The sequence below is a fragment of the Burkholderia ubonensis subsp. mesacidophila genome (assembly GCF_002097715.1).
Taxonomy (GTDB): Bacteria; Pseudomonadota; Gammaproteobacteria; order Burkholderiales; family Burkholderiaceae; genus Burkholderia; species Burkholderia mesacidophila.
In genome coordinates this window covers 173,015-230,685 of sequence record NZ_CP020738.1, presented here as the reverse complement: position 1 = coordinate 230,685, position 57,671 = coordinate 173,015, and the positions used below count along the sequence as shown (strand labels likewise).

The 57,671-nt window shown below is 69.5% G+C and carries 39 protein-coding genes and 1 pseudogene (2 of these 40 running past the window's edge); 17 read left to right on the top strand and 23 right to left on the bottom strand.

Features of this window, described 5'->3' with window-relative positions:
* From B7P44_RS18600 to B7P44_RS18585, 4 genes and pseudogenes are all read right to left on the bottom strand, one after another.
* Positions 1 to 825 carry the 5' portion of a SagB/ThcOx family dehydrogenase gene (locus tag B7P44_RS18600; protein ID WP_084907116.1) on the bottom strand. It extends 777 nt beyond the left edge of the window, so only the first 825 of its 1,602 coding nucleotides appear in the window; it begins with the start codon at positions 823 to 825; the stop codon falls past the left edge of the window.
* 334 nt (positions 826 to 1,159) lie between these two features.
* Positions 1,160 to 1,426 (bottom strand): DUF1488 family protein, encoded by a 267-nt coding sequence (locus tag B7P44_RS18595; RefSeq protein WP_084907114.1) that lies wholly within the window; start codon positions 1,424 to 1,426, stop codon positions 1,160 to 1,162.
* A complete protein-coding gene (locus B7P44_RS18590; RefSeq protein WP_084907112.1) occupies positions 1,427 to 1,612 on the bottom strand; it encodes a hypothetical protein in 186 nt (61 codons plus the stop codon).
* Between the two features lie 573 nt (positions 1,613 to 2,185).
* Positions 2,186 to 3,322 (bottom strand): annotated as a pseudogene (locus tag B7P44_RS18585) (IS3 family transposase).
* A 256-nt stretch (positions 3,323 to 3,578) separates the two neighbouring features.
* Here B7P44_RS18585 and B7P44_RS18580 point away from each other — a divergent pair.
* Together B7P44_RS18580 and B7P44_RS18575 are read left to right on the top strand one after the other, a co-directional pair.
* Complete coding sequence (locus tag B7P44_RS18580) at positions 3,579 to 4,196, top strand: LysE family translocator (RefSeq protein ID WP_084907110.1); 618 nt, start codon at positions 3,579 to 3,581, stop codon at positions 4,194 to 4,196.
* A 99-nt stretch (positions 4,197 to 4,295) separates the two neighbouring features.
* Positions 4,296 to 4,544: a hypothetical protein gene (locus tag B7P44_RS18575; protein ID WP_084909887.1), complete on the top strand. Its 249-nt coding sequence runs from the start codon at positions 4,296 to 4,298 to the stop codon at positions 4,542 to 4,544.
* A gap of 36 nt (positions 4,545 to 4,580) precedes the next feature.
* Here B7P44_RS18575 and B7P44_RS18570 read toward each other — a convergent pair whose 3' ends face one another.
* The 7 genes from B7P44_RS18570 to B7P44_RS18540 all read right to left on the bottom strand — a co-directional run bounded on the left by B7P44_RS18570 (position 4,581) and on the right by B7P44_RS18540 (position 11,477).
* Entirely contained in the window at positions 4,581 to 5,939 is a 1,359-nt protein-coding gene (locus B7P44_RS18570; RefSeq protein ID WP_084907108.1) for an MFS transporter, read from the bottom strand.
* A gap of 140 nt (positions 5,940 to 6,079) precedes the next feature.
* Entirely contained in the window at positions 6,080 to 6,466 is a 387-nt protein-coding gene (gene pcaC / locus B7P44_RS18565; RefSeq protein WP_084907106.1) for a 4-carboxymuconolactone decarboxylase, read from the bottom strand.
* A gap of 10 nt (positions 6,467 to 6,476) precedes the next feature.
* A complete protein-coding gene (pcaD, locus tag B7P44_RS18560) occupies positions 6,477 to 7,262 on the bottom strand; it encodes a 3-oxoadipate enol-lactonase (protein ID WP_084907104.1) in 786 nt (261 codons plus the stop codon).
* Positions 7,262 to 8,635 carry a 3-carboxy-cis,cis-muconate cycloisomerase gene (locus B7P44_RS18555; protein WP_084907102.1) on the bottom strand — a complete coding sequence of 458 codons (1,374 nt, stop codon included), beginning with the start codon at positions 8,633 to 8,635 and terminating at the stop codon, positions 7,262 to 7,264. Before B7P44_RS18555 ends, pcaD begins: the two co-directional genes overlap by 1 nt.
* Positions 8,636 to 8,716: 81 nt before the next feature.
* Entirely contained in the window at positions 8,717 to 9,373 is a 657-nt protein-coding gene (locus tag B7P44_RS18550) for a 3-oxoacid CoA-transferase subunit B (protein ID WP_084907100.1), read from the bottom strand.
* A 16-nt stretch (positions 9,374 to 9,389) separates the two neighbouring features.
* The gene (locus tag B7P44_RS18545; RefSeq protein WP_084907098.1) at positions 9,390 to 10,106 is read right to left on the bottom strand and encodes a 3-oxoacid CoA-transferase subunit A; all 717 of its coding nucleotides are present in this window, start codon (positions 10,104 to 10,106) and stop codon (positions 9,390 to 9,392) included.
* A gap of 141 nt (positions 10,107 to 10,247) precedes the next feature.
* On the bottom strand, positions 10,248 to 11,477 hold the full coding sequence (locus B7P44_RS18540; RefSeq protein WP_084907096.1) for a 4-hydroxybenzoate 3-monooxygenase: 1,230 nt from the start codon (positions 11,475 to 11,477) through the stop codon (positions 10,248 to 10,250).
* A 165-nt stretch (positions 11,478 to 11,642) separates the two neighbouring features.
* Here B7P44_RS18540 and B7P44_RS18535 point away from each other — a divergent pair, with 165 nt between their 5' ends.
* From B7P44_RS18535 to B7P44_RS18525, 3 genes are all read left to right on the top strand, one after another.
* A complete protein-coding gene (locus tag B7P44_RS18535; protein WP_084907095.1) occupies positions 11,643 to 12,569 on the top strand; it encodes a LysR family transcriptional regulator in 927 nt (308 codons plus the stop codon).
* A gap of 112 nt (positions 12,570 to 12,681) precedes the next feature.
* Positions 12,682 to 13,311 (top strand): GTP cyclohydrolase I FolE, encoded by a 630-nt coding sequence (gene folE, locus B7P44_RS18530; RefSeq protein ID WP_084907093.1) that lies wholly within the window; start codon positions 12,682 to 12,684, stop codon positions 13,309 to 13,311.
* On the top strand, positions 13,312 to 14,115 hold the full coding sequence (locus tag B7P44_RS18525) for an SDR family oxidoreductase (protein WP_084907091.1): 804 nt from the start codon (positions 13,312 to 13,314) through the stop codon (positions 14,113 to 14,115).
* A gap of 63 nt (positions 14,116 to 14,178) precedes the next feature.
* Here the strand turns inward: B7P44_RS18525 and epsC are convergent, their stop codons facing one another.
* Together epsC and B7P44_RS18515 are read right to left on the bottom strand one after the other, a co-directional pair.
* Entirely contained in the window at positions 14,179 to 15,099 is a 921-nt protein-coding gene (epsC, locus tag B7P44_RS18520) for a serine O-acetyltransferase EpsC (RefSeq protein ID WP_084907089.1), read from the bottom strand.
* 94 nt (positions 15,100 to 15,193) lie between these two features.
* Positions 15,194 to 15,427: a hypothetical protein gene (locus B7P44_RS18515; protein ID WP_010093347.1), complete on the bottom strand. Its 234-nt coding sequence runs from the start codon at positions 15,425 to 15,427 to the stop codon at positions 15,194 to 15,196.
* Positions 15,428 to 15,707: 280 nt separating this feature from the next.
* Here B7P44_RS18515 and B7P44_RS18510 point away from each other — a divergent pair, with 280 nt between their 5' ends.
* From B7P44_RS18510 to fnr, 3 genes are all read left to right on the top strand, one after another.
* Complete coding sequence (locus tag B7P44_RS18510) at positions 15,708 to 16,118, top strand: DUF3005 domain-containing protein (protein WP_084907087.1); 411 nt, start codon at positions 15,708 to 15,710, stop codon at positions 16,116 to 16,118.
* Between the two features lie 584 nt (positions 16,119 to 16,702).
* Positions 16,703 to 17,170 carry a universal stress protein gene (locus B7P44_RS18505; protein WP_084907085.1) on the top strand — a complete coding sequence of 156 codons (468 nt, stop codon included), beginning with the start codon at positions 16,703 to 16,705 and terminating at the stop codon, positions 17,168 to 17,170.
* A gap of 136 nt (positions 17,171 to 17,306) precedes the next feature.
* Positions 17,307 to 18,053: a fumarate/nitrate reduction transcriptional regulator Fnr gene (gene fnr / locus B7P44_RS18500; RefSeq protein WP_084907083.1), complete on the top strand. Its 747-nt coding sequence runs from the start codon at positions 17,307 to 17,309 to the stop codon at positions 18,051 to 18,053.
* 42 nt (positions 18,054 to 18,095) lie between these two features.
* Here fnr and B7P44_RS18495 read toward each other — a convergent pair whose 3' ends face one another.
* Positions 18,096 to 18,989, bottom strand: a complete 894-nt coding sequence (locus B7P44_RS18495) for a LysR family transcriptional regulator ArgP (protein ID WP_084907082.1) — start codon at positions 18,987 to 18,989, stop codon at positions 18,096 to 18,098.
* Between the two features lie 101 nt (positions 18,990 to 19,090).
* Between B7P44_RS18495 and B7P44_RS18490 the strand changes: the two genes are divergently transcribed.
* The 5 genes from B7P44_RS18490 to B7P44_RS18470 all read left to right on the top strand — a co-directional run bounded on the left by B7P44_RS18490 (position 19,091) and on the right by B7P44_RS18470 (position 25,053).
* A complete protein-coding gene (locus tag B7P44_RS18490; RefSeq protein ID WP_084907080.1) occupies positions 19,091 to 19,711 on the top strand; it encodes a LysE/ArgO family amino acid transporter in 621 nt (206 codons plus the stop codon).
* A gap of 98 nt (positions 19,712 to 19,809) precedes the next feature.
* Positions 19,810 to 20,727: a LysR family transcriptional regulator gene (locus B7P44_RS18485; RefSeq protein ID WP_084907078.1), complete on the top strand. Its 918-nt coding sequence runs from the start codon at positions 19,810 to 19,812 to the stop codon at positions 20,725 to 20,727.
* Between the two features lie 340 nt (positions 20,728 to 21,067).
* Positions 21,068 to 22,621: a DHA2 family efflux MFS transporter permease subunit gene (locus B7P44_RS18480; protein WP_084907076.1), complete on the top strand. Its 1,554-nt coding sequence runs from the start codon at positions 21,068 to 21,070 to the stop codon at positions 22,619 to 22,621.
* A gap of 81 nt (positions 22,622 to 22,702) precedes the next feature.
* A complete protein-coding gene (locus B7P44_RS18475) occupies positions 22,703 to 24,091 on the top strand; it encodes a uracil-xanthine permease family protein (protein ID WP_084907074.1) in 1,389 nt (462 codons plus the stop codon).
* A gap of 326 nt (positions 24,092 to 24,417) precedes the next feature.
* Positions 24,418 to 25,053, top strand: a complete 636-nt coding sequence (locus B7P44_RS18470; RefSeq protein ID WP_084907072.1) for a LysE family translocator — start codon at positions 24,418 to 24,420, stop codon at positions 25,051 to 25,053.
* Positions 25,054 to 25,108: 55 nt separating this feature from the next.
* Here the strand turns inward: B7P44_RS18470 and B7P44_RS18465 are convergent, their stop codons facing one another.
* The 8 genes from B7P44_RS18465 to B7P44_RS18430 are packed head-to-tail and all read right to left on the bottom strand — an operon-like array spanning position 25,109 to position 32,186.
* Complete coding sequence (locus B7P44_RS18465; RefSeq protein WP_084907070.1) at positions 25,109 to 26,470, bottom strand: TrpB-like pyridoxal phosphate-dependent enzyme; 1,362 nt, start codon at positions 26,468 to 26,470, stop codon at positions 25,109 to 25,111.
* An 18-nt stretch (positions 26,471 to 26,488) separates the two neighbouring features.
* On the bottom strand, positions 26,489 to 27,205 hold the full coding sequence (locus tag B7P44_RS18460) for a B3/B4 domain-containing protein (RefSeq protein ID WP_084907068.1): 717 nt from the start codon (positions 27,203 to 27,205) through the stop codon (positions 26,489 to 26,491).
* Positions 27,202 to 27,492 carry a chorismate mutase gene (locus B7P44_RS18455; RefSeq protein WP_157721077.1) on the bottom strand — a complete coding sequence of 97 codons (291 nt, stop codon included), beginning with the start codon at positions 27,490 to 27,492 and terminating at the stop codon, positions 27,202 to 27,204. Before B7P44_RS18455 ends, B7P44_RS18460 begins: the two co-directional genes overlap by 4 nt.
* A 56-nt stretch (positions 27,493 to 27,548) precedes the next feature.
* Positions 27,549 to 28,202, bottom strand: coding sequence for a flavodoxin family protein (locus tag B7P44_RS18450; RefSeq protein ID WP_084907064.1), 654 nt, complete (start codon positions 28,200 to 28,202; stop codon positions 27,549 to 27,551).
* Between the two features lie 25 nt (positions 28,203 to 28,227).
* On the bottom strand, positions 28,228 to 29,622 hold the full coding sequence (locus B7P44_RS18445; RefSeq protein WP_157721076.1) for a UbiD family decarboxylase: 1,395 nt from the start codon (positions 29,620 to 29,622) through the stop codon (positions 28,228 to 28,230).
* A 15-nt stretch (positions 29,623 to 29,637) separates the two neighbouring features.
* Positions 29,638 to 29,991, bottom strand: coding sequence for a cupin domain-containing protein (locus B7P44_RS18440; protein WP_084907060.1), 354 nt, complete (start codon positions 29,989 to 29,991; stop codon positions 29,638 to 29,640).
* Between the two features lie 9 nt (positions 29,992 to 30,000).
* Positions 30,001 to 30,618 carry an anthranilate synthase component II gene (locus B7P44_RS18435; RefSeq protein ID WP_084907058.1) on the bottom strand — a complete coding sequence of 206 codons (618 nt, stop codon included), beginning with the start codon at positions 30,616 to 30,618 and terminating at the stop codon, positions 30,001 to 30,003.
* Positions 30,615 to 32,186 carry an anthranilate synthase component I family protein gene (locus tag B7P44_RS18430; protein ID WP_162296951.1) on the bottom strand — a complete coding sequence of 524 codons (1,572 nt, stop codon included), beginning with the start codon at positions 32,184 to 32,186 and terminating at the stop codon, positions 30,615 to 30,617. The genes B7P44_RS18435 and B7P44_RS18430 overlap by 4 nt, the downstream gene beginning before the upstream one ends.
* A 64-nt stretch (positions 32,187 to 32,250) precedes the next feature.
* Between B7P44_RS18430 and B7P44_RS18425 the strand changes: the two genes are divergently transcribed.
* Positions 32,251 to 33,777, top strand: a complete 1,527-nt coding sequence (locus tag B7P44_RS18425) for an aminotransferase-like domain-containing protein (protein WP_231716773.1) — start codon at positions 32,251 to 32,253, stop codon at positions 33,775 to 33,777.
* Between the two features lie 109 nt (positions 33,778 to 33,886).
* Here B7P44_RS18425 and B7P44_RS18420 read toward each other — a convergent pair whose 3' ends face one another.
* On the bottom strand, positions 33,887 to 35,191 hold the full coding sequence (locus B7P44_RS18420) for an MFS transporter (RefSeq protein WP_084907052.1): 1,305 nt from the start codon (positions 35,189 to 35,191) through the stop codon (positions 33,887 to 33,889).
* A 237-nt stretch (positions 35,192 to 35,428) separates the two neighbouring features.
* On the opposite strand from B7P44_RS18420, the gene B7P44_RS18415 reads away from it, so the two are divergent.
* The 3 genes in view from B7P44_RS18415 to B7P44_RS18405 are tightly spaced (at most 1 nt apart) and all read left to right on the top strand, a layout consistent with a single transcriptional unit that may run on beyond the window.
* A complete protein-coding gene (locus tag B7P44_RS18415) occupies positions 35,429 to 41,938 on the top strand; it encodes a non-ribosomal peptide synthetase (protein ID WP_133118033.1) in 6,510 nt (2,169 codons plus the stop codon).
* Between the two features lies 1 nt (position 41,939).
* Positions 41,940 to 49,514, top strand: a complete 7,575-nt coding sequence (locus B7P44_RS18410; RefSeq protein WP_167389809.1) for a non-ribosomal peptide synthetase — start codon at positions 41,940 to 41,942, stop codon at positions 49,512 to 49,514.
* A protein-coding gene (locus tag B7P44_RS18405; RefSeq protein WP_084907046.1) for a non-ribosomal peptide synthetase crosses the window boundary here: on the top strand, positions 49,511 to 57,671 show its 5' portion. It continues 2,969 nt past the right edge of the window; the window shows 8,161 of its 11,130 coding nt (coding positions 1-8,161); it begins with the start codon at positions 49,511 to 49,513; its stop codon lies off the right edge, out of view. The genes B7P44_RS18410 and B7P44_RS18405 overlap by 4 nt, the downstream gene beginning before the upstream one ends.

Sequence of the window (57,671 nt, the reverse complement as noted above, 5' to 3'; positions counted from 1 at the left end):
CACATGTCCCGAACTCAGTTGATTGGCGCGGCCGTGCCACTGTGCCCTGTCCAAAGCGATCAGCATGCTCTCGAGATCTGGCCGCGTGTCAGGGTTACCAATCCAGAGCACGAGATCCGGCGCCTCCGTTTCGGCTTCCTTGAAATCTTCGCGGCGGTCCACGCCAAGCAAGCCGGCCACTGCATCATCCGCAGCCGACTCCATCAACCGCGTCTGCCAGCCGAGCGCTGCGGCTGCGTAACTCATCGCAGCGATGACATGGCCGCAATCCTGCTGGCAGTAGCGCCAGGCGCGCATGCCGTATTTCCACGCCTCGCGCCAGTGGATCGAGCTTATGCCGACCAGGACGCCGCTTTCCGAAAACGCCTCAGTCCATTGCGGCTCGTCCACCGCAGCGCGCTGTTCAAGCGCATGATCCCGGCTCAAGTAGTGGTAGACGCCTGCGGACAAGCCGGGCAGAGCCGGACACAGAAGATAGCCCTCGGTCGGATGCAGATTTCCGCTCGAAGGGTTGCAGCGCAGTGCCCACCGCTGGGCGCCATAGGATTTCCACGCCGACAAGCCGAGCGAGAGTTCGAACAGGATCGCCAGATTGGATAGATCGAATCCCTGCGCGGGCGGCAGGGTGCCGCAGCGTAACGCGTTGTAGCGCGTGGCCAGGGTGTCCGCGGCTAACGGCAGAGCAACGCGCGGTGTGCCGTGAAATACCCGAAACGGATCCGGCTGGGTTGTCCAGTCGAGCCCCCCAGGGCCGGGAGCGTAGAAGTTGAGACGGTGCTTGCTGCGTTCGTGATAATCAAGCAGCGCATGCTTTGACCGATCCATGTCCCCCTCAGACCCGGCATACCCGCGCACGCGGCGATACAAAACTGGATGGCTCAACGTTGGAGCGCGGTCATACCAGGTTAGCCACCAGTCGCTCCCCACCGAGCGCACCCCCACGCGCTCCCTCAAAGTTCCGCAGGTTGCCGTTCGAACTTCCGCATACTCGCACCAGTGACGTTCGCCAGGAAATAGTCGTATGCGCCCGCCTGACCGAGCCGCCCGGGCCGCACGCCCGAACGATTAGCGGGTCCCTACGCGAGCAAGCAACTACCTGCGGCTAGTGCAGGTCGGAAAGAAGGCGTACATGGGATGCGCGCGCGAACGGGGACCACTCTCACGAGATCGTGTACCAGTTCTGGGGACCTCCCTTGTAAAGGTCTCTGGCAAGTCCCAGAATCCGGTCGCGATTGCGGTCGAAGGCCGCAAGCAAGGCGGGCTCGCCAGAACCCATGTCGGAGTTCAGTTTCGCCAGCATCGCATCGTCGACCAGAAAGGTAATCTCGCGAGAATTGTCGTAGCCCCAGAAGCACACACAGTGTCTGGAAGCGTCGTAGGTGCGACTGGGATTAGGAAAGTTGAGTGTCACGGCACTATGCCCCATCTAACCCTCCTGACCGATATAACGCCACTTGCTCGCGTTGACATTGATGCAGGCGTCATTTTCACGCCGTTTCTGGGCGCGCTCGCTGTCCGCGCGCTTCAGTTCCAAAGCGCGCGCCTTTTGCACGTCAACGTAATCGCTTTGCCTGACGGGCCTGGCTGACTTCAGTTCGGTTTGCTTAGGCATGTCGGTTCCCAAAAAAAGAAATCAATTGTCAGGACCGTCGCGGTGACCGAATTTAGTCGTCGTCCGCCCTATAGGAGGCGCGGACGACTACCCGCGGGCTTGCCGCCGACGGCATCTCTCGCGCGCTGAACTGCCGGATCGAGCCTCAGAGGGAGGCTCGGTTGACGCGCGAAGTTCGCAGCTTCGACGTTCGCTCGCGGGATCGTTGTGGTGAGCTTTCTGGGGAGCCGTGCTGACCGGGGGAATCGCAAGGTGTCGACGCAAAACCATCGGTCGCGCACATCGAACATGATGAGAGTGCGCCCTATCCCACAGCCATGCAAGCGCTATCTCGCGTCAGGGCCATGATCCGCATGATCATCCCAAGCAACACTAACCGTCACCAACTCGGGCATGGCGGCCGCCGGCCAGCGTTTTTCGCAGTCCTACGACCAGGCGAAGCGCAGTGCGCGCGGCGGCTTGTTCAACGGGTCAGCCTCAGGATTATCTCAAGTCAGCCTACGGAGTCGCAGAGAGGTGGCCTCGCTCGTTCGGACAGTCTTCTGAGATTTTTAAGTGGAACGTCCGAGACAATCATGCTGCCGATTTGATCGCAGGCAGCGTCGCCAAGTATGCCTCATCCGGCGTCTGATCCGCCAGGCTCGAATGGGGCCGTTTCCGGTTGTACAAGCTGATGTACTCGCCGATGGAGCGCCGTGCATGGCTGACCGACTCGTACGCTTTCAGGTAGACCTCTTCGTACTTGATGCTGCGCCACACTCGCTCGACGAACACGTTGTCCCGCCAGCTTCCCTTGCCGTCCATCGACAGCCGGACGCCTCGGCCCAGAATGGCTTGCGTGAACGCATTCGCCGTGAACCGACTGCCCTGATCCGTATTCACGACGTCGGGCTGCCCGTACCGGGCGAACGCTTCTTCAAGCGCTTCAACAGCATGCACCGCTTCCAGCGTGATGGCCACTCGGTGCGCGAGAACCTTGCGGCTCGCCCAGTCCACCACCGCCGTTCAGGTACACGAAGCCTCGCGCCATCGGAATGTAGGTCGTGTCCAGTGCCCACGCCTGATTGCCCCGGTCGATCTTCATGCCGCGCAGCAGGTACGGCCAGATCTTGTGCTGCGCATTGCGCCGGCTCGTGTTCGGCTTGCAGTACAGCGCTTCCACGCCCATGCGCTTCATCAGCGTGCGCACGCGCCGGCGGCCGACCTCATGGCCCTCCCGGCGCAACAGACGCGCCAGCATCCGCGCGCCGGCAAACGGAAACTCCATGTGCAGCTCGTCGATCCGCCGCATCAACAACTGATCCGCCTCACGCACCGGCTGCCGCTGGTAATACACGCTCGATCTCGCGATGCCGACGAGTCGGGCCTGCTGCGAAACCGGCAACGCATGGTTACGGTCGATCATCGCTTTGCGCTCAACAATCCTGCTTTGGTGAGCGCGCCTTCTAAAAAATCGTTCTCAAGCGTCAACTGCCCGATCTTCGCGTGCAACGATTTCAGATCAACCGGCGGCTCGTTCGAGGGCGCACCGGCCGCGCCAAACACATCCGCCGCACGCTCTTGCAGCTGCCGCTTTCATTCCGTGATCTGGTTCGGATGTACATCGAACTGCTGCGCCAATTCGGACGGCGTCCGCTCGCCTTTGACCGCTGCCAGTGCCACCTTCGGTTTGAACGCCGCTGAGTGCGTCCGTCGGGTTCTCTTTGTCATCTTCCGGGTTCCTTTGCCGGCGTTATCGCTGGCTCAGGCCCCGGTCGCTCCACTTATCCGACTGTCCGAATTCGCGCTGCCACCTCTGTATCGAGACTGCGGACACCTTTTCTGAAAGACAACACTCGCGTAGAAGTTACCGGAATCCAGCCACCGTCCCCGTACCGGCATCCGTCAAACCAACTGTACCGGTACTGTATAGCCAACTGTCGCTAGACTGCCTCCATCCCCCGCCTCACCGATGGAGAATCACGCAATGGAATTCCTCACCCTGAGCGCACTGCCCGCCGGCATGCTGTTCGCGCTCGTCACGTCGATCACGCCCGGCCCGAACAACACGATGCTGCTCGCGTCCGGCGTCAATTTCGGTTTCCGCCGCACGATGCCGCATCTGTTCGGCATCAGCATCGGCGTCGCGATCCTGATGCTGTGCGTCGGCTTCGGTCTCGGCGAGGCGTTCAAGCGCGTCCCGACGCTGTACACGATCCTCGAGGCCGCAAGCGTCGCGTACCTGCTGTATCTCGCATGGCGGATCGGCACGTCCGGCGAGGTCAGCGCGCACGGCGGCAAGGCGCGGCCGATGACGTTCGTCGAAGCCGCCGCGTTCCAATGGGTCAATCCGAAGGCATGGATGATGGTGCTGACCGCGGCCACGACGGTCCGGCTGTCCGCCGACTACGGCATGAACGCCGCGTGGATGGCCGTCGTGTTCATCCTGATCGGCTTTCCGTGCATCTGCCTGTGGGCGGCGTTCGGCCAGGGCCTGCGACGCTTCCTGTCGAACCCGCGCGCGCTGCGCATGTTCAACGTGACGATGGCCGTGCTGTTGATTCTGTCCCTGTATCCGCTCGTCGCGCACCTGCTGCCGCACTAAGCGCACCCGTTGAGATTCGCCACGTGCTGGCGTACGCTTGGATTCCAGGCGCGCAACACCGCTTCGCCGGTGAAGCCGCTGCTGCCGGGAGACAAACCGATGAATCCAACGCTGAGGGCAGGCGAGCACATCGAAGGGATGCACTGGGTCGCCGAATATCACCAGGAAACCCACGACATCCGGATTCTGCGCGAGGACATCGAGGTCGGCACGTATCGCGCGCCGCCAAGCCTGTTCGGCGAGGAGGAAGACGTGGGCGCCCCCAACCTCGCCGACCATCGCAGCCGCGATGCTGCGCTGCTCGCGTATCTGCGCAACTTCGTCAAGCAGCACGACGCGGAAGAATAGCGGCGCTGCCACGCGGCAGCGCGCCGGCTTCCTCGATCAGTGGCCGAGCGGCTTCGCGTTGCCCGACGACGGCGCGGCCTCATACGGCCGCGCCGTCTGCTTGATCAGCAGCGCGACGCAGGACAGCACGCCGGCGACGGCGATCGTCGCGAACACGCCCGCGAACGTGAAGTGGCGGCGCGTCAGCTCGGCGACGAGAAACGAGCCGGCAATCCCGCCGAAGCGCCCGACGCCGAGCATCCACGCGACGCCGGTGCCGCGCCCCTCGGTCGGATAGAACGCCGCGGCCAGCGCGGGCATCGACGATTGCGCGGTGTTCATCAGCACGCCGGCGACGAACACGATCAGCACGAGCAGCCCGACGTTGCCGACCGCCTGCCCGATCGCGTACACGCTGACGGCCGTCAGCGCATAGCACACGGCAATCACGCGGTTCGCATTGAAGCGGTCCATCAGCACGCCGCACAGCACGGCGCCGACGCCGCCGAGCGGGAACAGCGCCGAGATCAGCGTCGCGCTTTTCGGCGTCAGGCCGGCCTCCTTCAGCAGGATCGGCATCCAGTTGATCGACGCGTAGAAGATCACGAGGCCCATGAAGTAGGCCAGCCACAGCATCACGGAGCCGACGACATACGAGCGCGACAGCACGACGCCGACGCCCTTGCCGCCCGTCTGCGGCGCGGTCTCCGTCATCACGAACGAGCCGGCGTTCAGCGCGTCGCGCGAAATGCGCGCCAGCGTCGCGCGGATGTGGTCGACGGGCCGGCTGTTCGCGACCATGAAGCGCACCGACTCCGGCATCTTGACGAGCAGCAGCACGCCGAGCAGCAACGGCGTCACGCCGCCCAGCATCAGCACGCTGCGCCAGCCGAAATGCGGAATCATCCACGCGGCGAGGAAGCCGCCGAACGCGGCGCCGAGCGGAAAGCCGCAGAACATCAGGTTGATCACGGTCGCGCGGCGCTGGTCGGGGCAGAACTCGCCCATCATCGTGACGGCGTTCGGCATCGCCGCGCCCAGGCCGACGCCGGTCACGAAACGCAGGACCGTCAGCTGTTCGATGCCCGACGAGAACGCGGAGGCAAGACACGCCGCGCCGAACAGGAACACCGAGCCGAGCAGCAGCGCGCGGCGCCCGAGGCGGTCGGACAGCGGGCCCGACACGAGCGCGCCGCACGCGAGGCCGAACAGCGCGGCGCTGAGCACGGGCGCGAGATCGGGCTTGGTCAGATGCCATTCGGTCAGCAGCGACGGCGCAATGAAGCCAATCGCGGCGGTATCGAAACCGTCCAGCAGGACGATCACGAAACACATGAGGAAGATGAGCCACTGGAAGCCGCCGAACGGCTGCTCGTTGATGAAGGTCTGTACGTTGACGACCGGGGCGCGATTCATCGCTAGTCTCCTGATATATGTATGCGGCGCGGCCTCTCTGCCGCGCCCTTCCTTTATTGCGCATCCTTCACGGTGCGCTGCGCGCCGATGCTCTGCCGGCGCGTTTGTCATCGATGGCCGGCCGTGCCTGGCCGGCCGTCCTAGGCGGCCCCATCCTGCTCCTTGAAGATCCGGTCCGCGAGATGGAACGCCGAGTTCGCCGCCGGCACGCCGCAGTAGATCGCGGTCTGCAGCAGCACTTCCTTGATCTCGTCGCGCGTCACGCCGTTGTTGCGCGCCGCGCGCAGATGCAGCGCGAGCTCCTCGCCGCGATTCAGCGCGACCATCATCGCGATCGTCAGCAGGCTGCGCGTGTGGCGCGGCAGCCCGTCGCGCGTCCAGATCTCGCCCCATGCATAGCGCGTGATCAGGTTCTGGAATTCTTCGGTGACTTCGGTGCGGTTCTCGATCGAACGGTCGACGTGCGCGTCGCCGAGCACCGCGCGGCGCACCGTCATCCCCGCTTCGTAACGTTGCTGGTCATCCATCGCGGCCTCCTCAGGCAGTCAGGAAATCGAGCAGCGCGCGGTTGAAGCCGTCGGTGCATTCGATGTTCGAGATGTGCGCGGCGTCGAATTCGACGTGCTTCGCGCCGGGAATCGCCGCCGCGAGCGCGCGGCCCTGGTCGGGCGGCGTCGACAGGTCATGCGTGCCCGTCACGACGAGCACCGGGAGCGCGATGCCCTTCACTTCGTCGCGCAGGTCGGCCGCGTTCAGCGCGTCGCAGTTCGCCGCGTAGCCGTCGTTGTCGGTATGCACGAACGTGTCGCGGATCGCGTCGATCAGGCGCGGCTCGCGCTCGACGAACGCGGCCGTGAACCAGCGCGGCAGCACGGCGTCGGCGAGCGCGGTCATTCCTTCGGTGCGCGCCTTCTGCGCGCGCGGCGTCCACACTTCCGGCGAACCGATCTTCGCGGACGTGTTCGCGAGCACCGCGCGGCCGATCCGCGACGGGAAGCGCGCGGCGAGCGCCGCGCCCGTCAGGCCGCCCATCGAGATCCCGCAGAAATGCGCGCGCACGATGCCGACATGATCGAGCAGGCCGATCACGTCGCCCGCGAGCTGGTCGATCGTGTACGAGCCGGCCGGCGCGGCCGAATGGCCGTGGCCGCGCGTGTCGTAGCGCAGGATGTTGAAGTGCTGCGCGAGCGGGCGGATCTGCGGCGCCCACATCTGCAGGTCGGCGCCGAGCGAGTTCGAGAAGACGAGCCACGGCGCGTCGTCGCGCGCGGCGCGATCGATCCGGTAATGCAGTTGCACGCCGTTGACAGTGGCGAAAGGCATCAGTGTTCTCCTTGAAGGTTCGCGCTCGCGCACGCGGCGAGCACGGCATCGACATAGGCGTGCGCCTCGCCGACGTAATGGGCGGGATCGAGCAGGCTTGCGAGCGCGTCGCGCGACAGGTGGGCGGACACGGCCGGATCGGCGGCGAGCACGTCGAACAGCGTCGCGCCGGTGCGCACCGCTTCCTTCGACGCGTGCTCGACGAGATGGTGCGCATCGAGCCGGCCGATCCGGTCGCCGAGCGCGAGCATCACCGCTTCGCCGAGGATCAGGCCGCGCGTCAGGTCGAGATTGGCGGCCAGGCGTTCGGTGTTGACGTCGAGGCCCGCGACGATCTGCGCGATCTGCGCGAGCGCGCCGCCCGTCAGGCGCGCGAGGTCGGGCAGCGCGTCCCATTCGGCCTGCCAGCCGCCGAGCGCGCGCTCGTGCTCCTGGACCATGCCGGCGAACACCGTCGCGACGAGGCCCGGCGCGCGCACCGCGGCCGTCAGCACCGCCGCGCAGCCGACCGGATTGCGCTTGTGCGGCATCGTCGACGAGCCGCCCTTGCCGGCCGCGGCCGGCTCGCCAAGCTCGCCGACTTCGGTCTGCATCTGCAGCGACACGTCGCGCGCGATCTTGCCGAGCGTGCCGGTCAGCATGCCGAAGCACGCGGCCGCTTCGGCGATGCGGTCGCGCTGCGTGTGCCACGGCACCGCCGGCAGCGCGAGCTTCAGGTCGTCGGCGAGCGCGGCCGCGACACCCTGCGCGTGCTCGCGCAGGCTCGCGAGCGTGCCCGCCGCGCCGCCGAACTGCAGCACCAGCGCACGCGCGCGCAGCTCCGCGAAACGCGCGCGGTGACGCAGCAGCGCGTCGAGCCATTGCGCGAACTTCAGGCCGAGCGTGATCGGCAGCGCCTGCTGCAGCCACGTGCGACCGATCGCGGGCGTCGCGCGATGCGTGCGTGCAAGCTCGGCAAGCGACGCGCAGGCGGTGTCGAGCAGCGGTTCGAGCACGTCGAGCGTGTCACGCAGCTGCAGGACCGTCGCGGTATCGATGATGTCCTGGCTCGTCGCGCCCCAGTGCACGAATTTCGCGGCTTCGGGGTCGTCGGCCTTCACGCGCGCGGTGAGTTGCTTGACGAGCGGAATCGCGAGGTTGCCGCCGAGCGCGGCATCGCGCGCGAGTGCGTCGGCGTCGAGCTGGCCGGCATCGCACGCGCGTTCGATCGGCGCGACCGCGGCAGCGGGAATCACCTGCCGCGCGGCGAGCGCGCGCGCGAGCGCCGCCTCGACGTCGAGCATGCGCTGGATCGTCGCGCGGGGGGACCAGATCCGGTTGAGCGGCTCGGTGCCGCAGATGAGGGAGGTCAGGCGGGCGCTGTCTTCGAGCATGGCGTCAGGTCGGGATACAGGGTGCGCTTATTGTCCAACGAAGCGCGCCGGCGTGCGCGGGCACGCACGCCGGCATCCGGTTCAGGCCGCGGCCTTCTGCGTCGCGTCGATCAGCGGCACGCCGGTCAGCTGCTGCAGCGCGTCGAACGACAGGTCGGTGAAGATCTCCGTCACCGCGAGGCCGTCGCGCGTCACGTCGAGCACGGCGAGATCCGTATAGATGCGGCTCACGCAACGGATGCCCGTGACCGGATACGAGCATTGCGCGACGATCTTGCTCTCGCCCTGCTTCGTCAGGTGCTCCATCATCACGAACACCTGCTTCGCGCCGATCGCGAGGTCCATCGCGCCGCCGACGGCCGGAATCGCGTCGGGTGCGCCGGTATGCCAGTTCGCGAGGTCGCCCGTCGCGGACACCTGGAACGCACCGAGCACGCAGTAGTCGAGATGGCCGCCGCGCATCATCGCGAACGAATCGGCGTGGTGGAAATACGCGCCGCCCGTGAGCAGCGTCACGTGCTGCTTGCCGGCGTTGATCAGCTCGTCGTCTTCGTCACCGGGCGCGGGCGCCGGGCCCATGCCGAGCAGGCCGTTCTCGCTGTGCAGGAAGATTTCCTTGCTCGGGTCGAGGTGGTTGCCCACCAGCGTCGGCACGCCGATGCCGAGGTTCACGTACGCGCCTTCGGGGATGTCCTGGGCGACGCGCTTGGCCATTTCATCGCGGGTCAGTCGTTTCATGTCGGTTTTCCTCGAGTCAGGCGGCTTGGGACGCGGCGCGTTCGGTGGCCAACTCGGCCGCATGCGCGGCCTGGGGCACTTCGACGATGCGCTGCACGAAAATGCCCGGCGTCACGATGTGCTCCGGGTTCAGCCCGCCGAGCGGCACGACTTCCGACACCTGCACGATCGACACCTTCGCGGCGCTCGCCATGATCGGCCCGAAGTTGCGCGCGGTCTTGCGGTACACGAGGTTGCCCCAGCGGTCGCCCTTGTACGCCTTCACGAGCGCGAAATCGGCGTGGATCGGCTTCTCGAACACATAGAGCTTGCCGTCGATCTCGCGCGTTTCCTTGCCTTCGGCGAGCGTCGTGCCGTAGCCGGTCGGCGTGAAGAACCCGCCGATGCCGGCGCCCGCCGCGCGGATGCGCTCGGCGAGGTTGCCTTGCGGCACCAGCTCGAGCTCGATCTCGCCCGCGCGGTACAGCGCGTCGAACACCTGCGAGTCGCTCTGGCGCGGGAACGAGCAGATGATCTTGCGCACCCGCTTCGCGTTCAGCAGCGCGGCGAGACCGGTCTCGCCGTTGCCCGCGTTGTTGTTGACGATCGTCAGGTCGCGCGCGCCCTGCTCGATCAGCGCGTCGATCAGCTCGGACGGCATGCCGGCCGTGCCGAAGCCGCCGATCATGATCGTCGCGCCGTCGTGAACGTCGGCGACCGCCGACTGAAGCGATTCGAAAATCTTGTTGACCATGTCTCTTCCTGATACGTACCCGCGGCACGAGGCGCGGCCTGTCGAGGGAACACGCGCGTCTCGCGTGCCGCGCCGGGCCCGTGTCCGAACCCGGCTTTGTTCGCTAATCGAACCTAGATTCGATTAGCGAACGATGGCCGATCATAGAGTCGCGCACAGCGCGTTGTCAAGGCGGGATGCCCCAGGGGTCTCGTCGTCGAACGGCAGCCCGACGTAGTTCTCCGCGAGCGCCTGCGCGGCGGCCCGGGAACGCGTCACATACTTGAGTTCGGCGAGCTTCAGGCGGTTGACGAACGGCGTGTCGTCCGTGGACGGATGCAGCATGTTCGTCATGAAGTATGAGAAATGCTCGGCGCGCCAGATGCGATCGAGGCAGGTCGCCGAATACGCGTCGAGCAGCGCGGCGTCGCCGTGCCGGTAGTGCGCGCCGAGCGCACGGGCCAGCGCGCGGACGTCGGCCACCGCGAGGTTCATCCCCTTCGCGCCGGTCGGCGGCACGATGTGCGCGGCATCGCCGGCAAGGAAGAGGCGCCCGTACTGCATCGTCTCCGACACGAAGCTGCGCATCGGCGTCACGCTCCTCTGCGTGATCCGGCCCTCGGCCGGCGTCCAGCCCGTGTCGTTCGAGAAGCGCGTGTGCAGCTCGTCCCAGATTCGCGCGTCGGACCATTCGTCGAGGTTCTCGTCCGGCTTGCATTGCAGGTAGAGGCGCGTGACGGCGGGCGAGCGCATCGAGAACAGCGCGAAGCCGCGCTCGTGGTGCGCATAGACGAGTTCGTCGAGCGATGGCGCCGCGTCGGCGAGGATGCCGAGCCACGCGTACGGGTAGACGCGCTCGAACGTGCGCTGCCGCTCGGCGGGAATGGTCTGCCGCGCGATGCCGTGAAAGCCGTCGCAGCCGGCGACGTAGTCGCAGTCGATGCGGTCCGCGCGGCCGTCCGCGTGCTTGAAGGTGACGAACGGCTTGTCGCCGTCGACGTCGTGCAGCGCGACGTCGACGACCTCGAAATGCATCGCGTGCCCATGCGCATCGCCGGCCGCGATCAGGTCGCGCACCACTTCGTGCTGGCTGTAGACGGTGATCGCGCGCCCGCCGGTGAGCCCGGTCAGGTCGATGCGGTGCCGCTGGCCGCCGAACAGCAGCTCGATGCCGTGATGCTCGAGCCCTTCGCGACGCATCCGGTCGCCGAGGCCGGCCGCGTTCAGCGTGTCGACCGTGCCCTGCTCTAGCACGCCGGCGCGAATCCGGTTCTCGCAGTATTCGCGCGAACGCGCCTCGACGAGGATGGAATCGACGCCTTGCAGGCGCAGCAGATGGGAAAGCAGAAGGCCGGACGGACCGGCGCCGATGATCGCGACTTGGGTGCGCATGTTTGTCTCCTTGTCGACCGGAGTTAGCGCTTCAGCGCTTACTCCGGTCCCATGCAAAGCTGAACATTGATTCGAATAGTGAAACGAATTTGAGCGCTTTCCCGACTATGCGGCAACGCGATTCAGGAGATAAGTTGTATACGTTTCGCGAATATTGGTGCCGTGATGGATGCGCTCGATCTGAACCTGATTCCCTACCTCGTCGCGCTCGACGACACGCGCAACGTGAGCCGCGCCGGCGACCGGCTCGGCGTCAGCCAGCCGCGTGTGAGCGCGGCGCTCGGCCGCCTGCGCGAATACTTCGGCGATCCGCTGTTCGTGCGCACGTCGCGCGGGATGGAGCCGACGCCGCGCGCGCTGGCGCTCCTGCCCGCCGCGCGCGACGCGCTCGCGCAGATCGAGCGCGGCCTCGTCGCGCCGCACGACTTCGATCCGGCGGTCAGCACGCATACGTTCTCGATCGCGCTGTCGGACGTCGGCGAGATCGTGTTCCTGCCGAAGCTGCTGCAGGCGCTCGCGACGCGCGCGCCGCATGCGAACCTGCGCTCGGTGTCGCTCGCGCACGACGAAGTCGGGCGCGGTCTCGAAGCCGGCTCGCTCGATCTCGCGGTCGGCTACTTCCCCGATCTCGACGGCAACAACTTCTTCCAGCAGCGGCTCTTCACGCACCGCTTCGTGTGCCTGATGCGACGCGGCCATCCGCTCGAACAGGCGCGGCCGTTCACGGTCGAGCAGTACCTCGCGTGCGGGCATGCGGTGGTGCGCGCGGAAGGACGCAGCCAGGAAGTGCTCGAGAAATATCTCGCGAAACAGCGGATGCATCGGCGCGCGGTGCTCGAGACGCCGCACTTCATGAGCCTGCCGTTCATCCTGAGCCGCACCGACCTGATCGCGACGGTGCCGCACGCGATCGGCTACGCGTATGCGGCCGAGCACGCGTTCATCACGCCCGTCGAGCCGCCGCTCGCGTTGCCGCGCTTCGACCTGAAGCAGCACTGGCATCGCAAGTTTCACAACGATCCGCGCACGGCGTGGCTGCGCGGCGTCGTCGCGTCGCTGTTCAACGACGAGCAGGACGAGTGGCCGAAGTGAACCGGCAACGCATGGCGACACATGGCGGCCGCGCGACGCACGACCGCCGAAAGCATGAAACAATGCTCCCCATCGCGCCGCCGCAGGCGGCCGTACTCGATGGAGCGAATACATGGGTAAAAAATCCTCGCGGCCCGAACCGGCCGCGTCCCGGCCGAGCCGTTCGGAGGCCGAGGAAGCCGTCCGCGTGCTGCTGCGCTGGGCCGGCGACGATCCGGCGCGCGAAGGCCTCGTCGACACGCCGGCGCGCGTCGTGCGCGCGTACGAGGAGTTCTTCTCCGGCTATGGGCACGAACCGCGCGACATCCTCGCGCGCACGTTCAGCGAGGTCGACGGCTACGACGAGATGATCGTGCTGAAGGACATCCGCTTCGAAAGCTACTGCGAGCACCACATGGTGCCGATCATCGGCCGCGCGCACGTCGCGTACCTGCCGAACCACCGCGTCGTCGGCATCTCGAAGCTCGCGCGGCTCGTCGATGCGTTCGCGAAGCGTCTGCAGATCCAGGAAAAGATGACCGTGCAGATCGCCGACACGCTGTTCGACGTGCTGCAGCCGAAGGGCGTCGGCGTGATTCTCGAAGCCGCGCACCAGTGCATCTCGACGCGCGGCATCCACAAGCCGGGCGTCGAGATGGTCACGTCGCGCATGCTCGGCACGTTCCGCACCGATCCGTCGACGCGGCGCGAATTCCTGTCGATCGTCGCGAATCCTTCTTCAGTGAACCTGACGAATACGTAAATGGAGCCTACGAAGCAGACGGCGGATGCGCCCGTGGTGCTCGTGACCGGCGCAGCGCGCCGGGCAGGGCGCGCATTCGCCGAGTATTTCGCCGCGCAGGGCTATCGCACCGCGATCCACTTCGACCGCTCGGCCGACGCCGCGCACGCGGCGGCCGACGCGATTGCCGAACGCGGCCCGGACTCGGTGGCGCTGCAGGCGGACCTGTCGGACGCCGCGCAGGTGGCCGCGCTGATCGACGCCGTCTATGCGCGCTTCGGCCGCCTCGACGTGCTGGTCAACAACGCGTCGGTGTTCTGGCAGGACCACTTCCCGAGCTTCGACCTCGCCGCGCTCGACCAGGCGTGGGCCGTCAATTGCCGCGCGCCGATCCTGCTCACGCGCGCGTTCTACGAGCGCGCGCGCGCGGCGGGCGCGCAGGGCGTCGTCGTAAACGTGGTCGACCAGAAGATCAAGGAGAACTTCCATCGCGACCACTTCAGCTACACGGTCGCGAAGGCGGCGCTCGGCAACCTGACGCAGATGCTCGCGCTGTCGGCATCGCCGGTGCTGCGCGTGAACGCGGTGTTTCCGGGCCTGATGCTGCCGAGCGACGACCAGACCCAGGCGGACTTCGAACACGCGAGCCGCGCGTCGACGCCGCTCGCGCGCATCGCGGGGCCGAACGACGTCGCGCGCGCGATCCTGCTGCTGACCGGCGCGGCGTACAACGGCGTGGATTTCGTCGTCGATGCGGGACAGAACCTGATCCGCGTCGATCAGGACGTGCTGTACAAGCACCGTTCGCCGGCGGGCAAGCGCTGACGCGCACGCGTGGCGCGCCGTAGCCACGTCAATGCGACCGTCACGCGCGGGCCGGCGCCGCCGTTACGGCTTCTCCGCGCGGTCGCCCTCGCGCGCCTTGCTCTGCGCGACGCTCGTGCCCGGCGGCACGCTGTGCGTGAGCCACACGTTGCCGCCGATCACCGAGCCGCGGCCGATCGTCACGCGGCCGAGAATCGTCGCGCCCGCGTAGATCACCACGTCGTCCTCGACGATCGGGTGGCGCGCATTGCCCTTGACGAGCGCGCCGTCGCCGTCGGCCGGGAAGCTCTTCGCGCCGAGCGTGACGGCCTGGTACACGCGCACGCGCTCGCCGATGATCGCCGTTTCGCCGATCACGACGCCGGTGCCGTGGTCGATGAAGAAGCTCGGCCCGATCTGCGCGCCGGGGTGGATGTCGATGCCGGTGGCCGAATGCGCGATTTCATTGATGAAACGTGCGAGCAGCGGCACGCCGAGACGATGCAGCGCATGCGCGAGCCGGTGATGCATCATCGCCAGCACGCCGGGGTAGCACAGCAGGATTTCCGTGATGTGCTGCGCGGCCGGATCGCCCGCATACGCAGCCTGGATGTCGCTGACGAGCAGCGCGCGGATCGCCGGCAGTTGCTTCCCGAACTTGCGCGCGATATCGAACGCGCGTTCGTCGAGTTCCGCGGCCGGCGTATCCGCCTGCTCGGGCAGGAACGGCAGCGCGCGGCGGATCTGCTCGGACAGCACGCGCAACGTGCTCTCCAGCGTATGGCCGACGTAATAGTCGACGGTCTCGTCGGTCAGGTCCGGCGCGCCGTAATGCGTCGGGAACATCGACGCGCGCAGGCCGGTCACGATCTTGCAGATCGCGTCGCGGGACGGGAGTTCACGAATGCCGCGCGGATGGCGCGTACGATGCAGTTCCTCGCGCGACTCGCGCAAACCGGCGACGATCTCTTCGAGGCCCCACTGACGGACAGGCGATTTCGACATATGCAAAAAGCGGGCAGCCGGCGCTGCGCGCGCGGCCGCAAATAAAAGTGACGGGTCTGCCAAGATTACCGCGTTTTTCAGCCGGGGGCCGGCGTCAGATCGTGACGCTGCTCGCGTCGATCCAGCGCACCGCCCAGTCGCGCGCGTGCGCGATCGCGGCGTCCGCGTCGTTGAACTGGAGTTCCGACGGAAAGAAACGATTGGCGACGAGCTCCCCGTCGCTCGATCGCGAGATCACGACATAGGGCTTGAACGAACCGTCGCCGGCGCGCGCCGGCGCGCAGTTCAACAGGTAACCGCGATGCGTGAAGGCAGTAGTCGCTTGCATGAGTCCGCCACCTCAAGTCCCTTGCTTTCTTTTGTTCACTGCCCGTCCGTCAGGGCGTTGCGGCGCCCTGGTCGGGGCGGAAGCGGCCATGCTGCATCCCCTGTCGCCGCTTCGTCGGAAAAGAATCATACTCTGTAGAAAACGCATCTTCTAGCTGAAATAAATCATGACAAATCAGCGCGCGCAGCACGGCCGCGGCGACCGCGCGCGCGCCTTTTCCCGTCGCGTCCGGAACGGGACTTGCTACGATCCGGAGAGAATCGCCGCCAGGAGATCCGCGATGCAATCGTCTGCACAAATGCGTTCCACGCATCCGCGCAGCATCGAGTTGTACAACGACGATGCGCACGACAGCACCGTCGACACGGACGGCAAGAATCGCGAAGCGGCACGCCTCGCGCGGGGCGAGCCGATGTCGCCCGACCAGGTCACGACGAGCAATGCGTCGCTCGACAACGCGATGCCCGAATCCGGCGACGGCCTCGCGGGCTACGACAGCCGGCCGGGCGGCAATCATCCGGCGCTTGCGCTGCGCGCGGGCTACGTGATGATCGAAAAGGGCTTCGATGCGCCGCAGCCGATCGACGCAGAGGTCGTGAACCCGGTGCGCCGGATGCGGGGGCGCGAGCACTGGCCGGGCCACGCGCGCCGGCCGGAACGGGTGATCGAGCTGAAGGCGGCGCCGCGCTAGCCGCGGCGTTTGAAGCAAGCGTTTGCGCGGCGGTTGCCGCGCGCGTCGCGACGTCGGCTCGCCGTGAAACGACACGCACCATCTTGGCGCGCGGCGACCTGCACACGCTTGCGACAGCGTCCGCGGCAGCAGGCATTCCAGCTGCTCGAGCGGCCGCACCGGACGGTCGGTCCATCCCCATCGCGACGCCCGGACGCCGGAAGCTGCGACGTCCTGTCGCGCCTTCACGCGCTCCGCCATCACCGGCGCCCGAGCCGCCGCTTTCCTACCATGTCCATGCCGCATCCGGCATGTCGCCGAGCGTACCCAACGTGCACATCGTTTGATCGACGTCAGGTCGCGTGACGTCGTTTGCGCTTCAATGGCGAAGCCCGCGCATCGCCGATCCGACGATCGTTGCGCAGGCACCCAACACCGACGTGCGTATCGTCCTGCGAAGCAATCGAGCGCGGCGTTGCCGGCGGCGTGCTGCACGACCTGACGGCACTGCAAGGTCGCCGCCATTCGTTTAATCTGCGTCGCAGCAGCGCGCCGTGCAACCGGCCTCCGGCCGGTTCCTTTTCAACCCGCATCTCGGAGAAGCCATGTACAAGCGTATTCTGGTTGCCGTCGACGGCAGCGATACCTCCCGCCACGCGTTCGATGCCGCGCTTGCGCTCGCGCAAGCGCACGGCGCGCAGCTGCAGCCGTATTACGTCGTCGAGAACGCCGCGATCTACTACAACGTGCCCGGCTACGATCCTTCCGTGCTGCGCGACCAGCTCGTCGAGCAGGGCAACGAACTCGCGAAGGAATACACGCAGCGGATGCAGGCCGCCGACGTGAAGGGCGAAGCCCGGTTCGGCGAAGCGACGTCGATCGCGGACGTGTCGTCGCTGATCCTCGAAGGCGCGACCGCGTTCGGCGCCGACCTGCTCGTGCTCGGCACGCATGGCCGCCGCGGCTTCCGCCGGCTCGTGCTCGGCAGCATCGCCGAGCAATGCGTGCGGCACGCGACGCTGCCCGTGCTGCTGATTCCCGCCGCCGCGCACGCCGGCGAACAGCCGAACTGAACCCCGTCCGGCGCGCGCCACGGACGCCGTCGCGCCGCCGGTCATGCCTACAACGAATCGCGACGTTTTGTCACCCGACCGCCCCAACTTGCGGTGGGACAATGATTCCGTCGATTCAACGCCGGAGAAACCGATCATGTTGACGCCCGTCGCCCCACGCCACGCCACCACGACTCACGCCGCCAGCTGGGCGCCTCGCCAGGCTGCGCACTGCTCGTCGTGCGCGATGCGGCACCTGTGCATGCCGCAGGGCCTGGCGCCCGAAGCGCTCAGCCGCCTCGAGACGGTCATCTGCGCCGCGCGCGCGGTCAAGCGCGGCGAAGCGCTGTTCCGCGAAGGCGACGCCTTCGACAACCTGTATGCGGTGCGCTCGGGTTCACTGAAGACCGTCGCGACGCGTCACGACGGCCGCGAGCAAGTCACCGGCCTGCACCTCGCGGGCGAAGCGCTCGGCCTCGACGGCATCTGCGACGACACGCACCCGCGCACCGCGGTCGCGCTCGAAGACAGCTCGGTCTGCGTGATTCCGTACAGCGCGCTCAAGTCGCTGTGCTCCGAGGCCGGCTCGATGCAGCTGCGCATGCACAAGCTGATGAGCGAGCAGATCGTGCGCGAAACGTCGCAGACGATGCTGCTCGGTTCGCTGAACGCCGAGGAGCGGGTGGCCGCGTTCCTGCTCGACGTGTCGTCGCGCTACCTGAAGCGCGGCTATTCGCCGACGGAATTCAACCTGCGGATGACCCGCGAGGACATCGGCAGCTATCTCGGCATGACGCTCGAAACGGTCAGCCGCACGCTGTCGAAATTCCAGAAGCGCGGCCTGATCGAAATGCACGGCCGCCTCGTGCACATCGTCGACTTCGACGGCCTGCGCCACGTCTGACGCCGAACCCGGCCGCGCGCACCGCGTGCGGCCGCTCGCGCGTCAATCGAGAAACAGCGCGGCCCGCGCCTTGAGCGCCGCGCTGAAATCGTCGAGCCAGCCGATCGACAGGCGCCAGCTCTGCCAGTACAGCTCGATGTCGACGGTGCGTCCCGCCGACATCTCGACCAGCTCCCCCGCCGCCAGCTGACGCTCGATCATCCGGTCCGGACACATCCCCCATCCCAGCCCCGTTTCGCACGCGCGCAGATAGCCTGCGACATGCGGTATCCAGTGCTGCGGCGGATCGAGATCCGCGCGCGTCACGCGCCGGATGAAGCGCGCCTGCAAGCCGTCCTTGGGATTGAACATCACGCACGGCGCGCGGCGCAGCGCATCGCGATTGATCCCGTCGCTGAAATAGCGCGCATGAAACTCGGGCGAACACACGGCGTGATAGCGGATGCGCCCGAGCCGCGTCGAGCGGCAGCCCTGGATCGGCTCGGCCTGCGCGGTCACCGCGCCCTGCACGCTGCCGTCGCGGATGCGCGACGCCGTATGGTCCTGATCGTCGATCACGAGATCGAGCAGCGTCTCGCGCTCCGCGCAGAACGGCGCCACCGCGTCGATGAACCACGTCGCGACGCTGTCGTCGTTCACCGCGACCCGCAACGTCGGCCAGTCGGCCGCGAGCGCGCCCGGCAACGCGGGCATCCGCCCGGACAACTCCGCTTCGAGCAGCTGCACGCGCTCGGTATGGCGGCACAGCAGCGCGCCGGAGGTGGTCGCGACGCACGGCTGCCCGCGCTTCACGATCACGCTGCCGACGCGCTCCTCGAGCAGTTTCACGCGCTGCGACACCGCCGACGGCGTGACGTTCAGCTCCTTCGCCGCCCGTTCGAACGAGCCGTGCCGGATCACCGCCGCGAGCGCGTCGAGCAATGCATAGTCGAGCATCAGAATTCCTTAATCGACATTAGCTGAATTAGCTTTTCTTAGCCGGCCAGCTCCCGCAGACTAGCGTCACTCGAATCTTTCGTCTACTGCTGTCATCCACCATGAACTGGCTCGCTTTTTCCCATGGCGCGGCGCTGTGCGCGTCGCTCATCGTCACCATCGGCGCGCAGAACGCGTTCGTGCTCCGTCAGGGCATCATGCGCGCGCACGTCGGCAAGATCGTGCTGCTGTGCGCGCTGTCCGACATGATCCTGATCGGCGCGGGCGTCGGCGGCGCGTCGGTGCTCGTCGAACGCTATCCGACGTTCGTCCACGCGGTGCTGTACGTCGGGCTCGCCTATCTCGCGTGGTTCGGCCTCAATGCATTGCGGCGCGCGATCAAGCCGGGGCACGCGACGCTCGACGTGCGCGAGGACGGCGTCGCGCCGCCGCCGCAGAGCGCGCTCGCGGTCGTGCTGATGACGCTCGCATTCACGTGGCTCAACCCGCACGTCTATCTCGACACGTTCCTGCTGATCGGCACGGCCGGCGCGCGCGAGCCGGAAGGCGCGCGGCTCGCGTTCGCGATCGGCGCGATGACGGTCAGCGTCGTGTGGTTCCTCGGTCTGGGGTACGGTGCGCGGCTGCTCGCGCCGTGGTTCCGGAAGGCGGTCGCGTGGCGCATGCTCGACGGCGCGATCGGCAGCATGGTGCTGTTGCTGGCGGCGGTGCAGCTGCGGTGACGCGAACGGCAGCGCCGACAAGAAACGGTAATATTCGTGCAAGCCGACCCGCAGCGCCGGGACGACACTTTTCACGACGCCCTTCTCTACGGTCTGCAATGGAGTACATCGATAGCTTACGGATCTTCTGCTCGGTCGTCGAAGCGCGCAGCTTCAGGCGTGCGGCGGATATCCTCGGACTTTCCGCGCCGGTGGTGTCGCGCGCGATCGCCGGGCTCGAGAAGCGGCTCGGCATCCGGCTGTTCAATCGCACGACGCGCCAGATCTCGCTGACGGAAGCCGCCGAACAGTTCTACGAAGGGTGCATGCGCGTGCTCGCCGATCTCGACGCGCTCGAGGAAGGCGCATCGATGCTGGCGCGCGAGCCGACCGGCGTGCTGCGCGTGATCGCGCACGCAACCGCCGCGACGAGCCGCATCACGCCGCTGCTGGCGAGCTTCAAGCGCAAGCACCCGAAGATCGACATCGACGTGACGCTGGCCGAGCGCCCGGTCGATCTCGTCGCGGAAGGCTTCGACGTGGGCCTGCTGCTGCCGTTCATGCTGACGTCCGACACGGTCGTCACGCGGCTCGTCGAGCGCATTCCGTTTACGCTCGTCGCATCGCCCGACTATCTGAAACAGCACGCGACGCCGCAGGATCCTGCCGACCTCGATGCGCACGTGTTCGTCGCGATATCGCCGTCGATCCGCAAGGCCGAGCTGACGTTCCGCATCGGCGAAGACGACGTGACCGTGCCGTTTCGCTACGAGATCGCGTCGAACAACGCCGTCTTCAACCTCGGCATGGTGCTGCAGGGCTTCGGCCTCGGCCTGCTGCCGAGCCCGCTGGTCCAGGACGATCTGGCGTCCGGCCGGCTCGTCCGCGTGCTCGAGTCGTTCCGGATCGTCGACGCCGCGACCGAGCTGCGTCTCGCGTACAGTTCGCGCACGCTGCTGCCCGCCAAGGTGCGGGCGTTCATCGACCATGCCGTCGCATTCTTCGACGCGCTGACGCCCCATTCGCCGCCCGCGTGACGGCGCTCGCCGCCCGTTCACGTCATCCGGGTGCGGCCGCCGCACCGTGCCGCTCCGGAACGATTCTTGCAAGTTTCGTTATTGATTGATGTCGGCGCCGACATTGATGGCGCGCGAGCGCGTCACTAGTCTGTGCGGATGTCCGAACACGGTGACGATGGCCATGCGCCGAAGCCGGCTGCATGACATCGCCCCCAGCGCCACGCACGCCGCCTGCCGCGCGCGGGCGCGACGTTCAAGCCGCCCCGCTCCGCACCCCGCCGCACACCGCACGCAAGCACGCGAAACCGGCCGCCCGCCGCCCGCGTGACATCACACGATCCCGAGAAACCAGGCCAACATGTCTCCCCATTCCACTCCGCGTCCGCTGACGGGCGGCAAGCTGGCGCTCGGCACGCTGGCGGTTTCGCTGGCCATGTTCATGAACGTGCTGGACTCGTCGATCGCGAACGTCGCGATTCCGACGATCTCCGGCGACCTCGGCGTCTCCGTCGACGAAGGCACCTGGGTCATCACGATCTTCGCGGCCGCAAACGCGGTGTCGATCCCGCTGACCGGCTGGCTGACGCAGCGCTTCGGCCAGGTGCGCCTGTTCGTCACATCCATCCTGCTGTTCGTGATCGCGTCGTGGATGTGCGGGATCGCGCCGAACCTGCCGACGCTGCTCGCCGCACGGATCCTGCAAGGCGTGGTCGCCGGGCCGCTCGCGCCGCTGTCGCAGGCGCTGCTGCTCGGCGCGTGGCCGAAGCAGAAATCGTCGAGCGCGCTCGCGCTATGGTCGATGACGGCGCTCGTCGGCCCGATCGCCGGGCCGTCGCTCGGCGGCTGGATCACCTACGACTACAACTGGTCGTGGATCTTCTACATCAACATCCCGGTCGGCATCTTCGCGGCCGCCGTCACCTGGGCCGTGTTCCGCGATCGCGAATCGGCGACGCGCCGCCTGCCGATCGATACGGTCGGCCTCGTGCTGCTGGTCGTCTGGGTCGCGTCGCTGCAGATCATGCTCGACAAGGGCAAGGACCTCGACTGGTTCAACTCGCCCGTGATCGTCGCGCTCGGCATCGTCGCGCTGATCGGCTTCGCGTTCTTCCTCGTCTGGGAGCTGACCGAACAGAATCCGGTCGTCGACATCCGGCTGTTCACGCAACGCAACTTCGCGGGCGGCACGATCGCGATCTCGGTCGCATACGGGATGTTCTTCGGCACGCTCGTGCTGCTGCCGCAATGGATGCAGGGCTATCTCGGCTACCGGGCGGTCGATTCCGGGCTCACGACCGCGCCGCTCGGCCTGTTCGCCGTGGTGCTCACGCCGATCATGGGCCGCATCCTGCCGCGCACCGATCCGCGCTATATCGCGACGCTGGCCTTCATCGGCTTCGCGGTCGTGTTCATGATGCGCACGCAGTTCTATACCGACGTGTCGCGCTGGGACCTCGTGCTGCCGACGCTGCTGCAAGGGATTCCAATGGCGATGTTCTTCGTGCCGCTGACGTCGATCATCCTGTCCGGCCTGCCGCCGGAGAAGATTCCGGCGGCGGCGGGCCTGTCCAATTTCGGCCGGACGTTCTGCGGCGCGGTCGGCACGTCGGTGATCGGCAACGCATGGAACGACCGGACCATCCTGCATCACGTGCGGCTCAGCGAGCAGGCGAGCGTCGGCAATCCGGCGTTCGCGCAGCAGATCGACGCGACGCGCTCGATGCTGCACCTGAACCTGGACTCGGCGCACGCGCTGTTCAACGCCTCGGTCGACGCGCAGGCGGCCGTGATGGGGCTGAACGACATCTTCTACATTTCGGCGGTCGTCTTCATCGCGATCATCCCGCTGATCTGGATCACGAAGCCGTCGAAGGCGGCGGGTGGCGCCGACGCGGCGGCCGGCGCGCACTGACGTTCGGCGGCCGTTTCCGGGAGGGCGGCGGGCCTTCCCGTTAAAATCCTGCACTTTCCATCCCCGACCGGCCGCTCCGCCATGCAACCCGCCTCCCTCGACCAACCCGCTTCCCACGGCGCCGACGACGCCGAAGCCACACGCGACCTCGTCTACGGCCCCGACGACCGGCCGGCCCCGACCGTCGCGTTCGTGGCCGCCCTGCAGCACCTGCTGGCGATCCTGGTGCCGATCGTCACGCCCGGCCTGCTGATCTGCCAGGCCCTCGGCGTGCCCAGCCGCGACACGACGCTGATCGTGTCGATGTCGCTGGTGATCTCCGGCATCGCGACCTTCGTCCAGTGCCGGCGCTTCGGCCCGCTCGGCGCGGGCCTGCTGATCGTCCAGGGCACCAGCTTCAACTTCGTCGGCCCGCTGATCGCCGGCGGCAGCCTGATGGTCAAGCAAGGCACCCCGGTCGAGACCGTGATGGCCGCCATCTTCGGCGTCGTGATCGCCGGCTCGTTCGTCGAGATGGGCGTGTCGCGCATCCTGCCGTTCATCAAGCGCCTCATCACGCCGCTGGTCACCGGCATCGTGGTGCTGCTGATCGGCCTCACGCTGATCAAGGTCGGCCTCGTCAGCATGGGCGGCGGCTACGGCGCGATGGCCAAGGGCAATTTCGCCAGCATCGACAACCTGACGCTCTCCGGGCTCGTCCTCGGCACCATCATCCTGCTGAACCGGGTGCCCGTCGTCTGGGTGCGCAGCACCGCGCTCGTCATCGCGCTCGCGGTCGGCTATCTCGCGGCCGCGTTCATGGGCCGGCTCGACTTCACCGGCGCGCGCGAAGCCGCGCTGTTCCAGATTCCGACCCCGCTGCACTTCGGCCTGAGCTTCTCGTGGTCGCTGTTCGTGCCGATGCTGATCATCTACCTCGTCACGTCGCTCGAAGCGATCGGCGACGTCACCGCCACCAGCAAGATCTCGAAGCAGCCCGTCGAAGGCCCGCTATGGATGCAGCGCATCAAGGGCGGCGTGCTGGTCAACGGCGCCAACTCGCTGCTGGCCGGCATGTTCAATACCTTTCCCAGCTCCGTGTTCGCGCAGAACAACGGCGTGATCCAGCTCACCGGCATCGCGAGCCGTCACGTCGGCCTCTGGATCGCGGGCATGCTCGTCGTGCTGGGCCTGTTCCCGCCGGTGGCCGGCGTGCTGCAGGCCGTGCCCGAGCCCGTGCTCGGCGGCGCCGCGATGGTGATGTTCGGCGCGGTGGCCGCGTCCGGCATCAACATCCTCGCCGGCATCCGGCTGGACCGCCGCGCGCTGCTGATCATCGCGGTGTCGCTGGCCCTCGGCCTCGGCGTGTCGCAGGTGCCGGAGATCCTCGCCAGCCTGCCGCACGCGCTCAAGAACGTGCTGGAATCGGGCGTCGCGACGGGCGGCATCTGCGCGCTGGTGATGAACTGGTTCCTGCCCGAGAAGAAGTGACGCAGTGATGGCGCGGCCCGGGCAACGGGCCGCGCCGATCGACGCGATCGTCGCGTCGAATTCGGCCGCTTGCGGATCGCTTGCGGTCGCCTCCCTCTCGATGACGCTGGCACAGCCGGATCGGCGCAAGCGCTCTCCCTCTCCATCCGCTCCATCGCCTGCCGACACGCTTCAAGCGCTCGCCGCTTCCGCGCGATGACGTAGCCGCAGCCGCCCGTCGTCACGCCGCCGTGCAACGCCACACCACGAGAACCCGAAATTCGACGACAATATTCCGCTGCCGAATCTGCTGAACGACGTTTGTCCATCCATTTCGGAGCCGAAACTTGGATTCAACGACACTTCTGCTGTACGTGGTTGCGGTCTCTGCCGTCACCATCACCCCCGGTCCCACGATGCTGCTGGCGCTGAACAACGGCGCGACGCGCGGCCTGCGTGTCGCCGCCTATGGCATCGCCGGCGCCGCCTTGTCCGATCTGATCCTGATCGGCGCCGTGGGCTGCGGCCTGGGCGCGATCCTGCAAGCATCGGAACAATTGTTTGCCGCCGTGAAATGGGTAGGCGCCGCCTACCTGCTGTATCTCGCGTGGGCGCTCTGGCGTGCGCCGGCGATGCTCGCCCAGCCCGACATCACCGAGACGATCGCGGCATCCGACGGCTGGTCCGCATTCAGGCGTTCGCTGCTGGTCGCGCTATCCAATCCCAAGGGCCTGCTGTTCTTCTCCGCGTTCCTGCCGCAGTTCATTCAGGCCCGCGCGGCAGTCACCCCCCAGTACATCACGCTCGCGATCACGACCGCGTTGATCGATATCGCGCTGATGAGCGTGTACGCGGTCGGCGGTCATCATGCGATGAGGGTGCTGTCCGGGAAGGCGCTGCAATGGCTCAACCGCGGCTGCGCCGGCATGCTGGCGGGCCTGGCGGTTGCGCTCAGCCTGTATCGGCGCGGCGCGGGAAGCTGAACGTTCGCGCATGACAACGCGCCGGCCATGCGGCCGGCGCGTCATCGACGCAGCATCACGACACGGTCGGCAGGCTGGCGAGCGCCGCAGCCAGTTCGGTTTCGTCGTAGGCCTGGTCCGTCAGCTTCTGCGCGTTGAAGGTCTGGTAGGCGTTCATATCGAAGTGGCCGTGCCCCGACAGGTTGAACAGAATCGCCTCCGGCCGGCCTTCGCGCTTGCACCGCAACGCTTCATGAATGGCGCCGGCGATCGCATGGTTCGCCTCCGGCGCCGGGATGATGCCCTCGCATCGCGCAAACAGCTGTCCTGCGCCGAAGCACTCGGTCTGCTGGAACGCCATCGCCTCGATGAGGCCGAGTTCGCGCAGGTGCGACACCATCGGCGCCATGCCGTGATAGCGCAACCCGCCGGCATGAACGCCCGGCGGCGTGAACGTCGAGCCCAGCGTATGCATCTTCGCAAGCGGCGTAATGCCGGCCGTGTCGCCGAAGTCATACGCGTAGCGCCCGCGCGTCAATGACGGACATGCGGCCGGCTCGGCGGCGACGTAGCGGCGGGACCGTCCGCCGCGCAGCTGCACGCCCAGGAACGGAAACACGAGGCCCGCGAAATTGGAACCGCCTCCGGTGCACGCAACGATCACGTCAGGATCGTCGCCCGCCATTTCCATCTGCATCAGCGCTTCCTGCCCGATGATCGTCTGGTGAAGCAGCACGTGATTCAGGACCGACCCGAGCGCATACCGCGCGTCGTCCGTCGTCACCGCCGCTTCGACCGCCTCGGAAATCGCGATGCCCAACGACCCCGGATGATCGGGCTGAGTCGACAGCACGTTGCGGCCGAACTCGGTCAGCGTCGACGGCGACGCCACGCAGCGCGCGCCGTAGGTTTCCATGACCGCCCGGCGATAAGGTTTCTGATCGAACGACACGCGCACCTGGAACACCGTGACGTCCAGCCCGAAAAGCTGGCCGGCGAACGCGAGCGACGTTCCCCACTGGCCGGCGCCGGTCTCCGTCACCAGCCGTTTCACGCCGGCCTGCTTGTTGTACCAGGCCTGCGGTATCGCCGAATTGGGCTTGTGGGAGCCGGCCGGCGACACGCCTTCGTATTTGTAGTAGATCCGCGCCGGCGTATCGAGCGCCCGCTCCAGCCGATGCGCGCGCATGAGCGGGGACGGCCGCCACAGACGATAGATATCGCGCACGGCCTCGGGAATCGGAATATCCCGCTCGACCGACAGTTCCTGCTCGACGATTGCCGGCGGAAACAGCCGTGCGAGATCGTCCGCCTGCACGGGCTGCCGGGTGTCGGGGTGAAGCATCGGCGGCATCGGCTTCGGCAAGTCCGCGGCGAGGTTGTACCACGTATGCGGAAGCCGCGATTCATCAAGGATAAAGCGAGTGGTCTGAGTCATTTGATCGTTCCGAAAACTTCAGGGATAGGAAAACCCGGCAGTCAGCGCATCGCCGGCAAGCATCCGGCTTGCGCACGTCGCGCCCGGCCAGTGCGTGTGGATGGCGTAGCTCAGCGCCTCCGACAGGGCGAGCAGATCGCGCTCCCCCTCCGGATGCAACGCTTCAGCGATGACGAACGCACGCGTCGTCGACGGCGATATCGCGGACAGGCCGCTCTGCCGATGCGACCATTTGCGCGCATGCGCACGGTTCGCCTCGTCCTCGAACGTCACTTCGCCGGCGGGCACGACGGACACCACGCCGTCGAACCCGTCGTATTCCGACCGGCCGGACGCGTAGCCCACTTCGAGCCGCCCGTCGATGCGGTCGATGTCGAGTCCGGCGACCGGCACCGCGAACCGGGCGGACAACGCATTGCAGAGCGTGACGAACGGGTGCAATCCGGTGGTGAATGCGTCGCTGGCGCGCAGCCGCCGCAGAATCGATTCGGCCGCCATCCGGAACTTGGTCGGGTCGACGCCGGTTTTCCGGTAGGCGGCGCGCCAGTGGCGGACAGACTCGAGCTGACTTTCCGATCCGTGCCGCTGCAGCTGTTCGCGCGCGATCGCCAGATTGCGCTCCACCGTGTCGCTGACGACCGGCTCCGCGGAAATGCCGTCGACCATGCACACGAGCGAGGACAAGCCGGGAAAATCGGCGGCCAGCGCGTCGGAGTAGCGAAAGCCGCGCATCATGAGTTCGCCAGCCCCTTCTCGCGCAGTTGAAGCTCGGTGAGCGCCTCGATGATGAAGCGGTAGATCGCGACGATCGTGTCGACGTCGCCGTCGGCCTGGCGCACCCGCGCCGCCACGGCGTCGAGCACCTGCTGCACCCGGTCGCAGCCGCGAATCTCGTCGACGGAGTGCTTGTATCGCGACGCTTCCAGCGCGAGCGAGATGCGTTTCGCGAGCAACGGCACGATCTGATCGTCGATGCCGTCGATTTGCCGGCGGATGTCCGCCAACTGTTCTGCTGCGTGCATGTGAATCCCTCCAGAAATGAGATGAATGCGTGCGGGGAAAAATCGGTGCGGGTGGCCTACGCCGCACGCTCGTTGACGGTGTCCAGAACGAGGCATTGCGCGCGCAGCGCCGCGGGCGTCGCGCGCAGCAGGCGCGCCATGCCGGTCATGCGCGCGATCATCGAACGGACCGACGCAAGGCCTTCGCGGTCCTGCATGCCGGCTCCCGGCGAACCGCCGTGGATGACGACCGGATACCCGCTGCCGACGAGAATCATCCGGTTGAGCAGGAAATTGCTGACGAGCTGGTGGAATACCGTTTCGTGCGCATAGCGCCGGCCCGTGACGACGGCGCCCGCGACCTTGTTGGCCAGCGGCCGCTCGAAGCGCAGGTAGCCGACGCCCGCCCGTTCGATGAAGATCTGCATCGGATGCGCCATGCCGTAGCCGTGCACGGGCACCGCGTACACGATGCCGTCGGCTTTGCGCAGCCGCGCGATGATCGCGGGCATGTCGTCGTCCTGCTCGCACGCCGACGTGCGCGTATTGCATTCGCCGCACGCGCCGCACGGCGCAATCCGGTGTTCGCGCAGGCGCACGATGTCGATCGTGCAGCCCTCGTCGGCCAGCAGCGCGCCGATGTGCTCGGCCACTTGCTCGGTGTTCCCCGAGGCGCGCTCCGAGCCGGTGACAATGGTGAAATGCAGCGGATTCGATTCAGGTGGGTTCATGTTCTTGTCCAGTCGGTCAAAGCCTTTACCAGGTGCGCCGGAATCGCTGCGCAAGCGCCACCGGCGCGGTCAGGTCCAGCAGATATTTGTCGGTCACGCATGCGGATGCGTCGAGATAGCCGATGCCTTGCGACGGATCGAGCGGAAAGCCGGCAACGCGCGTCTGCATGTAGAGGTCGCGGCTCGGCTGAAAACGCGTCGCCGCCGCCCAGAGCACGTCTTCGGGAGAGTGAATGTCGATATCCTCGTCGACGATCCAGATCGCCTTGACGAGCGCGTGCCGCTCGATGACCGCGCGACGGATCCGCTCCATCGCACCGGGCGTGTCGCGGTGCTTGCGGACGCGCAGCACGAGGATCAGTTGCCCGCCGCCCGCCGACAGGTAGTGCGCGTCGAGCAGCGTCGCATCCTCCGGCGCCAGTTGGCTCAGGTGACGGAGCATGCCGGCCTCGGCGGGCAACGCGAGCAGCTCCGACTGCTCCTTTCCGGGGCCGAGAAACGCCTGAAAGATCGCGTCACGCCGATGAAACACCGCGCTGACCTCGACCACCGGAAGCGACGCGCGCGCTTCGCCCATATAGCCCAGGAATTCGGGCATCGCGAAGCGGTTGGCCGCGTTCGCATATTCGTCCGCCGTGTCCGCCAGCAGCGTTCCCTCGATCACGATCTCGCTGCGGGCGAAGCAGAACGTGTCGTTCGTCGCGCAGCGCGCAAGCTCGAGCGGTGCGCCGAGCATCGCGCCCGCCGCTTCGATCTCGCCGCTTCCCGGCTCGACGAACGGCGCGCTCAGGCTCGACGTCAGGTACACGGCCGGCGGCGCGCCGATATTGATCGACACGGGCAGCGTCCGCCCTGCGTCGAGCGCCTTCCGGTACAGCCGGTCGAGATCGCGTCCGGGAAAAATCCAGATCGTCAGGCGCGAATCGTCGAGCACACGCATCCGGTGAATCGACACGCTCGCGAAACCGCTGTCGGGGTCGCCTGCGCAGACGATGCCGGCCGTCAGGTAAGGCCCGGCATCGACGGCGGTGGTGGTCGGGACCGGCAGCGCGCGCAGCCGCTCCGGCGCCTGGCGCTCGCGACACGGCGGCGCGTCGCGCCATTCGGGCGCGACGCGCGAGCCGAGCAGTTGCGCGAAGTGCCGCGCCCCGCCCCCCGGCTCCGCGCCGAGCAGCCATTCGTTGCGCGCGCGCGAGCCGAACAATCCCATCAGCACCGGCATGCGTCCGTTCCCGCCGGCGTAGAGCACGACAGGCTCGTCGCCGCTGCGGGAACTGCCCGGCGACGTCGCGAAATGCGCGCGATAGTGGGCGGCGATTTCGACGCGCGGGTCGAGCCCGGCGTCGATCTCCACCACGGAGCCGCCGCGCGCGCGACAGGCATCGAGTGCGTCCCGCAGCGAGCGGGACGGGAGCGTCATGGTGGATGGCATGGGTTATCGCTGCGCCTGATCGCCCTGGTCGTCGACGACGAACACGAGCGTTTGGCCGTCGGCCGCGCCCCTGGACCGATGACGCACGCCGTCCGGGATCGAAAATACCGTGCCCGGCCGGCACTCGAAGGTTCGGTCGTCGAAGATGATCGTGAAGCACCCCTCGAAAACGAACCCCTGGTGACCCACCGTGCACCAGTGCGCCTCATCGAAGCCGGCGGGCAGCTCGAGCAGGCGCAAGCGCTTGCCGTTGGAAAAGAAGGTCTTGACGCGGCCGTCCGCGCCGGGTTTGCTCCAGCTCGCCCAAGGCGCGCTTTCCGTGTCGAAGGAAACGTCGTCGTACGAAACAGTGTTCATCGGGTCGCTCTACGAATGGGTTGATGATGCGGTTGAGAATGGCGCGTCGGCGCCCAGGTAGTACTCGAAGAAACTGCTGAAGATCGACATGCCGTTCTCGGTGGAAATGCTCTCCGGATGGAATTGCACCCCTTCGATCGGATAGCGCCGATGGCGCACGCCCATCACCTCGTTGTCGTCGAGCGCATGCGCGCTGACGACCAGCGGGTCGGGCACGCTGTCGCGCGCGATCACGAGCGAGTGGTAGCGGGTCGCCGAGAACGGCTTGCCCGACGTCTTGGCGAAGACGCCCGTCCCGTCATTGGCGACGACGCTCGTCTTGCCGTGCATGCAGGTGCCTGCCCGCACGACCTCCCCGCCATAGGCGAGGCCGATCGCCTGATGGCCCAGGCACACGCCCATGACCGGCACGCGCCCTTCGAGTGCGCGGATCATCTGCGGGTAGCCCGCGTCTTCCGGGCGGCCCGGCCCGGGCCCCAGCACCACCGCGGACGGCGGCTCGGCCAGCAGGCGATCGATGCGCGGATCGTCGCATCGCAGCACGCGGGTCTGCAGGCCCATCGTCCGGAGATACAAGTCGATGACGTATACGAAACTGTCGTAAGCATCCACAAGTGCGACGTTCATGCCACGAGCTCCTGTCCCGTCAGAATGCGATAAGCCAGCCGCATCTTGGCCAGCGTTTCGAGCCATTCCCGCTCCGGCTCCGAATCGAACACCACGCCCGCGCTCGCCCTCAACCGGTATTCGCCGTCGATCCGGCAAGCCATCCGAATGCACAGCGCCATGTTCATCCCGCCCCGGAAATCGATCAGGCCGATCGCGCCGGCATATTGGCCGCGCGGCGACGCTTCCAGTTGCTCGATGATCTCCATGGCCCTGATCTTCGGCGCCCCCACCATGGTCCCGGCGGGAAACGTCGCGCGCAGGACATCCACGGCGTCGCATCCGGCCCGCAGCTCGCCGGTCACGGTGGAAACCAGGTGATAGAGAGACGGAAACTCCTCCATCGCCATCAGGCTCGGAACGTCGAGCGAACCGGGTTCGCACAGGCGTCCGATGTCATTGCGGCACAGATCGACCAGCATCACGTGTTCCGCGTTCTCCTTCACGGACGCACACAATTCGCGCCGCAGCGTATCCCCGTCGACGGCCGGCGATTTCGCCAGCGTGCCGGCGATCGGCCGCATCGACAGGCGACGCCCTTCGAGCCGAACGTAGTTCTCGGGACTCGCGCCCACCAGCGTCATGTCGTCGACCTGATGCAGGAACATGTATGGCGACGGGTTCTGCGCCCTGAGATGCGCGTAGAGCGACACCGGGTCCATGCCGGTCCTGACGCGGATCTCGTGGCCGAGCTGCACCTGGTAGATGTCGCCCGCATGGATATGGTCCAGCGCGGTCCGGCAGGCGTCGAGATAGCGTTCCTTCGTCGTCGAGAACCGGATGCCGGACGCCTCCGGCGCGGCGGGCCGAAACGGCGGCGCAGCCGTGAGCAGCTGTCGAAGCGACGGAATGTCGGGTTCGCCGAAGCCGGGGCCATAGTTCACGTGAAGCGCGACCCTGTCGCGATGAAACGCCACCACGTGCTGGTACAGATCGAGGCGAACGAGTGTCGCGTTCGTGCGCGGCAACCGGCGCGGCAGGCGCTCGATCAGCGCCGCCGTGTCGTAATCGAGCCGCACGACGAAGCCGGCCGCGAATTCGTCCGTGGTGGTTGCGACGCGATAGCTGGAAAACAGGAACGCGCGCATCAGGCGCCACAACTGGTCCGGGGAATCGAGGTCCGCGCGGCCGTCGGGATCGAATCGGGGCGCGTCCGGCAGGGTCTCGGCGGTGTGCGTCAAATGCCCCCTAATTTCGGGAGCCGCGTCGATATTGACCGAATCCGCAGTGAAGCGGATGGACGCAATTCGTCGTATCGCGACGAAAGACTGCTTGCAATCGATTTCGGGGCCGCTGACCGATTCGGCCAGGAATACGTGTTCCGCGCCGAATCGCTCTACAGCCATGCGATATACGCTGAATGGATCGACGTCAGGTGCTGCCTTGATTCGGATGGTTTCGGTCTGGATGGTGAGCATCGTTAATAATGCGGTCGTTTGGCAGCACCCCGTGTAATGGACTCGAAATGTTCGGGGTTGCCGGACAAAGGCGCTAGGCACACGGGAGATAAACTCGCGTATGTACAACACGGCCGGCCGGCGTTCTGTACTGGTTCCGGATCCGGGTATCTGTACTGATTGAAGCGGATTGAAAATGACGCGCCACGTCACATTAACGATTCGCAAGTATGGGTATTCGAGTTGCGGCATATCAAATAAAGAGAATCGCCCGATGCAAGAAAATCCAAAACGAAACCAGCCCCTTTATTTGCAACTGGCTCATCAGATCGAATCGGCAATCCGGCTAGGCACATACGCCAGCGGCGATCGCCTGCCTTCGTTGCGAAAGTGTGCGAAGGAACACGCGGTATCGCTGTCGACGGTACTGGAGGCGTACAGGAATCTCGAGGACGCGCGGCTGATCGAGTCCCGGCCGAAAGCGGGGCATTACGTTGCACAACGCTCGCGCGAGCTGCCGGAGCCCGAGGCAAGCCCGCCCCCCGCGTTGTCGGCCGCGGTCGAGGCGGCAACGCTCATCGAAACGATGATGTACTCGGCCAGCGCGCCGAACCTCGTGTCGTTCGGATCGGGCTATCCGTCGAGCGGGCTGATGCAGTCCGACAAGACGAGGCGCGCGGTGCTGCGCGCCATCCAGCGCAGCGGCACCTCGCTGGCGCGCTACCCGACGCCGCCCGGCGAGGACGCGCTGCGCAAGGCGATCGCCCGGCGCACGCTCGCGATGGGATGCACGCTCGATCCTCGCGAGATCGTGCTGACGACCGGCACGACCGAATCCGTCAGCCTCTGCCTGATGGCCTTGTCGAAACCCGGGGACACGATTGCAGTGGAATCGCCGACGTCGTTCGGCTTCCTGCGGATACTGGACGCGCTCGGGCTGCGCGTCCTGGAGATCCCCGCTCACCCTCGCGACGGTCTTTCCGTCGATGCGCTGGCGTTGGCGTTGCGCACGTGCCAGGTGAGTGCGGTGCTGGCGACGCCGACGCTGTCGAATCCGATGGGCACCTGCATGCCGCTCGCGGAACGCGAGCGCCTGGCGCAGCTGCTGGCGAACCACGGGGTTCCGATGATCGAGGACGTGATCTACAGCGACCTCGTCACGGGCGATGCCTATTCCCGCGCGGTGAGGTCGTTCGACGCGGACGGCTGGGTGCTGCCGTGCGGCTCCTATTCGAAGACGATCGCCCCGGGCTTGCGCGTCGGCTGGCTGCACGCCGGGCGCTTTGCGGCCAGGGTAAGGATGCTGAAATCGGCGACGTCGGGCGGCAACTGCTCGCTCAACGAGCTCGCGCTGGCCGAACTGTTGACGGAATCCAGCTACAACCGCCGGCTCCGCCAGTTGCACAAGGCGAACAGCAACAGCGTCGGCGACGCCCGCCGGATCATTGCCCGCGCGTTTCCGACCGGCACGCGCATGACCGACCCGGTCGGCGGATCGATGTTGTGGGTCGAACTGCCGGGCAAGCTGGATTCGTTGACCCTGTTCAAGGCCTGCCTCGAAGAACAGATCCTGATCGCTCCCGGGACGATGTTCAGCGCGTCGGACACCTATCGGAACTGCATCCGGATCAGCCTGCCGGGACCGTGGAGCGCCGAGCATCGGCGCGCGCTGGAGCGCGTCGGCGAAATCGCCGGCCAGATGCTGGCCGACGCGCAGGCCTGATCGCGACGGCCGTGCCGCGCTGAATCAGGACGGCCGCCCGAACGGCCGCCGCCGCGCATCGGTCGACGATGCGCGGCGGCAAGGTCGCGACGCCTTCCGCCGCGCCCGCTCATCCCGCGCCATCCGGCACCAGCAGATCGATCCGCCGCATGCGCGGATGGGCGAACATGCACGCGCACAGCAGCACGCTCGTCGCGCCCACCGCGACGAACAGCAGCGCGACGCCGCCGCCCTTGCCGATCCCGAACCACGCGTTCGCCGCCTGCGCGAACGGCCCGCCCGCCGACAGCGCGGGCTCCAGCACACGATCGACGACGAACCCGCCCACCGCGACGACGACCGTCATCGTCGCGATCATCAGCATGCTGACGAACGACAGCACGCTGGCCTTGTTGCGCGCCGGGATCTTGCGCATCCACAGCGCGTTGCAGCACCCCTCGGCGACGCTGCCCACCGCCAGCGCGACGAACGCGATCGCGCAGTACGCCGACGTGTCCGACACGAGGCCGATCGACAGCATGCACAGCGACAGCACCGCATCCGCGCACACGACGATCAGCATCAGGCGCTGCGGATTGGTCGTCGCGATGAGGAGCGACATGCCGGCGAGCCCGCCGATCGCGGCTGACGTGTAGACGAGCCCGAGCTGCGCGCTCGAATGATTCGAGAGCACGAGCGGCGCGATCATCATCGTCGCGAGCGAGAGCAGCGCGCTCTGGATCATCACGTACCCGAGCAGCCCGAGCATCAGCGGCTCCGCTTCGAAGAAGCGCAGCGCGCTCGCGATGCCCGACAGCACGTCGCGCAGCAGCGGCCGCTTCGCGCGGGCCGGCTCGGCGGACGCCGTGCCGAGATGCGCAAGCGCCCTGAACACGCACAGCATCGCCGCGAGGTTCGCGAAGAAATGGATCGCGAATACCGCGTTCAGGCCGGCGCCGCCCATGATGATCCCGCCGAGCAGCGGCGCGACGAGCGTCGACACGTTCTTGCCGATGCCCATCAGGCCGTTCGCGCGAGTCAGCGCGCCGTTCTCGACAATTGAATGGATCGATGCCTGACAGGAAGGTGTCCGAAATGCGCCGACCGCCGACGCGCACGCGTTGAACGCGTAAAGATGTACCGGCTGCAGCTTGCCTGCGAACAACAGCGCGAGCAGCAGCAGCGTCAGCAACGCGAGCGCCGCGTTGGCCGACACGATGATGAGCTTGCGGTCGATCCGGTCGGCCAGGCCGCCCGCGAACGGCAGGATCAGCACCGACGGCAGCGTCGCGGCGATCACCGTATTCGAAAAGGCCGTCACCGAGCCGGAATGCCGATAGACCCACACGCCGAGTGCGAACGACATCAGCGCGGCGGCGAATTGCATCGACGATTCGCCCAGCCAGAAAAAAAAGAAACGACGACCCGGCGACATGCATTCCTTCCCGGTTTGAGCGCGATGAAGCTCACGCGGCGCGAACGCGCCGGATTCGACGTTCGTGCGGCAGCCGCGCGAACAGGCCTGCCGGATTAGAGCACCGGCGACGGACGATGTCTGTCATGGGAATGCATGACGGACCGCGCGCGCATTGTCCGGCGTTGGGGGGACAGACGCTCGGCCGGCGCGGTGTTTTAATTTCCGTCACTTGCGAATGGCCGCATCCGGCGACGCGTGCGCAATGTATCGGCATCCGAAGAACCCTCTACAGCGAATCCATCTACGGCGGGCAGTCCGATGAAATACCCCCTCCGGGCGGCACAGCGCAACATCCTCGCGGCGCAAAACATCCATGAAGACCATCGGCTCGCGCACATCGGCGCGTCGTCGCGCATCGTCGGCGCGCTCGATGTCGCGCTGTTCTGGCGCGCGGCGGACTTCGTCGCGCAGCACAGCGCCGCGGTGCGCTCGTCGCTGCATGACGGCGACGACGGCCTGTTCCAGATCGTGCACGACGACGCGCGCTTCGTGCGCGAGATGCTCGACCTGCGCGCGCACGCCGATCCGCATGCCGAAGCGCAGCGCTTCATCGACGACGATTTCGTGAATCACCGCTTTGCGACCGACGGTCGCGAAATCGCCTGCCGGATGGTGCTGATGCAGGTTGGCGACGACGACTACGTCGCCTATACGAAATTCCATCACGCGCTGTTCGACGGATGGGGCACGTCCCTCTTCTACGCACGCATCTGCGAAGCGTACAACCGGCTGCGGGCGGGCGAGACGCCGTCTGCGTGGCACGAGACCCGCGTCGACGCGATGCTCGCGGACGAGCGCGCGTATCTGGCCTCCGACAAATGCGACGCGTCGCGCCGCTACTGGGCCGAGCGCCTCGCGTCGTATGACAGCGAGTATTTCCCGCGCGCGACGTCGCAATCGAACCGTCGCACGGTGCTCGAGCTGAGCGCGGCCGACACCGCCGCGCTGCACGCGTGGTCCGACGCGCAGCGCGCGAGCCCGTTCCATTTCTTCGCGGCGGTCCTGCAGGCGACGCTGTTTCGCGTCGTCGGCGCACGCGATCTCGCGATCGGCCTGCCGATCCTGAACCGGCGCACCGCGACGGACAAGCAGACGATCGGGCTTTTTCTCGGCTTTTGCGTGCTGCGCACGCCGGCGGCGCCCGCCGACACGTTCGCGGATCTCGTCGCGCGGATCGGCGCGCAGCTGAAGGCCGATTTCCGCCATCAGCGCTATCCGCTCGACGCGCTGTCGGGCGACCAGGGCCGGCTGCCGTTCGAAGTGAGCCTGTCGTACGAGCGGCACGACTACGACGCGACGTTCGACGGCACGTCGACGACGGTGACGCCGCTGCGCACGCCCGCGCAAAGCTATCCGCTGCGCGTCTACGTGCGCGACTTCAGCGCGCGACGGCCGATCTACATCGACTTCGACACGAACGATTCTTGCTTCGGCGATCTCGCGCCGCAGACGCTCGTCGATACGTTCCGGGACGTGCTGCACGAAGCGCTCGACGACGCGAACGCGCGGCTCGTTCCGGTGAAGCCGACGGTTCTCGATGCTCGAGCGGCGCTTGTGAGCGGCCTTCCGGCGCTGTCACGCGCGAACCTGAGTGATGCGTTCGAGCGGATCGCCGCGCACTATCCGGATGCGGTTGCCGTGTCGGGCGACGCCGGCTCGCTTACCTATGCGCAGCTCGACGCGCGCGCCAACGCACTTGCCTGGACGTTGCGCGATCTTGGCGCCGGCCCCGAGTTGCGCATCGGTCTCGCGTCCGGACGCGACATCCATTTCGCGATCGGCATGCTCGCGATCCTCAAGACCGGCGCTGCCTATGTGCCGCTCGATTCCGCCTATCCCGACGAGCGACTGCGTTTCCTCATCGACGACAGCGCGATGATCGCCATCGTCGGAACCAACGACGAGCTAGAACGCCTGCCGCGCTCGGGTGATCTGCCGCGCTGTGCGATCAGTCTCGACGATGTTGGTGGCGACCGCGCCCGAACGGCTCCGCCCCGCGCCGTCTGCGCCGCGCAAGCCGCCTATGTGATCTACACATCCGGCTCCACCGGCACACCTAAAGGCTGCGTCGTTACTCACGCGAACGTGCTGCGCCTGTTCGACGTCACGCGTGAGCCGTTCTCGCTCGCCAGTGACGACGTGTGGAGCGTCTTCCACTCCACCGCGTTCGACTTCTCCGTGTGGGAACTCTGGGGCGCGCTGCTGCACGGCGCGCAAGCGGTCTTCGTCCCCTTCGAGACGAGCCGCGATCCGCTCGCGTTCGCCGATTTCCTGCGTGTGCATCGCGTGTCCGTCCTGAGCCAGACGCCGTCGGCCTTCCGCCTGCTCGACCGGCAGCCCGGCACGCTCTCCGCGCTGCGCCTCGTCGTGTTCGGCGGCGAAGCGCTCGACCCCGCCGCGCTGCGCGACTGGTTCGACCGCTACGGCGACGAGCGGCCCCGCCTCGTCAACATGTACGGCATCACCGAGACCACCGTCCATGTCACCGCGCGCACGCTGTGCCGTGCTGACGCCGACGCACCGCTCAGCCCGATCGGCGCGCCGCTGGCCGATCTCTCGCTGCAACTGCTCGATCGCCACGGCGAGCCGGTTCTCGACGGCGTCGCCGGCGAGATTCACGTTGGCGGTGCGGGCGTCGCGCGCGGCTATCTGAATCGTCCCGGCCTCACCGCAGCCCGCTTCGTGCCTGATCCGGACGGCGCGCCGGGCGCGCGGCGCTATCGCGCAGGCGACCTCGCGCGACGCCGCGCCGACGGCGAGATCGTCTATCTCGGCCGCGCCGACCAGCAGATCAAGATTCGCGGCTTCCGCATCGAGCCCGGCGAGATCGAAGCCGCGTTGCGCGACCATCCGCGCGTGCGCGATGCGGCCGTGGTCGCCGACGACGATGCGCACGGCAATGCGCGGCTCGTCGCTTACGTCACGCAGCGGCATGCGGATGACGCGGCGCACGACGGACTCGATCCCGCCGCGCTGCGCGCCCACCTCGCCGCGCACCTGCCGGCTCACATGATTCCCGCGCACCTCGTCGTCCTCGACGCGCTGCCGCTCACCGTCAACGGCAAGCTCGACCGCCGCGCGCTGCCCAAGCCGGAAGCCGTCTCCGACGACACCAATCGCGAGCCGCCCGCCACGCCCACCGAGCGTCTGCTCGCCGACATCTGGACCCGCGTCCTCGGCCGTGCCCCCGCCCGCCACGACAGTTTCTTCGCGCTCGGCGGCGACAGCCTCAATTCGCTCGAAGTCGTCACCGACGCACGTGCGCAGGGCGTATACGTGTCGCCGCGCCAGTTGCGCGAATGCCCGACGCTCGCCGCGCTCGCCGAAGCCGTCGATCGCGACCCGTTGCCGCCGCTGTCGGTGTCCGCCGCGCCCGCGCCATTCGCGCTGCTGTCGGACGCCGACCGCGCGTTGCTGCCCGACGGGCTCGAAGACGCGCTGCCGATGTCCCGCCTGCAACTCGGGATGCTGTTCCATCGCGAACGCGACGGCGGCACGGTCTTCCACGACGTGTTCCGCTATCGCCTGCGGATTCCCGCGTGGGACGAAGCCGCATGGCGCCGCGCGCTCGCAGCCGTGACGCGCGCGCACGCGACGCTGCGCACCGTGTTCGCGCTCGACGGCTTCTCGACGCCGCTGCAACTGATCCGGCGCGAAGCCGCCCCGGCGCTTGAGGTGTTCGATTGCCGCACGCTGGACAACGCTGCGCGGCAAGCCGAGCTCGACGCGTTCGTCGCCGCCGAGCAGCAGCACGACTTCGACGTCGCGCACGGCCCGATGCTGCGGCTGTTCATCCATCGCGTCGCCGACGACGCGATCCACGTGACACTGAGCTTTCATCACGCGATCGTCGACGGCTGGAGTGTCGCGACGCTGATGACGGAGATCATCGGCAACGCATGCGGCGGCCCGCTCGCCGAGCCCGCGAGCGACGCGCCGGTGCTGGCGCTGCACGCTGCCGCCGAGCGCGACGCGCTCGCGGACGACGCGCTGCGCCGCGCGTGGCGCGAGCGGCTTTCCCGCCGGCCCGCGACGCTGCTCGCCGGCAGCGACGGTGCGGACGGCGGCGGCGGTGCGAACGGCGGCGACGACGCGACCCGGACCGATGGACGACGCACGGTCGAGCGCATCGTCCGGCGCGTGTCGCCGCCGTTGTCGGCGTCGCTCGCCGCGCGCGCCCGCACGCTCGGCGTCGAGCTGCGCACGCTGCTGCTCGCCGCGCATCTGCGCACGCTGTCGATGCTGACGGGATCGGACTGCCCGGTGACGGGCTACGTCGTCCACAACCGGCCCGATCACGCGCACAGCACGCGGGCGACCGGCCTCTTCCTGAACACCGTGCCGTTCGGCGCGCGTCTCGCGCCCGGTTCATGGGCCGGGCTGATCCGGCAGGTCGCCGCCGCCGAGCGCGAGCTCGACGCGCTCAAGCGCCTGCCGCTCGCCGCGATCGCCGACGAGGCCGGCGCGGGCCGCCTGTTCGACGTCGCGTTCAACTACATCCATTTCCACGTCTATCGCGACGCGCTCGATCTGCCCGGCGTCGCGGTGGTCGACTTCGACGCGCACGAGGAAACCGACTTCCCGCTGCTCGTGCAGTTCGCGCGCGACCCGGCCGGCGACGGGTTCGACGTGTCGCTGCATTACGACGTCGCGCAGTTTCGCGCGGCGCAGGTCGAGCGGCACGTCGCGGTGCTCGACGCGGCGCTGCGCGACATCGCGGCCGACGTCGACGCGCCGTGGCTCGCGATGCCGGTCGCCGGCGTGCGCGGCTTGCCGGCGACGACGCGCACGCCGATCGCGCCGACGCTGCGGCACGCGAATCTGTGCGATGCGTTCGAGCAGATCGCCGCGCACGATCCGGATGCGGTTGCCGTGTCGGGCGACGCCGGCTCGCTTACCTATGCGCAACTCGACGCGCACGCCAACGCACTTGCCTGGACGTTGCGCGATCTCGGCGCCGGCCCCGAGTTGCGCGTCGGTCTCGCGTCCGGACGCGATATCCATTTCGCGATCGGCATGCTCGCGATCCTCAAGACCGGCGCTGCCTATGTGCCGCTCGATTCCGCCTATCCCGACGAGCGACTGCATTTCCTCATCGACGACAGCGCGATGATCGCCATCGTCGGAACCAACGACGAGCTCGAACGCCTACCGCGCTCAGGCGATCTGCCGCGCAGTGCGATCAGTCTCGACGATGTCGGTGGCGACCGCGCCCGAACGGCTCCGCCCCGCGCCGTCTGCGCCGCGCAAGCCGCCTATGTGATCTACACGTCCGGCTCCACCGGCACGCCCAAGGGCTGCGTCGTCACTCACGCGAACGTGCTGCGCCTGTTCGACGTTACTCGTGAACCGTTCTCGCTTTCCGAGCACGACGTGTGGAGCGTCTTCCATTCCACCGCGTTCGACTTCTCCGTGTGGGAGCTGTGGGGTGCGCTGCTGCACGGCGCGCAAGCGGTCTTCGTCCCTTTCGAGACGAGCCGCGATCCGCTCGCGTTCGCCGACTTCCTGCGTGTGCATCGCGTGTCCGTCCTCAGCCAGACGCCGTCGGCCTTCCGTCTGCTCGACCGGCAGCCCGGCACGCTCTCCGCGCTGCGCCTCGTCGTGTTCGGCGGCGAAGCGCTCGACCCCGCCGCGCTGCGCGACTGGTTTGACCGCTACGGCGACGAGCGGCCCCGCCTCGTCAACATGTACGGCATCACCGAGACCACCGTCCACGTCACCGCGCGCACGCTGTGCCGTGCTGATGCCGACGCACCCTTCAGCCCGATCGGCGCGCCGCTGGCCGATCTCTCGTTGCAGTTGCTCGATCGCCACGGCGAGCCGGTTCTCGACGGCGTCGCCGGCGAGATCCACGTCGGCGGCGCGGGCGTCGCGCGCGGCTATCTGAATCGTCCCGGCCTCACCGCAGCCCGCTTCGTCCCCGATCCGGACGGCGCGCCGGGCGCACGGCGCTATCGCGCAGGCGACCTCGCGCGACGCCGCGCCGACGGCGAGATCGTCTATCTCGGCCGCGCCGACCAGCAGATCAAGATTCGCGGCTTCCGCATCGAGCCCGGCGAAATCGAAGCCGCGTTGCGCGACCATCCGCGCGTGCGCGATGCAGCCGTGGTCGCCGACGACGATGCGCACGGCAATGCGCGGCTCGTCGCTTACGTCACGCAGCGGCATGCGGATGACGCGGCGCACGACGAACTCGATCCCGCCGCGCTGCGCGCCCACCTCGCCGCGCACCTGCCGGCTCACATGATTCCCGCGCACTTCGTCGTCCTCGACGCGCTGCCCCTCACCGTCAACGGCAAGCTCGACCGCCGCGCGCTGCCCAAGCCGGAAGCCGTCTCCGACGACGCCAATCGCGAGCCGCCCGCCACGCCCACCGAGCGCCTGCTCGCCGACATCTGGGCCCGCGTCCTCGGCCGCGAGCCCGCCCGCCACGACAGCTTCTTCGCGCTAGGCGGCGACAGCATCGCGTCGCTCAAGGCGCTGAACGCGGCGCGTCTCGCCACGGGTCTCGATCTGCCGCTGCAAGGGATGTTCACGCAGCCGACGCTGCACGCGCTCGCCGCGTGGATCGATTCGCTCGCGGCCGATGCGGGCGCGGCGGGCGCGTCGACGCCCACGCCGGTGCGCCGCGCGCCCCGCGTCCGCGCACGGATTTCCGCCGGGCCCGACGGCTCGCACCTCACGACTCTCGAAAACGCCCCCTGAAATGACGCAAACGAACCGCGATCCGCTCGACACGCACGACGTCTTCGTCTATCCGCAAGCGCGCGCGCAGCGGCGCCTGTGGATGCTGGCCGAGCTCGACCCGAGCTCGACCGCCTACGCGATCCCGCTCGCGCTGCGCATCGTCGGCGCGCTCGACGCCGACGCGCTCGCGCGCAGCCTCGACGCGCTCGTGCGCCGCCATGAAATCCTGCGCACGAGCTACGGCGCGGTCGACGGCGAGCCGATGCAGTTCGTGCACGAGGATGCGGCATTCGAGCTCGCACGCGAGCCGCTCGCGCGCGACGCGCTGCACGCGCGCCTCGCCGACGAAGCGGCGACGCCGTTCGACCTGCGTCGCCCGCAGATGCTGCGCGCGACGCTGTTCGCGCTTGCGCCGGACGAGCACGTGCTGTCGCTCGTGATCCATCACATCGCGTGCGACGGCTGGTCGCTCGACCGGATCGTCGGCGAGCTCGACGCGCAATACGCGTTCGAAACCGGCGCGGCGGCAAGCGCGCCCGACGAGCCGTTGCTCCAGTACGGCGACTACGCGAGCTGGGAAGAAGAAGCCGGCGACGTGCTGACCGCCGACGTCGATTTCTGGGCGGGCCGGCTTGCGCCGCTCGCGCCGTTGCCGTTTCCACGCGCGGCCGATCCTGCAACGCGGCGCACGGCCCAAGGCAGGACGACACAGCGCCCGCTCGCCACGATGCGCGGCGGGCGCGTCGAGCAGCACGCGCGCGCAGCCGACACGACGCCGTTCGTCGTGCTGCTCGCCGCGTTCGCCGCGCTGCTGCATCGCGCGAGCGGCGCGACGCGGCTCGCGATCGGCACGCCGGTCGCGAACCGGCTGCGCCCGGAGTTCGAGCCGATGATCGGCTTCTTCGCGAATACGCTCGTGCTCGACATCGACGTGTCGGGCGAGCCCGATTTCGCGACGCTGGTCGCGCGCTGCCGCGGCGTCGTGCTCGAGGCGTTCGCGCATTCGCGCGCGCCGTTCGACGAGGTCGCGCGGCGGCATGCGCGCGACGCGGTCGACACGCCGCTCTTCCACGCGCTGTTCGCGCTGCAGAGCGCGCCGCTGCGCGCGCCGCGGCTCGGCACGCTGTCGATCGACGTCGTGCCCGTGTATCCGGCCACCGCGAAATTCGACCTGACGATGATGGTCGAGCCGCGCGCGGACGCGCTGCATGCGGCGCTCGAGCATCGCTGCGACGTGCTCGACGCGCAGGCCGCCGACACCTGGCTCGCAAGCTTCGCCGAGCTGCTCGACGCGGCGCTGCGCGATCCGCACGCGCCGATCGCGCAATTGCCGCTGCCGGGACTCGCGGCGCCGCAGCCGATCGCGCCGGCCGCTGACGCGACGACGCACGAAAGCGACGACGCCTGCCACGCCGACGCCGCGCCCACGCCGCCCGCCACCCCGACCGAGCAAGCGCTCGCCGAAGTCTGGGCCCGCATCCTCGGCCGCGAGCCCGGCCGCGACGACAGCTTCTTCTCGCTCGGCGGCGACAGCCTGAGCGCGCTGCGCGCGATCGTCGAGGCGCGCGGCAAGGGACTACACCTGACGCCCGCCCAGATGCTCGGCGGCGCCAGCCTGCGCGCGCTCGCGGAAGCACTCGATCGCGCGCCGCGCGCTCACGCGCCGCTTGCCGCGACGCAAGCCGCCGGCGAGCCGCACGTGGACGACGCGCTGCCGCCGACGCCGATCGTCGCGTGGTTCGCGCAGCTCGGTCTCGCCGAGCCGAATCACTGGGCGCAGACGATCGTCGTCGAGACGACCCACGCGATCGCACCCGAGCCGCTGCGCGACGCGTTGCGGCAGCTGGCCGCGCAGCACGCGGCGCTGCGCCAGCGCGTGACGCTCGACGCGGGCCGCGCGAGCGTCGCGTTCGCGCCGGACGACGCGCCGGAGCGCTTTCCGCTCGACGTCCGCACGGCCGCGAACGACGACGACGCGCGCTCGGCGATCGCGTCGCTCGCCGCGCGGCTCGACCTGCGAAACGGCCCGCTCGCGCGCGCCGCGCTGATCCGCCGCGACGGCGCGCCGGCACTGCTCGCGCTCGCCGTGCATCACGTCGCCGTCGACGCGTTCTCGTGGTCGGTGCTGCTGCACCAGCTCGCCGCGTCGCTCGCGGGCGACGCGCCGCCGCCCGCCCCGGCCGTGTCGCTCGCGGACTGGCATCGCGCGGCGAGCGCCGCCGCGCTGGCGGCCGACCCCGCGCCGTGGCTCGCGCTCGCCGAGCGCGGCTTCGCGACGCTGCCAACGCGTGCGGATACCAAGGCCCCGGGGCTTGAAGCCGACACGCGCGTCGACACGTGGCGCCTGTCACCGCAGCAAACCGCGCGCCTGCTCGACAGCGGCCCGGCCGGCCGCCGCTCGCGCACCCAGGCGATCCTGATCGCGTCGCTGTGCGCGGCGCTCGCGCCCGCGCTCGACAGCGAGCGCGTCGCGCTGACGCTCGAACATCACGGCCGGGATGGCGAATACGGCGTCGACGCGTCGTCGCTCGTCGGCTGGTTCACCGCGCTCAGCCCGATCGTGCTCGACGGCTGCCTGCGCGACGACGCGCCGCTCGACCTGCTCGCGAGCGCCGCGCACGCGCTCGCCGCGCTCGCGCCGCGCCGGCACGAATACGGCCTCGCGCGCTGGCTCGGCGCATCGCCCGACGCCCGGCAGCGGCTCGACGCCGCCGGGCTGCCGGAGATCAGCTTCAACTTCCTCGGCGTGATCGGCCGCCCGGCGAACGGCGCGTTCGCGTTGCGCCCGGACCTGATCGTCGGCGAGCGCGCCGCCGCGAACCGCCGCAGCTTCACGCTCGACGTGGTCGCGAGCGTGATCGACGGCGAGCTGCGGATGGACTGGCGCTATGCGCCGCAGGTGCTCGATCCGCAGCGCGTGCACGACGCGGCGCAGCGCTGGATCGCGCGGCTCGACGCGCTGCTCGACGCGATCGCCGCCGCGCCGCGGCTCGCGGCCGACCATCCGCTCGCGCGCCTCGCGCAGCACGAGATGGACGAACTCGCCCCCGAGGTCGCCGACGCGGCGACGCTCGCGAGCCTCACGCCGTTGCAGGAGGGCATGCTGTTCGAGACGAGCGCGCATCGCGCATCGACCGCGTTCCACGAGCAGATCACGGCGGTCGTCGACGGCCCGCTCGACCTGCCGCGTTTCGCGGCCGCGTGGCAGGCGATGCTCGCGCGGCACGATGCGCTGCGCGCGGGCTTCGTCGCGCGCGCGGCCGGCCGGCCGATCCAGTTCGTCGATGCGCAGCCGACGCTGCCCGTCGCGTGGCTCGACTGGTCCGACGCCGCCACGCCGGCCGAGCAGGACGCGCGGCTCGCGCAATGGCTGCGCGACGACGCCGCGCAGCCGTTCGACCTGGCGCGCCCGCCGCTGATGCGCCTGGCAGTTGCCGCGCTCGGCCCGCAACGCCACCGCTGGCTGTGGAGCTTCCATCACATCCTGCTCGACGGCTGGTCGATTCCGGTGTTCTTCCGCGAGCTGATCGCGATCTATACGGGCCGCGACGCCGCGCTGCCCGCGCCGCGCCGTTTCGCCGACCATCTCGCGTGGCTCGCGCTGCGCGAGGCGGGCGCAACGCATGACGCGTGGCGCGCCCGCCTCGCGGGGCTGGCGCCTGCGCGCCTCGCCGCCCCTGCGCGAGGCCCGGCGCGCCAGGCGCGCCACGACATCGCGCTGACGCGCGTGGCGAGCGACGCGATCGAGCGGCTTGCACGCGATGCCGGCGTGACGCCGAGCACCGTGTTCGACGCCGCGTGGGCGCTGCTGCTCGCGCGCAGCGGCGTCGGCGCGGACGTCGCATTCGGCGTCACGCTGTCGGGCCGATCGAGCGGCGCGCCGGGCGCCGACGCGATGATCGGCCTCTTCATCAACACGCTGCCGCTGCGCGTGACGCTCGCCCCGGCGCAGACCGTCCGCACGCTGCTCGGCCGCGTGCAGCAGGCGCTCGCCGAGCTGCTCTCGAGCGAGCACGAGCGCCTGCCCGACATCCTGCGCGCGGCCGGCGCGGAGACGAACGACCTGTTCGACACGCTCGTCGTGTTCGAGAACTATCCGGTCGACGGCGACTTCGCCGCGCCCGACGGCCTCGTGTTCGCACGGCCCGACTATCACGAGCACACGAACTACCCGGTCACGCTCGCGATCATTCCCGGCGAGCGCTTCACGCTGCGGCTCGAATACGACGCGAACCGCTATCCGGACGCGCAGGCGGCGGCGCTCGTCGAACGGCTTGCACGGCTCGTCGAGCGGTTCGCCGCGACGCCCGACGCGACGCTCGCCGAAATCGGCGACGAGCCGGCCGCGCGGCCCGACTCCGCGCTCGCCGCGCCCGACGCGCCGCTCGCGCATGAACTGTTCGAGCGCACGGCCTCACGCCAACCCGACGCGCCCGCGCTGATCACGCCGACCGACACGCTGACCTACGCGGCGCTCGCGCGCCGGGCCGACACGATCGCCGCGCACCTGCGCCGGCTCGGCGCCGGACCGGAGACGATCGTCGGGATGATGCTGCCGCGCGGCGCGCACGCGATCGCGGCGCTCCTCGGCATCCTCAAGGCGGGCGCCGCTTACCTGCCGCTCGATCCGCACTATCCGCCCGCCCGCCTGAGCTACATGCTGCGCGACGCCGGCGCGCGCTTCGTGATCGTCGCGGACGAATCGACGCCGACCGATGCGGACGGCGCGGACGGTATCACCGCGCTGCGCATCGCCGACCTGCTCGAAGCAGCCGGCGACGCGGCGGCAGAGCACGCAGCGCCGCCGCCGTCGAGCCTCGCCTACGTGATCTACACGTCGGGCTCGACCGGCGAGCCGAAAGGCGTCGGCGTCACGCACGCGGGCATCGCGAACATGTGCCGCGCGATGCACGCGGGGTTCGCGGTCGACGCGCACAGCCGGATCTTCCTGTTCCCGCCGCTCACGTTCGATGCGTCGGTCGCGGAGATCTTCACGGCGCTGTCGAGCGGCGCCGCGCTCGTGCTGCCGCCCGAAGGCGCGAAGCAGAGCGGCACGTCGGATGCGCTGATCGACGCCGCCCGCGCGGGCAGCATCACGCACGTCACGCTGCCGCCGTCGCTCCTCGCGGCGCTCGACGACGCCGATCTCGCCGGCGTCCGGACGATCGTCGCCGCCGGCGAGGCCGCGCCCGCCGGGCTGCTCGCGCGCTGGGCGCGCGGCCGCCGGGTCGTCAACGCGTACGGGCCGAGCGAAGCGACCGTCTGCACGAATATGCACGCGTGCGACGCCCACGAGCCGCTGCCGCCGATCGGCGCGGGCATCTCAGGCGTACGGACCGTCGTGCTCGACGAATGGCTCGGCGTGGCGCCGGCCGGCGTCGCGGGCGAGATCTGCGTCGGCGGGCCCGCGCTCGCGCGCGGCTATCTCGGCCGCCCCGGGCTCACCGCCGCGAGCTTCGTGCCGGACCCGACGTCGGCCCAGCCGGGCGCGCGCCTGTACCGGACCGGCGATCGCGGCGTCATGCTCGCCGACGGTTCGATCCGCTATCTCGGCCGCGCGGGCGGCCACGTGAAGCTGCGCGGCTACCGGATCGATCCGGACGGCATCGCCGGCGTGCTGCTGCGCGATCCGTCGGTGCGCGAGGCGCTGGTCGACGTGACCGAATCCGGGCGCCGCCCGGAATTGACCGCGTTCGTGATTCCGCGCGACGCCGCCACGTTCGACGCCGACGCGCTGCGCGCGCATGCGGCTCGCGCGCTCGCGCCGCACGAGGTGCCGGCGCGCTTCGTCGCCGTGACGGACTGGCCGCTCACGTCGTCGGGCAAGATCGATCGCGCGACGCTGCGCGACGCGCACGCGCCGGCGCCGCGCCCAGCCGGCGACGCGGTGGCCGATGCTGTGGCCGACTCACCGCGCGACGACGTCGAGCGCTGGGTGCGCGACGCGTTCCGCCAGGTGCTCGGCGTGCCCGACGCGCGCGTCGACGACGACTACTTCGCGCTCGGCGGCGACTCGATCCTCGCGCTGCAGGTCGGCGCGACGCTGCTGCGGCACGGCGTCAAGATCGGCGCGGGCGAGGTGCTGGAGCTGCGCACGCCGCGCGCGATCGCCGACGTCTGCCGCGCGCGCGTCGCTGTCGAAGCTCGCACGCTTGCGCCCGAGCCGGAACCCGACGTAGCCGAGGTCCCGCTCGCGCCGATCCAGCGCTGGTTCCTCGAACGCAGTGGTGACGCGCCCCGACGCTTCACGATCGACGTGCGGCTCGCGCTCGCGGCGCCGCTCGATCCCGACGCGCTCACCCGCGCGCTGGCCGCGCTCGCGCTGCGTCACGACGCACTGCGGCTGCGCGTCGAACGTGACGCGAACGGCTGGCGGCAGCGCTATGCGCCGCGCGACGGTGCGGCGCTGCTGCCGCTTGCAATCACATCCGGCGCGCTCGCGGACGACGCGGCGCTCAATGCATACGCGGCCACGCTGCAGGCGACGCTCGATCCGGTGCACGGCCCCGTCGCGCATGCCGCCTACGTGCCGCACGGCCCGACCGGCGCGCCGGAGCTGATCGTCGTCGCCCACCACCTGGTGATGGACGTCGCGTCGTGGCGCATCCTGCTCGCCGATCTCGACGCGTACTACCGCGCCGCGCGGCGCGGCGAACCGATGCCGGCCGCGCCGCGCTCGACGAGCTACCGCCGCTGGAACGGCGCGCTCGCCGCGACCGCGGCCGCCCGCGAGACCGAGCGCGGCTTCTGGGAATCGATGCTGGCCGCCACGGCCGGTGATGCCGCCGACACGCTCGGCGCAGCGGGCCGCGTCGACGCGCTCGACATCGTGCGGCTCGCGTTCGACGCCGACCTCACCGCTCAACTGAACGGCCCGCTCAATCGCGTGCACGACACCCGCACGCACGAACTGCTGCTCACCGCGCTCGCACGCGCCTGGCGCGACTGGACCGGCGACGCCGCGCTGCGGCTCGACGTCGAAGGCCACGGCCGGCAGGTGCCGGCAGGCGTCGACGCCGACGTGTCGCAGACGGTCGGCTGGTTCACCTGCGTCTATCCGTTGCGCATCGAGTCCGACGACGACTGGAACGCCGCGATCGCGCGCGCGAAGGCGCTGCTGCGCGCGGTGCCCGACGGCGGCGTCGGCTTCGGCGTGCTGACGCAGCACGGCACGCTCGCCGATGCGCGCCCGCGCGCGGTCAGCTGGAACTATCTCGGCACGGCCGCCGACGGCGACGCCGGCGCGCTGCCCGAGCTCGGCGCGCGCATCGCGGCGGGCGGCCTGCCCGACGGCCGCGCGCCAGACGACCCGGTGCCGCATCCGCTCGCGATCGACGCGGCGATCGCGGCCGGCGCGCTGTCGATCCGCTTCGCATACAGCGGCGCGCCGTGCGACACCACCGCACCGCCCGACATCGACCGCCTCGCCGCGCTGACCGACGACGCGCTCCGCTCGCTGTGCGCGCATCTCGCCGCACGACTCGACGCGACGCCTACCGCGTCGCAGCCGCCATCGTCGCCGCTGCCGGGCGGCGAACATTTGCGGCCCGCCGAACTCGACGCCCTGCTTCTCGACCTTACGGATACCGAATGAGCCAAGCTCAGACCCGCCCCGCCGTTTCCGACCCGCGCGCCACCCCTGCCGTGGAGCGCATCATCGGCCTGTCGCCGCTGCAGCGCGGCATGCTGTTCCACGCGCTCGCGACGCCCGACAGCCCCGCCTATCTCGAGCAGATCGTCTGCCGGCTCGACGGCGACGTCGACCCCGAGCGCTTCCGGGCCGCGCTCGCGGCGCTGGTACGCCGTCACGAAACGCTGCGCAGCGCGTTCGTCACGCGCGGACAGTCCGAGCCGCGGCAAGTCGTGTTCGCCGACGCGACGGTGCCGCTGATCGTCGAAGACTGGCGTGGCCGCCCCGCCGGCACGCGCGCCGACGCGCTGGCCCGCTTCGCCGACGAACAGCGCCGGCAGGGCTTCCGGCTGAACCGTCCGCCGCTGATGCGCGTCGCGTTGATCCGCGACGACGACGCGCGCTGGACACTCGTGTGGACCCATCATCACGTGATCATCGACGGCTGGTCGCTGCCGCTCGTGCTGAAGGATTTCTTCGCGCTCTACGCGAACCCGGCGCACGCGGCGCAGCCCGCCGCCGCGCGTTTCTCCGATTACGTCGACTGGCTCGGCGCGCAGGATCGCGCGCGCGACGTCGACGCGTGGCGCACCCTGCTCGACGGCGCGAGCCTGCCGATGCCGCTCGGCGTCGATCGCCCGGCGCGGCCCGGCGAAGACGGCCGGCGCATGCGCGCGCTGCGCGCCACGCTGCCCGCGGCGGACGTCGTGCGGCTCGCGGCGGCGGCGCGCGTGACGGCCGGCACCGTGCTGATCGGCGCGTGCGCATTCGTGCTGAGCCGTCTCGCGCGCGCGGACGAAGCCGTGTTCGGGCTCGTGCTGTCGGGCCGCACCGCGCCCGTCGACGGCATCCAGCAGATGGTCGGGCTGCTCGCGAACACCGTGCCGTTCCGGATCGCGGTGCCGGACGGGCTCAGCGTCGTGGAGTGGCTCGGCGACGTGCAGCGCGGCCAGCACGGCCTGCTGCGGCTCGCGCACTGCGCGCTGCCCGACGTGCGCGACGCGGCCGGCGTCGCGCCGGACCGGCCGCTGTTCGAATGCCTCGTCGCGGTCGACAATTTCCCGCTGCAGGACGCGCTGGAGACGGCCGACGTCGGCTTCCGGATCTCGGAGGTCCAGCAGGAAGAGCATACGCACCTGCCGCTGACGCTGAGCTTCGCGCCGGGCCCCGAGCAGATCGGCGTGAAGCTCGGCTTCGACGAGGCGCGCATCGACGCGCACGCCGCGCAGGGCGTGCTCGACGCGGTGCTGCATGTCGTGCAGGCGTTCGTCGAACACGCGGCGGCGCCGCTGCGCGACGTCGGGCTGCGGCCGGAACGGCTGGCGTTGCCGTCGGCTGCCGCCGATGAGCGTCATGCCCCCGGCCTCGCGCAACAATTTCTCGCGATCGCAGCCGATGCCGGCGAGCGCATCGCCGTCACGCATTCGGGCGGGCGCGCATCGTATGCGCAGCTCGCCGCGCATGCGCGCGCGATTGCCGCCCGGCTGCGCGCCGCGGGGCTCGCGCGCGGCGATCGCGTCGCGCTGCTGCTCGAGCGCGACGCGTCGGCCGTCGCCGCGATGCTCGGCGTGCTGCTCGCGGGCGGCTGCTACGTGCCGCTCGACAGCACGCATCCGGACGAACGGCTCGCGTACCTCGTCGCCGACAGCGGCGCGCGCCAGCTGCTCGCCGTGCGCTCGACCGCCGCGCGCGCGCCGCAAGGCTGCGACCTGCTGCTGATCGACGACGTCGACGCCTGGCCGGCGCCGGCCGACGACACGGCGTTCGAGCCGGTCGAGCGCGACCAGCCGGCCTACGTGATCTACACGTCGGGCTCGACCGGCCAGCCGAAAGGCGTGCTCGTCAGCCACGACAACGTGAGCCGCCTGTTCGCCGTGACGCGCGCGCACTTCGGCTTCGGCCCGCACGACACGTGGAGCTGCACGCATTCGTTCGCGTTCGATTTCTCGGTGTGGGAGCTGTGGGGCGGGCTGCTGCATGGCGGGCGCGTCGTGATCGCGTCGCGGGAGAGCGCGCGCGATCCGCACGCGCTCCTCGCGCTGCTCGGCGCCGAGCGCGTGACGATGCTGAGCCAGACGCCGTCGTCGTTCCGGATGCTCGATGCGGCCGACGCGCGGCTGCGGCTCGCGCTCGCGCTGCGCCACGTCGTGTTCGGCGGCGAGGCGCTCCACCCGCGCGACCTCGCCGGCTGGATCGCGCGGCGCGGCGACGCGACGCCGCGCCTGAACAACATGTACGGGATCACCGAGATCACCGTGCACGCGACGCTGCGCACGATGCACGCGCGTGACGTGGACGCCGACGCGTCGCCGATCGGCGAGCCGCTCGCGGACCTCACGCTGCGCGTCGTCGACGCCTGCGGCCACGACGTTCCCGACGGCGCGACGGGCGAGATCGTGGTCGGCGGCGCGGGCGTCGCGCTCGGCTACCTGAACCGGCCCGAGCTCACCGCGCAGCGCTTCACCGGCGTCGGCGCGGCGCGCGTCTACCATTCGGGCGACCTCGCGCGGCGCGACGCGCACGGCGAGCTCGTGTACGTCGGCCGGGGCGACGACGCGCTCAAGATCCGCGGCCACCGGATCGAGCCGAATGAAGTCCGCGCGGCGCTGCTCGCGCATCCGGGCGTCGCCGACGCGTTCGTCGCGGCCGAGCGCAGCCGAGCGGACACGCAGGACATGCAGGACGCGCGCCTGTGCGCATGGTTCGTCGCGCGGCCCGGCGTCACGGTCGACGTCGACGCGCTGCGCCGCCATCTCGACGCGCGGCTGCCCGCGCACGAAGTGCCGTCGTTCCTGATCGCGACGAGCGCGTTCGCGCTGACGTCGAACGGCAAGCTCGACCGGCGCGCGCTGCCCGCGCCGGCCCGCGCGGCGGATGCGCACGTCGCGCCGCGCAACGCCGACGAGGCGGCGCTCGCGGACATCTGGCGCGAAGCGCTCGGCGTCGACGCGGTCGGCGTGCGCGACGACTACTTCGCGCTCGGCGGCGATTCGATCCGCAGCATCCGCGTGGCCGGCCTCGCGCGCGAGCGCGGCTTCGCGCTCGACATCGCGGACCTGTTTCGGCACCGGACGATCGAGGCGCTGCTGGCCGCGAAGCCGCGCGACCGGCAGGACGCCCAGGCGCCGCGCGAACGCGCGCCGCTCGCCGCGCCGTTCTCGCTGATCAGCGACGACGAGCGCCGCCGCCTGCCGGCGGACGTCGAGGATGCGTACCCGCTCGCCCGCCTGCAGGCGGGCATGCTGCATCACGCGGAATCCGGCGACGAGCGGGACCTGTACTACGACGCGATGTGCTTCCACGTGCGGGCGCCAATCGACATCGCACGCGTTCCGGCCGCGCTCGACGCGCTCGCCGCCGCGCATCCGGCGCTGCGCACGCGCTTCCTGCTCGACGGCGTCGAGCGGCCGCTGCAGCTCGTCCATGCGCGCGCGACGCCGCAGGCCGACATCGAGGACCTGAGCGCGCTCGACCCGCTCGAACGCGAGCGTCGCTTCACCGACCTGCTCGCGCGGCTGCGCGCCGAGCGCTGCGACCCGCGGCAGCCGTCGCTGCTGCGCATCGTGCTGCAGGCGCTGGGCGACGACGAATGGCAGGTCGGCATCGCGTTCCATCACGCGATCCTCGACGGCTGGAGCGTCGCGCGGCTGCTCGCCGATTTCGCGACGCTCGTCGGCGGCGGCGAGATCGTCGCGCCGGCCACGCCGTATCGCGAATTCGTGCGGCTGGAGCAAGCCGCGCTCGACGACGCCGACACGCGGCGCTTCTGGACGGAACGGCTCGCCGGCGCGCCGTCGACCGCGCTGCCGCGCTGGCCGCGCGCGGCGCGCGATCCGCACACGCCGCGCGCGGGCCGGCACGATCGCACGCTGCCGGCGGCGACCGTCGCCGCGCTGCGCGCGCATGCGGAGCGCAACGGCCTGCCGCTCAAGGCGCTGCTGCTCGCGATCCACCTGCAGGTGCTGTCGCTCGCGAACGGCGCGCGCGACGTCGTGACGGGCCTCGTGTCGAACGGCCGCCCGGCCGAAGCCGACGGCGCGGCGATGGTCGGCCTGTTCCTCAACACGCTGCCGTTCCGGCTCGGCGTCGAGGCGCGCGGCTGGACGAACCTCGCGCGCGCGGTCGCCGCCGCCGAAGCCGACCTGTTCGCGCACCGCCGCTACCCGATGGCCGCGATCGCGAGCCTGCGCGCGGCCGGCGACGGCGCGGCGCTGTTCGACACGTCGTTCAATTTCGTCGACTTCCATGCGTATGACGACCTGCGGCGCGACGGCGCGCTGACGGTCTTCGAGGCCCGCAGCCACGAAGCGGTCGAGATTCCGTGCGCGACGACGTTCGCCGTCACGCGCACGAACGACGGCGCGCGCGGGATGACGGTGTCGCTGTCCTATGACCGCGACGCGTTCTCCGACGCGCAGATCGCATGGCTCGCGGATCGCTATGCGCAGGCGGCCGAGCATTTCGCGGCGCGGCCGGACGATGCCGGCGCGCGCTTCGCCGCCGCCGACGACGCCGCGTTGCGTGCGTCGCACGGCGAGCCGGTCGACGTGCCGGCGGGCGACCTGCTCGCGCGCGTGCGCGCCGCGGCGCGCGCGCATCCGCAGCGCTGCGCGGTGCGCGGCGTCGACGCGGAACTCGACTTCGCCGCGCTCGACGCCGCGTCGGACGCGCTCGCCGCGCGCCTCGTCCAGCGGGGCGTCGGCGCGGACACGGTCGTCGCGATCGCGCTCACGCCGGGCGACGTACGGCTCGCGGTCGCGCTCGTCGGCGTGCTGAAGGCCGGCGGCGCGTATTGCCTGCTCGACGTGGGCCTGCCCGCCGCGCGGCTGCAGATGACGCTCGACGATGCGCGGCCCGCGCTCGTCGTCGCGACCGAGGCGACGGCCGCGCAACTGCCGACGCCGCGCGCCGACCTGCTGCTGCTCGACGACTTCCGTGTGGCGGCCATTGCCGCGGCGGCCGGTGCCGTGGCGGCCGATGCCGCGCCGATCGCGCGCGACGTGCCCGACGACGCGCTCGCGTACCTCGTCTTCACGTCCGGCTCGACCGGACGGCCCAAGCCGATCGCGGTGTCGCGCGGCGCGCTCGCGAACCACATGCACTGGATGGCGCGCCGCTTCCCGCTCGACGCAACGGACGTCGTGCTGCAAAAGACGCCGGTGAGCTTCGACGCATCGGTGTGGGAATTCTGGGCGCCGCTCGCGAGCGGCGCGACGCTCGCGCTCGCGCCCGCCGATGCGTCGCGCGACGTGAACGCGCTCGCCGACGCCGTCGAGCAAAACGGCGCGACGGTCGTGCAGCTCGTGCCGAGCCTGCTCGACGTGATCCTCGACGACCCGGCCGCGATCACCCGGATGCGCCGCGTGACGCGCGTGTTCGTCGGCGGCGAGGCGCTGCGCGGCGCGACAGCCGAGCGCTTCCGGCAGACCTGGCGCGCACGGCTGATCAACCTGTACGGCCCGGCCGAGACGACCGTCGATGCGACGAGCTGCGTAATCGTAGATACCGTAGATACCGTCGATGCAGACGGCGCGACCGACGACGCACCGCCGTCGCTCGGCACGCCGATCGACAACGTCAGCGTGTTCATCCTCGACGAGCACATGGAACCCGTGCCGGCCGGCGTCGCCGGCGAGATCTGGATCGGCGGCGCGGGGCTCGCGCGCGGCTATCACGGCCGCCCCGGCGAAACCGCGCGACGCTTCCGGCCGAATCCGCTGCCGGGCGCGGCCGGCGGCCGCCTGTACCGCACCAGCGACCTCGCGCGCCGCCTGCCCGACGGCCGGCTCGACTATCTCGGCCGTGGCGATCAGCAGCTGAAGCTGCGCGGCTGGCGGGTCGAGCCGGGTGAGATCGAAAGCCTGCTCGCGGCGCACCCGGCCGTGCGGCGCTGCGCGGTGCTGCCGCGCGCGATGCCGGACGGCAGCGTGCGCCTCGTCGCGTGGATCGAACGGCACGCCGGCGCCGCCGCCGATACCGCGCCGGCCGACTACCGGCGCTTCCTCGGCGAGCGGCTGCCCGCGTCGCTCGTGCCGGGCGCCTTCGTCGAAACCGTCGACTGGCCGCTGCTGCCGAACGGCAAGACCGACCGCAACGGCTTTCCGTCCATCGATCCGGCCGGCGATCCAGCCGGCCGCGCCGCGCCGTCGCGCGCGCCCGCGACGCCCGTCGAGCACATGCTCGCGGACATCTGGCGCGAGCTGCTGCCCGGCCGCGCGGCGATCGGCGCGGACGACGACTTCCTCGCGCTCGGCGGCGACTCGATCGTCAGCTTGCAGGTGAGCGCGCGCGCCCGCCAGCGCGGCTGGCAGATCTCGCCGCGTGACGTGTTCGAACATCCGACGATCGCGGCGCTCGCGCGCATCGCGGTGCGCGTCGGCGCCGAGGCCGGCGCCACGGCCGCCGCGCTGCCGGGCCCGGTGCCGCTCACGCCCGCGCAGGCGCGGTTCTTCGCGCTGCGCCAGCCGGCGCCCGCGCACTGGAACCAGGCGCTGATGCTCGACGTGCCGGGCGAGCTCGCCGACGACACGGTGCGCGACGCGCTCGCCGCCGTCGTTGCCGCGCACGACGTGTTTCGCGTGCGCTTCACGGCCGGCGACGCCGGCGTCACGCAGGAATTGCTGGCCGAAGCGGGCGCGCCGGCGGTGTGGTTCCACACCGCGCGCGTGCCGGCCGACGGCGCCGCCGACGCGCTCGCGGCGCTTGCCCGCGACGCGCAGCGCAGCCTCGACCTCGCCGCGCCGCCGCTGTTCCGCGCGCTCCACGTGCGCGGCTTCGCGGACGGCTCCGCGCGCCTGCTGCTCGTGATGCACCACCTGATCGTCGACGGCGTGTCGTGGCGCGTGCTGACGCGCGACCTGCACGACGCGCTGCACGGGCAGCCGGTCGCCGCGCCGCCGTCCGGCTTCGTCGCCTGGGCGCGCGCGCAGGCGGCCGCCGCGATCGACGACGCCGAACGGCGCTACTGGCGCGAGGCCGCGCCGCGCGCCGCCCGCGCGGGCCGGCTCGCGCCGTCGGGCGCGGCGCGCTACGCGGACCAGCGCACCGTCGAGCACGCGCTCGACGCCGACGCGACGACGCGCCTGCTGCAGGACGGCGCGACGCGGCTGCATGCGAGCGCGCAGGAATTGCTGCTCGCCGCGCTCGCGACGGCGCTCGCCGAGACGGCCGGCACGAACAGCGTCGGCGTGACGGTCGAGCACCACGGCCGCGGCGACGGCTCGGACGCGACGCTCGTGCGCGCGCTCGGCTGGTTCACGACGCTCTACCCGCTCGCCGTCGAGCGGCTCGACGCGCCGTCGCCGCTCGCGCGCCTGCGCGCGGCGAAGGACGCGCTGCGCGCGGTGCCCGCGCACGGCCGCGGCTACGGATGGCTGCATGACGCGGCTGCGGCCGCGCAGCCGGACGATCCGCTCGCGACGAGCGCGCTGCCCGACGTGTGCTTCAACTATCTCGGCCAGACCGACGGCGCGCTGCCCGCCGCATCGCGCATCCGGCTCGCCGGCGAAGACTGCGGCCCCGTCGCCGCCGACGACAACGATCGCGGCTTCGCGCTCGACGTCGTGTCGTTCGTCGCGAACGGCCGGCTCGTCGTGCGCTGGAACTACGACGCGCGGCGCTTCGACGACGCGCAGGCGCGCACGCTGGCCGCCCGCGCACAGGCCGAGCTGCATGCGCTGCTCGCCGCGAGCGACGCGCGGCCCGCGGTGGCGCCGAGCGATTTCCCGCTCGCGCGCGTGCCGGCGGATGCGCTGCCGGCGCTGCTCGACGCCGAGCCGCCCGTCGTCGACATCTGGAGCCTGACGTCGACCCAGCAAGGGATGCTGTACCACGCGCGCGCCGCCGCTGCGTCGGCGGGCGTCTATCTGGAGCAGATCGTCGCGGCGATCGACGGCGAGTGCGATCCGGCGCGCCTCGAACGCGCGTGGTCGCATGTCTACGCGCGGCACGACGCGCTGCGCGTGAGCTTCGCGTGGCGCGATCTGGACGAGCCGGTGCAGCGCGTGCACGCGCCGCGGCCGCTCGCGCTCGAAGTCCGCGAGATCGGCGCGCATGGCGATCCCGAGCACGCGCTCGCCGCGTTCCTCGCCGAGGATCGCGCGCGCGGCGTCGATCTCGCGC

Bases quoted from the DNA above. Each gene is read 5' to 3' on its own strand.
- B7P44_RS18595 (WP_084907114.1), bottom strand. From the start codon at position 1,426: ATGGGGCATAGTGCCGTGACACTCAACTTTCCTAATCCCAGTCGCACC.
- B7P44_RS18590 (WP_084907112.1), bottom strand. From the start codon at position 1,612: ATGCCTAAGCAAACCGAACTGAAGTCAGCCAGGCCCGTCAGGCAAAGC.
- B7P44_RS18580 (WP_084907110.1), top strand. From the start codon at position 3,579: ATGGAATTCCTCACCCTGAGCGCACTGCCCGCCGGCATGCTGTTCGCG.
- B7P44_RS18575 (WP_084909887.1), top strand. From the start codon at position 4,296: ATGAATCCAACGCTGAGGGCAGGCGAGCACATCGAAGGGATGCACTGG.
- B7P44_RS18570 (WP_084907108.1), bottom strand. From the start codon at position 5,939: ATGAATCGCGCCCCGGTCGTCAACGTACAGACCTTCATCAACGAGCAG.
- pcaC (WP_084907106.1), bottom strand. From the start codon at position 6,466: ATGGATGACCAGCAACGTTACGAAGCGGGGATGACGGTGCGCCGCGCG.
- pcaD (WP_084907104.1), bottom strand. From the start codon at position 7,262: ATGCCTTTCGCCACTGTCAACGGCGTGCAACTGCATTACCGGATCGAT.
- B7P44_RS18555 (WP_084907102.1), bottom strand. From the start codon at position 8,635: ATGCTCGAAGACAGCGCCCGCCTGACCTCCCTCATCTGCGGCACCGAG.
- B7P44_RS18550 (WP_084907100.1), bottom strand. From the start codon at position 9,373: ATGAAACGACTGACCCGCGATGAAATGGCCAAGCGCGTCGCCCAGGAC.
- B7P44_RS18545 (WP_084907098.1), bottom strand. From the start codon at position 10,106: ATGGTCAACAAGATTTTCGAATCGCTTCAGTCGGCGGTCGCCGACGTT.
- B7P44_RS18540 (WP_084907096.1), bottom strand. From the start codon at position 11,477: ATGCGCACCCAAGTCGCGATCATCGGCGCCGGTCCGTCCGGCCTTCTG.
- B7P44_RS18535 (WP_084907095.1), top strand. From the start codon at position 11,643: ATGGATGCGCTCGATCTGAACCTGATTCCCTACCTCGTCGCGCTCGAC.
- folE (WP_084907093.1), top strand. From the start codon at position 12,682: ATGGGTAAAAAATCCTCGCGGCCCGAACCGGCCGCGTCCCGGCCGAGC.
- B7P44_RS18525 (WP_084907091.1), top strand. From the start codon at position 13,312: ATGGAGCCTACGAAGCAGACGGCGGATGCGCCCGTGGTGCTCGTGACC.
- epsC (WP_084907089.1), bottom strand. From the start codon at position 15,099: ATGTCGAAATCGCCTGTCCGTCAGTGGGGCCTCGAAGAGATCGTCGCC.
- B7P44_RS18515 (WP_010093347.1), bottom strand. From the start codon at position 15,427: ATGCAAGCGACTACTGCCTTCACGCATCGCGGTTACCTGTTGAACTGC.
- B7P44_RS18510 (WP_084907087.1), top strand. From the start codon at position 15,708: ATGCAATCGTCTGCACAAATGCGTTCCACGCATCCGCGCAGCATCGAG.
- B7P44_RS18505 (WP_084907085.1), top strand. From the start codon at position 16,703: ATGTACAAGCGTATTCTGGTTGCCGTCGACGGCAGCGATACCTCCCGC.
- fnr (WP_084907083.1), top strand. From the start codon at position 17,307: ATGTTGACGCCCGTCGCCCCACGCCACGCCACCACGACTCACGCCGCC.
- B7P44_RS18495 (WP_084907082.1), bottom strand. From the start codon at position 18,989: ATGCTCGACTATGCATTGCTCGACGCGCTCGCGGCGGTGATCCGGCAC.
- B7P44_RS18490 (WP_084907080.1), top strand. From the start codon at position 19,091: ATGAACTGGCTCGCTTTTTCCCATGGCGCGGCGCTGTGCGCGTCGCTC.
- B7P44_RS18485 (WP_084907078.1), top strand. From the start codon at position 19,810: ATGGAGTACATCGATAGCTTACGGATCTTCTGCTCGGTCGTCGAAGCG.
- B7P44_RS18480 (WP_084907076.1), top strand. From the start codon at position 21,068: ATGTCTCCCCATTCCACTCCGCGTCCGCTGACGGGCGGCAAGCTGGCG.
- B7P44_RS18475 (WP_084907074.1), top strand. From the start codon at position 22,703: ATGCAACCCGCCTCCCTCGACCAACCCGCTTCCCACGGCGCCGACGAC.
- B7P44_RS18465 (WP_084907070.1), bottom strand. From the start codon at position 26,470: ATGACTCAGACCACTCGCTTTATCCTTGATGAATCGCGGCTTCCGCAT.
- B7P44_RS18460 (WP_084907068.1), bottom strand. From the start codon at position 27,205: ATGATGCGCGGCTTTCGCTACTCCGACGCGCTGGCCGCCGATTTTCCC.
- B7P44_RS18455 (WP_157721077.1), bottom strand. From the start codon at position 27,492: ATGCACGCAGCAGAACAGTTGGCGGACATCCGCCGGCAAATCGACGGC.
- B7P44_RS18450 (WP_084907064.1), bottom strand. From the start codon at position 28,202: ATGAACCCACCTGAATCGAATCCGCTGCATTTCACCATTGTCACCGGC.
- B7P44_RS18445 (WP_157721076.1), bottom strand. From the start codon at position 29,622: ATGACGCTCCCGTCCCGCTCGCTGCGGGACGCACTCGATGCCTGTCGC.
- B7P44_RS18440 (WP_084907060.1), bottom strand. From the start codon at position 29,991: ATGAACACTGTTTCGTACGACGACGTTTCCTTCGACACGGAAAGCGCG.
- B7P44_RS18435 (WP_084907058.1), bottom strand. From the start codon at position 30,618: ATGAACGTCGCACTTGTGGATGCTTACGACAGTTTCGTATACGTCATC.
- B7P44_RS18425 (WP_231716773.1), top strand. From the start codon at position 32,251: ATGACGCGCCACGTCACATTAACGATTCGCAAGTATGGGTATTCGAGT.
- B7P44_RS18420 (WP_084907052.1), bottom strand. From the start codon at position 35,191: ATGTCGCCGGGTCGTCGTTTCTTTTTTTTCTGGCTGGGCGAATCGTCG.
- B7P44_RS18410 (WP_167389809.1), top strand. From the start codon at position 41,940: ATGACGCAAACGAACCGCGATCCGCTCGACACGCACGACGTCTTCGTC.